The sequence below is a fragment of the Kitasatospora sp. NPDC059327 genome, from assembly GCF_042752535.1.
Lineage (GTDB): Bacteria > Actinomycetota > Actinomycetes > Streptomycetales > Streptomycetaceae > Kitasatospora.
In genome coordinates this window covers 1-41,912 of the sequence record NZ_JBHYYB010000081.1, presented here as the reverse complement: position 1 = coordinate 41,912, position 41,912 = coordinate 1, and the positions used below count along the sequence as shown (strand labels likewise).

Annotated in this window: 39 protein-coding genes; 15 read left to right on the top strand and 24 right to left on the bottom strand. The window is 74.9% G+C overall.

The genetic code is table 11. The features are described 5' to 3' along the window. Positions 1-97: 97 nt before the first annotated feature. From ACFXHB_RS34110 to ACFXHB_RS34100, 3 genes are all read right to left on the bottom strand, one after another. The gene (locus ACFXHB_RS34110) at positions 98-2,299 is read right to left on the bottom strand and encodes an MMPL family transporter (RefSeq protein WP_380578998.1); all 2,202 of its coding nucleotides are present in this window, start codon (positions 2,297-2,299) and stop codon (positions 98-100) included. A 240-nt stretch (positions 2,300-2,539) separates the two neighbouring features. Continuing rightward, a complete protein-coding gene (locus tag ACFXHB_RS34105; protein ID WP_380578996.1) occupies positions 2,540-2,938 on the bottom strand; it encodes a DUF302 domain-containing protein in 399 nt (132 codons plus the stop codon). 184 nt (positions 2,939-3,122) lie between these two features. Continuing rightward, a complete protein-coding gene (locus ACFXHB_RS34100; protein WP_380578994.1) occupies positions 3,123-4,088 on the bottom strand; it encodes a DUF389 domain-containing protein in 966 nt (321 codons plus the stop codon). A gap of 205 nt (positions 4,089-4,293) precedes the next feature. Between ACFXHB_RS34100 and ACFXHB_RS34095 the strand changes: the two genes are divergently transcribed. After that, the gene (locus ACFXHB_RS34095) at positions 4,294-6,123 is read left to right on the top strand and encodes a glycoside hydrolase family 15 protein (RefSeq protein WP_380578992.1); all 1,830 of its coding nucleotides are present in this window, start codon (positions 4,294-4,296) and stop codon (positions 6,121-6,123) included. A 49-nt stretch (positions 6,124-6,172) separates the two neighbouring features. Here the strand turns inward: ACFXHB_RS34095 and ACFXHB_RS34090 are convergent, their stop codons facing one another. From ACFXHB_RS34090 to ACFXHB_RS34075, 4 genes are all read right to left on the bottom strand, one after another. Further along, positions 6,173-7,939 (bottom strand): cation:proton antiporter, encoded by a 1,767-nt coding sequence (locus ACFXHB_RS34090; protein ID WP_380578990.1) that lies wholly within the window; start codon positions 7,937-7,939, stop codon positions 6,173-6,175. Positions 7,940-8,014: 75 nt separating this feature from the next. After that, on the bottom strand, positions 8,015-9,034 hold the full coding sequence (locus ACFXHB_RS34085; RefSeq protein ID WP_380578988.1) for a cytochrome d ubiquinol oxidase subunit II: 1,020 nt from the start codon (positions 9,032-9,034) through the stop codon (positions 8,015-8,017). Beyond that, positions 9,031-10,491, bottom strand: coding sequence for a cytochrome ubiquinol oxidase subunit I (locus ACFXHB_RS34080; protein WP_380578985.1), 1,461 nt, complete (start codon positions 10,489-10,491; stop codon positions 9,031-9,033). Before ACFXHB_RS34080 ends, ACFXHB_RS34085 begins: the two co-directional genes overlap by 4 nt. Before the next feature lie 120 nt (positions 10,492-10,611). After that, complete coding sequence (locus tag ACFXHB_RS34075) at positions 10,612-11,448, bottom strand: SDR family oxidoreductase (RefSeq protein WP_380578983.1); 837 nt, start codon at positions 11,446-11,448, stop codon at positions 10,612-10,614. Positions 11,449-12,635: 1,187 nt separating this feature from the next. Between ACFXHB_RS34075 and ACFXHB_RS34070 the strand changes: the two genes are divergently transcribed. After that, positions 12,636-12,809, top strand: coding sequence for a CsbD family protein (locus ACFXHB_RS34070; RefSeq protein ID WP_380578981.1), 174 nt, complete (start codon positions 12,636-12,638; stop codon positions 12,807-12,809). A gap of 48 nt (positions 12,810-12,857) precedes the next feature. Here ACFXHB_RS34070 and ACFXHB_RS34065 read toward each other — a convergent pair whose 3' ends face one another. The 5 genes from ACFXHB_RS34065 to ACFXHB_RS34045 all read right to left on the bottom strand — a co-directional run bounded on the left by ACFXHB_RS34065 (position 12,858) and on the right by ACFXHB_RS34045 (position 16,209). Then, a complete protein-coding gene (locus tag ACFXHB_RS34065; protein ID WP_380578980.1) occupies positions 12,858-13,220 on the bottom strand; it encodes a hypothetical protein in 363 nt (120 codons plus the stop codon). Positions 13,221-13,351: 131 nt separating this feature from the next. Further along, complete coding sequence (locus ACFXHB_RS34060) at positions 13,352-13,993, bottom strand: hypothetical protein (protein WP_380578979.1); 642 nt, start codon at positions 13,991-13,993, stop codon at positions 13,352-13,354. 133 nt (positions 13,994-14,126) lie between these two features. After that, a complete protein-coding gene (locus ACFXHB_RS34055; RefSeq protein WP_380578977.1) occupies positions 14,127-15,068 on the bottom strand; it encodes an NAD-dependent epimerase/dehydratase family protein in 942 nt (313 codons plus the stop codon). A 74-nt stretch (positions 15,069-15,142) separates the two neighbouring features. Then, positions 15,143-15,628: a GreA/GreB family elongation factor gene (locus ACFXHB_RS34050; RefSeq protein ID WP_380578975.1), complete on the bottom strand. Its 486-nt coding sequence runs from the start codon at positions 15,626-15,628 to the stop codon at positions 15,143-15,145. Between the two features lie 152 nt (positions 15,629-15,780). Further along, a complete protein-coding gene (locus tag ACFXHB_RS34045; protein ID WP_380578973.1) occupies positions 15,781-16,209 on the bottom strand; it encodes a VOC family protein in 429 nt (142 codons plus the stop codon). Between the two features lie 77 nt (positions 16,210-16,286). On the opposite strand from ACFXHB_RS34045, the gene ACFXHB_RS34040 reads away from it, so the two are divergent. Then, positions 16,287-17,147, top strand: coding sequence for a helix-turn-helix domain-containing protein (locus ACFXHB_RS34040; protein WP_380578971.1), 861 nt, complete (start codon positions 16,287-16,289; stop codon positions 17,145-17,147). 87 nt (positions 17,148-17,234) lie between these two features. Here ACFXHB_RS34040 and ACFXHB_RS34035 read toward each other — a convergent pair whose 3' ends face one another. Next, on the bottom strand, positions 17,235-17,435 hold the full coding sequence (locus ACFXHB_RS34035) for a hypothetical protein (protein ID WP_380578969.1): 201 nt from the start codon (positions 17,433-17,435) through the stop codon (positions 17,235-17,237). Between the two features lie 224 nt (positions 17,436-17,659). On the opposite strand from ACFXHB_RS34035, the gene ACFXHB_RS34030 reads away from it, so the two are divergent. Beyond that, on the top strand, positions 17,660-17,914 hold the full coding sequence (locus ACFXHB_RS34030) for a hypothetical protein (protein ID WP_380578967.1): 255 nt from the start codon (positions 17,660-17,662) through the stop codon (positions 17,912-17,914). 144 nt (positions 17,915-18,058) lie between these two features. Here ACFXHB_RS34030 and ACFXHB_RS34025 read toward each other — a convergent pair whose 3' ends face one another. Next, positions 18,059-19,669, bottom strand: a complete 1,611-nt coding sequence (locus tag ACFXHB_RS34025) for an MFS transporter (protein ID WP_380578965.1) — start codon at positions 19,667-19,669, stop codon at positions 18,059-18,061. A gap of 808 nt (positions 19,670-20,477) precedes the next feature. Here ACFXHB_RS34025 and ACFXHB_RS34020 point away from each other — a divergent pair. Continuing rightward, positions 20,478-20,942 carry a calmodulin-binding protein gene (locus tag ACFXHB_RS34020; RefSeq protein WP_380578963.1) on the top strand — a complete coding sequence of 155 codons (465 nt, stop codon included), beginning with the start codon at positions 20,478-20,480 and terminating at the stop codon, positions 20,940-20,942. Between the two features lie 418 nt (positions 20,943-21,360). Here the strand turns inward: ACFXHB_RS34020 and ACFXHB_RS34015 are convergent, their stop codons facing one another. Next, the gene (locus ACFXHB_RS34015) at positions 21,361-22,467 is read right to left on the bottom strand and encodes a hypothetical protein (RefSeq protein ID WP_380578961.1); all 1,107 of its coding nucleotides are present in this window, start codon (positions 22,465-22,467) and stop codon (positions 21,361-21,363) included. 408 nt (positions 22,468-22,875) lie between these two features. Next, positions 22,876-23,931, bottom strand: a complete 1,056-nt coding sequence (locus ACFXHB_RS34010) for a LacI family DNA-binding transcriptional regulator (protein ID WP_380578959.1) — start codon at positions 23,929-23,931, stop codon at positions 22,876-22,878. 364 nt (positions 23,932-24,295) lie between these two features. On the opposite strand from ACFXHB_RS34010, the gene ACFXHB_RS34005 reads away from it, so the two are divergent. After that, positions 24,296-26,284, top strand: coding sequence for a CBM35 domain-containing protein (locus tag ACFXHB_RS34005; protein WP_380578957.1), 1,989 nt, complete (start codon positions 24,296-24,298; stop codon positions 26,282-26,284). Positions 26,285-26,355: 71 nt separating this feature from the next. On the opposite strand, the gene ACFXHB_RS34000 is transcribed toward ACFXHB_RS34005, so the two are convergent. The 3 genes from ACFXHB_RS34000 to ACFXHB_RS33990 form a co-directional block, all read right to left on the bottom strand. Further along, entirely contained in the window at positions 26,356-26,673 is a 318-nt protein-coding gene (locus ACFXHB_RS34000; RefSeq protein WP_380578955.1) for an SHOCT domain-containing protein, read from the bottom strand. A gap of 93 nt (positions 26,674-26,766) precedes the next feature. Next, entirely contained in the window at positions 26,767-27,198 is a 432-nt protein-coding gene (locus ACFXHB_RS33995) for a DUF6325 family protein (protein WP_380578953.1), read from the bottom strand. 31 nt (positions 27,199-27,229) lie between these two features. Beyond that, the gene (locus ACFXHB_RS33990; protein WP_380578951.1) at positions 27,230-27,640 is read right to left on the bottom strand and encodes an SHOCT domain-containing protein; all 411 of its coding nucleotides are present in this window, start codon (positions 27,638-27,640) and stop codon (positions 27,230-27,232) included. 534 nt (positions 27,641-28,174) lie between these two features. On the opposite strand from ACFXHB_RS33990, the gene ACFXHB_RS33985 reads away from it, so the two are divergent. The 7 genes from ACFXHB_RS33985 (at position 28,175) to ACFXHB_RS33955 (ending at position 35,286) form a co-directional block, all read left to right on the top strand. After that, positions 28,175-28,504: a carboxymuconolactone decarboxylase family protein gene (locus tag ACFXHB_RS33985; RefSeq protein WP_380579002.1), complete on the top strand. Its 330-nt coding sequence runs from the start codon at positions 28,175-28,177 to the stop codon at positions 28,502-28,504. Between the two features lie 204 nt (positions 28,505-28,708). Beyond that, positions 28,709-30,043, top strand: a complete 1,335-nt coding sequence (locus tag ACFXHB_RS33980) for a diacylglycerol/lipid kinase family protein (RefSeq protein ID WP_380578948.1) — start codon at positions 28,709-28,711, stop codon at positions 30,041-30,043. Between the two features lie 644 nt (positions 30,044-30,687). Next, positions 30,688-32,256, top strand: coding sequence for an ATP-binding protein (locus ACFXHB_RS33975; RefSeq protein ID WP_380578946.1), 1,569 nt, complete (start codon positions 30,688-30,690; stop codon positions 32,254-32,256). Beyond that, positions 32,253-32,660: a roadblock/LC7 domain-containing protein gene (locus tag ACFXHB_RS33970; RefSeq protein WP_380578944.1), complete on the top strand. Its 408-nt coding sequence runs from the start codon at positions 32,253-32,255 to the stop codon at positions 32,658-32,660. The genes ACFXHB_RS33975 and ACFXHB_RS33970 overlap by 4 nt, the downstream gene beginning before the upstream one ends. Further along, complete coding sequence (locus tag ACFXHB_RS33965) at positions 32,657-33,016, top strand: DUF742 domain-containing protein (protein ID WP_380578942.1); 360 nt, start codon at positions 32,657-32,659, stop codon at positions 33,014-33,016. The genes ACFXHB_RS33970 and ACFXHB_RS33965 overlap by 4 nt, the downstream gene beginning before the upstream one ends. After that, the gene (locus ACFXHB_RS33960; protein ID WP_380578940.1) at positions 32,997-33,614 is read left to right on the top strand and encodes an ATP/GTP-binding protein; all 618 of its coding nucleotides are present in this window, start codon (positions 32,997-32,999) and stop codon (positions 33,612-33,614) included. The genes ACFXHB_RS33965 and ACFXHB_RS33960 overlap by 20 nt, the downstream gene beginning before the upstream one ends. A 154-nt stretch (positions 33,615-33,768) precedes the next feature. Then, complete coding sequence (locus ACFXHB_RS33955; protein WP_380578938.1) at positions 33,769-35,286, top strand: cytochrome P450; 1,518 nt, start codon at positions 33,769-33,771, stop codon at positions 35,284-35,286. Between the two features lie 54 nt (positions 35,287-35,340). Here ACFXHB_RS33955 and ACFXHB_RS33950 read toward each other — a convergent pair whose 3' ends face one another. From ACFXHB_RS33950 to ACFXHB_RS33930, 5 genes are all read right to left on the bottom strand, one after another. Continuing rightward, a complete protein-coding gene (locus tag ACFXHB_RS33950; RefSeq protein WP_380578935.1) occupies positions 35,341-35,844 on the bottom strand; it encodes a hypothetical protein in 504 nt (167 codons plus the stop codon). A 140-nt stretch (positions 35,845-35,984) separates the two neighbouring features. Then, on the bottom strand, positions 35,985-36,515 hold the full coding sequence (locus ACFXHB_RS33945) for a VOC family protein (protein ID WP_380578933.1): 531 nt from the start codon (positions 36,513-36,515) through the stop codon (positions 35,985-35,987). 10 nt (positions 36,516-36,525) lie between these two features. Continuing rightward, positions 36,526-36,900, bottom strand: coding sequence for a helix-turn-helix transcriptional regulator (locus ACFXHB_RS33940; RefSeq protein ID WP_380579000.1), 375 nt, complete (start codon positions 36,898-36,900; stop codon positions 36,526-36,528). Between the two features lie 132 nt (positions 36,901-37,032). Then, positions 37,033-39,432, bottom strand: a complete 2,400-nt coding sequence (locus ACFXHB_RS33935; protein WP_380578931.1) for an ATP-binding cassette domain-containing protein — start codon at positions 39,430-39,432, stop codon at positions 37,033-37,035. A 210-nt stretch (positions 39,433-39,642) separates the two neighbouring features. Beyond that, a complete protein-coding gene (locus tag ACFXHB_RS33930) occupies positions 39,643-40,053 on the bottom strand; it encodes a VOC family protein (protein WP_380578929.1) in 411 nt (136 codons plus the stop codon). Between the two features lie 291 nt (positions 40,054-40,344). On the opposite strand from ACFXHB_RS33930, the gene ACFXHB_RS33925 reads away from it, so the two are divergent. Together ACFXHB_RS33925 and ACFXHB_RS33920 are read left to right on the top strand one after the other, a co-directional pair. After that, positions 40,345-41,154 (top strand): SDR family NAD(P)-dependent oxidoreductase, encoded by an 810-nt coding sequence (locus ACFXHB_RS33925; protein WP_380578927.1) that lies wholly within the window; start codon positions 40,345-40,347, stop codon positions 41,152-41,154. Positions 41,155-41,304: 150 nt separating this feature from the next. Beyond that, complete coding sequence (locus tag ACFXHB_RS33920) at positions 41,305-41,622, top strand: WhiB family transcriptional regulator (RefSeq protein WP_380578925.1); 318 nt, start codon at positions 41,305-41,307, stop codon at positions 41,620-41,622. The last annotated feature ends 290 nt before the right edge of the window (positions 41,623-41,912 follow it).

The window sequence follows — 41,912 nt, the reverse complement described above, 5'->3', positions numbered from 1 at the left end:
CCCCGTCCGGGGCGCCGCCGCGCTCGGCGCCCCCGGTCCCGGGGGCCGCCCCGGGGGGGGGGGGGGCGCCCCCCCCCCCCCCCCCCCCGACGGTGTGTCACCCGTGGGAGAACGGGATCCTCGGGAGGACCTTGTCCAGCCGGGCGGGGGTGTGCCAGGCCGCGCGGCCGGTCAGACGGAGCAGCACCGGCAGCAGGACCAGGCGGACCAGGGCCGCGTCGAGCATCACGGCGACGCCGAGCACGACGCCCATCTCCTTCGGGGGCAGCGGCCCGGACAGGGCGAAGGTGAAGAAGACGGCGACCATCACGGCGGCGGCCGAGAGGACGACCCGGCCCGAGTGGGCGAGTGCGCCGACCATGGCCTCGCGCGGGTCCCCGGAGCGTTCGTAGTGCTCCTTGGCGGAGGCGAGCAGGAACACCGTGTAGTCCATCGCGATCGCGAAGATCATCGCGAAGAAGAACACCGGTGCCCACCCGTCCAGGAACCCCTGTGACCGGAAGCCGAGCAGGCCGGCGCCGTGACCGTCCTGGAAGACCAGCCGGGCGACCCCGAAGGCCGCACCGGTGGAGAGCAGGCTGGCCAGCGTGCCCAGCGCGGAGATCAGCGGGGCGCGCAGGGCGACCAGCAGCAGCAGGAAGCCCAGCACCATCACCACCCCGATGACCAACGGGGTCCGCTCGGTGAGCAGGTGCTGCAGGTCGAGGTTCTCCACCGCCGCGCCGCCCACCAGGGTGTCGGCCGGGAGTTCGGCGCGCAGGGTGTCCACGGTGCGGCCCAGCTCCGGATCGGAGGGGTCGACGGTGGGAACGGCCTGGATCATCGACCAGCCGGAGCCGTCGGCGGCGGCCTGGGCGGGCAGCACGCCGGCGATCCCCTGGGTCCCGGCGAGCCGCGCGCCGACCGCCTCGGCCTGGCCGGTCGGGGTGAGGATCTGCAGGGTGCCGGGCGCGCCGGGGCCGAAGGCCCGCTGGACGGCGGCGTACCCGGCGCGGGAGCTGTCGTCTCCGGGGACGACGGTGATCGAGGGCATCGCGGTCCGCAGGCCGATCACCGGCGCGGCCAGCGCCAGCAGCACGGCCAGGGCGACGGCCCCGTAGCGGACGGGGTGGGCCCAGAGGCGCTCACCCCAGGCGGCGAACCGGGCCGAGCCGGTCCCGCCGGACTTCGCCCGCGGCAGGGCCACCGCGTCGACGCGGTGGCCGAGCCTGCCGAGGACGGCGGGCAGCAGGGTGAGCGTGGCGGCGAGGACGAACAGGACGGCGAGCATGATGCCGCCGGCCATCGACCGGAACGCCGGAGCGGGCACCAGCAGCACGGCGGAGAGGCTGACCAGCACGGTGGCGCCGGAGAGCAGGACGGCCTTGCCGGCGGTGTCCATGGTCTCGGCCACCGCCGCGGCACTGTCCCGGGAACCGCCGGTGGCGGCCCGGCCCGCGCGGGCGGCCCGGAAGCGGACCACCAGGAACAGGGCGTAGTCGATGCCCAGGGCGAGGGCGAACATCATCGCGAAGTTCATCGCCCAGACGGAGACCGGGAACAGGTGGCTGATCAGGACCAGCGAGCCGGCCGAGGCGGCCAGGCCCGCGAGGGTGAGCAGCAGGGGGAGTCCGGCCGCGACCAGCGACCCGAAGGCCAGCACCAGGATGGCCAGGGTGACCGGCCAGGACATGATCTCGGACTTCATCATCGCGTCGTGGTTGGCGGTGTTGAAGTCGCTCCACAGCACGGAGGCCCCGGTGGCGTGGACCTCGATGCCGTCACCGGAGAGCGCGGCGAGCGGGCCCTTCAGGTCGTCGGCGGCGCGGACCATCTCGTCCGGGTCGGCCTTGGCGCCGGCCAGCAGGATCGCGGTGCGGCCGTCCTCGCTGAGGGTGGCGCCGGGCTGCGGGGCGACGACCTCGGAGACCCTCGGATCGGCGGCGGCGAGGGCGCCGGCCGCGCCGAGGACCCGCTGCACCGCCGGGTCGGAGACCGGGCGGTCGGCGCTCACCACGATCTGCAGCGCGGAGGAGGCGTTGCCGGCGAAGTGCCGCTGGGCCAGCTGCCGCACCTGCACCGAGTCCGAGCCGTTGGCCTGCCAGCCGGCTCCGGACAGGGCGGTGGTCGCCTGCGGGGCGAACGCGCCGAGGCCTGCGACGATCACCAGCCAGCCGGCCAGGACGGCCTTGAAGTGCCGGACCGACCAGACCCCGAGGCGGCCGAGCAGACCGGGGCGGGCCGGTGGCCCGGCGGGCGGGGCGGGAGGGCTGTCGGGCGGGGCGGCGGAGTGGTCGGTCAGGGCGGCGGGGCGGTTCACGGTGGCTCCTGGGCAGAACGAGCGGGGGTGGGTCGGGTTCGGCCCGGCCCGGCTGAAATACGGAGGGGGGTATAGCGGAGGGCAGCCGAGGTCCTGGCCGCGCCGAGAGTGGGAGCGGGGCGGGCCCCGGGAGGGGCTGGACGGTCCCGGGAGGGGCTGGTCGGCCCCGGAGGGCGTTGGTCAGTCCCGGAGGGCGTTGGTCAGTCCCGGAGGGCGTTGGTCAGTCCCGGAGGGCGTTGGTCAGTCCCGGAGCGCGGCGAGCGCCGCGCGCAACCGGGTACCGGCCTCGGCGGCCACCGCCGCGAGCTCGGGCCGCCCCGTGAAGCGGACCATCAGATCCGGGTCCATCGCCTCGACCACGGACCTGCCGTCCGCACGGCGGACGACGACGTTGCAGGGCAGCAGCAGGCCGATCCGGCGGTCCGCTTCGAGCGCCCGGTGGGCCAGCGGCGGGTTGCAGGCACCCAGGATGAGGTAGTCCTCCAGTTCCTCGCCGAGCTTGGCCCGCAGGGTGGCCCGTACGTCGATCTCGGTCAGGACGCCGAAGCCCTGTTCCGCGAGGGCCGCGCGCACGCGGTCGACGGTCTCCGCGAAGGGGGCGTCGAGCGTGACGGTGATGCCGAGGTCGTCCTGGTCCATGTCGTCTCTCCGAGGTCTGTGGGGGCGGGTGGCCGGATGCGGGCGCCGGGGCGGGCCCGTCGGCCGGATACCGGCAAATATACCCCCGGGGGTACCCGGGCGGCGGCGGGGTACCCGTGACGACGACCACAGGGCCGTCGTCCGCGCCGCCGGACCCCGCCGGCCGGGCAGCCCGCCCGGCTCCTCACCCGCCGGCCCCGGCCACCGGGGCGCCAGCCCCGCGGCGGCCGACCCGGCGCCAGATCTCCCGCTGCGCGCGGAGCGTGACCGTCCCCACCACGATCAACACCACGATGTTGACCAGCAGTTGGAGGAGCGACCCCCAGGCCGACCGCCAGGCGGCGAAGGCGACGGACACCGCGATGTCCGCCGCCGCCGGAATCGTGGTGACCGAGATGAAGACGCCCAGCAGGGCACTCGTCCGCGCCTCGGTGAGCGAGACGATGCCGACCACACCGGCCAGCGCCGCCACGGCGAACGAGAAGAAGTCCGGGGTGTCGATCAGCTCGGAGACCGGCCGCACGCCCTCGCGGAACGCCGCCGACTCCAGGCCGAGACCGCGGATCAGCAGGGCGAAGACGAAGGTGACGGCGATGGCCAGGAGGAAGCCCGCGCAGAGGGCGGTCAGGCCCGTCCGGATCCGCCGGCCGTCCCGCTGGTCGATGCCCAGCGCGACGCCCACGATCGCCCCGTACTCGGGGCCGACCACCATGGCCGCGACGATGAGGATCTGGGAGTTGGTGACGATCCCGACCGCGCCGATGAGGCCGGCCACGACCAGGTAGAGGTAGAAGCTGGGCGCGTACGTCCCGACCGCCCGGATCCGCGCCTCCACCTCGTCCCAGACGGGCACGTGCGCGAGGGCGCCGAGCCCGCGCGCCCCGGCCTCGGCCGCGCCGCCGACGAAGGCCATGTCCACCGGCTCGATGACGATGGAGCCCCGGCGGTCCAGGTGCACCGCGCGCAGGGCCCGCAGCACGTCGTTCGCCGCCCCGGTCAGCACGTCGCAGACGATCGCGTCGCCGTCCGGGTGGCGCGCCCGGCCCGGTTGCACGATCAGGTTGAGCACGGCGGGATCGCCGGTGAGGAGCGCGACGATCCGGTCGGTGAGGTCCGGCGGGCTCACCATCCGGACATGGAGCATGTCCACCCCTGCACCTCCACGGGATCCGGCGTCCCGACCGGCCGCCGACCCTGGCAGGATCCCGCATCCGGACCGTTCCACGGCGGCAACGCTCCGCAGCGGGCCCCTGGCCGCCGGGGTACCGCCCCGCCGCCCCCGCCGCCCGAACGGGCGAATCCGGCACCCCGGGTCGATAGTGGGGGCGAAGGACCATTCCGACCCGGGGACTCCCATGGATCGCTACCCGCCCATCGCCGAGCACGGCCTCATCGGCGACCTGCAGACCGCCGCACTGGTGACCTCGCAGGGCGTCGTGGACTGGTTCGCCGCTCCGCGCTTCGACTCCCCCAGCATCTTCGCGGCCCTGCTGGACCACGACCGCGGCGGCTACTTCCGGCTCGCGCCGAGCGACCCGGACGTGGCCTGCAAACAGCTGTACTACCCGGACACGGCGCTCCTGGTGACCCGGTTCATGTCGCCCGACGGGGTGGGCGAGCTGATCGACTGGATGCCACCGAACACCGGCGGCACCCCGACCGACCGGCACACCGTCGTCCGGACGGTCCGGACCGTCCGGGGCACCGTCCGCTTCGACATGGAGTGCCGCCCGCGGTTCGACTACGGCCGGGCCGACCACGACCTCGACCTGCGGCCCGACCTCGCCGTCTTCCGGGCCCCGGGCGTCAGTGCCTACGTCCGGAGCACCTTCCCCGTGGAGCGGGACGGCGACGACCTGCGGGGCTCCGTGACGCTGAACGTCGGCGAGGCGGCGGCCGTCGTCCTCACCGTCTGCGACCCCGGCGGTGAGGCACCGCCGCCGCCCACCCTCGACGGGATCACCCAGGGCCTCTGGGACGCCGCCGAGTTCTGGCAGCACTGGGTGCACGGCTCCAACTACCGGGGCCGCTGGCCCGACATGGTGAACCGCTCCGCGATCACCCTCAAGCTGCTGACGTACGCCCCCACCGGAGCGCCGGTGGCCGCGGCCACCATGGGCCTGCCCGAACAGGTCGGCGGCGAACGCAACTGGGACTACCGCTACACCTGGGTGCGGGACGGCTCGCTCTCCGTGCGGGCGCTGCTCGACCTCGGCTTCGCCGAGGAGGCCACCGCCTTCATGCACTGGCTCGGCGACCGCGTGCGCGAGGCACCCGAACGGGCCGCGCGGAACCGTGAACCGCTCCAGATCATGTACCGGGTCGACGGCGAGCCGATCCTGACCGAGGAGATCCTCGGTCATCTGGAGGGCTACCGCGGTTCCGCGCCCGTGCGGCTGGGCAACGCGGCCTCCGACCAACTGCAGCTCGACATCTACGGCGAGGCGATGTACGCGCTCTCGGAGGGCCGCGAGATCGCCATCCAGGCCGGCTACCGGGGCTGGAAGATGCTGTCCCGGATGCTGGACTGGCTGGCCGACTCCTGGGACCGGCCGGACGAGGGCATCTGGGAGACCCGCGGCGGCCGCCAGGACTTCACCTACAGCCGGGTGATGTGCTGGGCCGCCTTCGACCGCGGTCTGCGGCTGGCCGCCGACTTCCGCCGCCCGGCCCACACCGAGAGCTGGACGAGGACCCGCGACGCCATCCTGGAGCAGGTCATGGAGCGCGGCTGGCACGAGAAGTCGCAGGCCTACGTGCAGCACTACGGCGGCGCCCCCGTCCTGGACGCCTCGCTGCTGCTGATGCCCCGCGTCGGGTTCGTGGCCCCCCGGGACCCGTCCTGGCTCACCACCCTGGACGCGATGGACCGCACCCTGGTGTCCGACAGTCTGGTCTACCGCTACGACCCGGCCGCCTCCCCCGACGGCCTGCGCGGCTCCGAGGGCACCTTCAGCCTCTGCACCTTCCTCTACGTGGACGCGCTGGCCCGGGCCAACCGGCTGCGGCCCGCCCGGTACACCTTCGAGAAGATGCACACCTACGCCAACCACGTCGGCCTGTTCGCCGAGGAGGTCGGGCCGAGCGGCGAGCAACTCGGCAACTTCCCCCAGGCGTTCACGCACCTGTCGCTCATCATGGCGGCCAACACCCTGGACCAGGCGCTGGACCGGCAGCGCGGCTGACCCGGCACGGGCGGGCCCGGGCCCACCCGTGCGTCGCACCGGCCGGGGCCTACCCCGCGGGCCCGGCCGACGGCGTCAGCAGCACGGCGATGTCGCCGTGGCCCGGCGGCGGGGCGGCCGACCCGGTGACGGCGGCGAGCCGCCCGTCCGGCCGGACCAGGAACAGCACGTCGTGCCCGGCCGGGATCGCGCCGTCGACCCGGTGGGTGATGATCCGGGCACCCCCCGCGAACCGGCTGGCCAGCTCCGGCCGGTTCAGGCCGGGACCGAACAGCGCCGCGCCGTCCGTGTACGGCGCGACCACGCCGTGGCTGCGGGTGGGCGGCTCCAGGCGGTGGACAGGGCCCTCCACCGTCTCCTTGAGGGTCACCGCCGCGAGCGCGTTGAAGTCGTCCTCGTCGGTGAGCAGCAGGACGTCGGTGATGCCCTCCAGCTCCGCTCCGGCCCCGGTGGCGGCGGCGAGCAGTTCACCGGGGGCCAGTGCGAGGCCGGCGTCGGCGATGCTCCGGCGCTGCCGGTCCAACCCCGCCCACATGAGCACGTCCAGGCCGGCCGCGCGCAGGGCGCGGCCCAGCTCCACCACCCACGGTTCGCCGCCGACCAGCAGCGGCCGCGAGCGCGCCGAACGGCGGACGTCCAGGAGGCGGGCGACGGGGAGGGCGGTCAGGCCGTAGACCATGACGGTGGCGACGATCACCACGAAGGTGACCGGGAGGATGTCCTGGGCGCCGTCGACGCCGGCCCCGACCAGGGCGGTGGAGAAGGTGGAGGCGGTGGCCGCGGCGACGATGCCGCGCGGCGCCATCCAGCCGATGAACCAGCGTTCCGGGTAGGAGATCTCGGTGTGGGCGGTGGAGAGCAGCGCCACCAGGGGCCGGACCACCAGGACGAGGAGGGCGACCAGGCCGAGGGCGGGCAGCGCCACGTGCCGCAGCGACTGCGGGGTGACGGTGGCCGAGATGGTGATGAACAGCAGGCCGATGGTCAGCGAGACCAGGGTCTCGAAGAAGGGCCGACGGGCCGAGAGGTCCAGGCCCGGCAGGTTGGCCAGGGCCAGGCCCATCACGACGGCGGCGATCAGGCCGGTGTCGTCGCGGAAGGCGTCGCAGAGCGCCGCGACCGAGACCACGGCGGCCAGCTGCACCGTGGTGCCGAGCACCTCGCCGAGGTCGAGGTGGCGCAGCAGCAGCCGCAGCACCGCCGCCCCGACGGCGCCGCCTGCCAGGCCGACCGCCGTACTGCCCAGGAACTTGCCCAGTTGACCGGCCGGGCCGTGCTGTTCGCCGGCGAGGACGGCGTGGAAGACGAGTGCCCCGAGGATGCCGCCGAGCGGGTCGATCAGCGTGCCCTCCCAGACCAGGATGCGCTGCAGGCGTTCGCCCGGGCGGACGAAGCCGAGCAGCGGCCCCACCACGGTCGGGCCGCTGACCACGAGGATGGCGCCCAGCATCACCGCCGCGCTCAGCGGCAGGCCGACGACGGGGACGGCGAGCAGCGCCGCCGCCCCCCAGGTGACCAGGGCCCCGAGCCAGATCAGCCGGACGACGACCCTGCGGGTGTGGCCCGTGAGCCGGCGCAGGTCCAGTCCGAGCCCGGCGTCGTAGAGGATCACCGCCACGGCGAGCGAGACCAGCGGCGAGAACGCCGGGCCCAGCAGCTTCTCGGGGTTGACGTCGTCGGTCAGCGCGCCCGCGGTGAACCCGGCCGGCAGCAGCAGGAGGATCGCCGGCACCCGCAGCAGGCTCGCCAGCAGCTGGGAACCGACGGCCAGGGCCGTGATCAGTGCGAGGCCCAGCAGGATCTGCGTCGACGTCATCGTGATCGCTCCTCGGGTGCCGTGCTCCGGGTCGGTCGCGCCGGTCGGCCCGGGGGCGGCCGAGCAGCGGGCCGGTCAGCGGGAGACGTCCTCGTCGGTCAGGGGTTCCAGCACGCCGTGCGTGTCGAGGCGGTACAGCACGACCAGCGCCGGGCCGATCAGCACGAGTGACACGGCCGCGACGATCAGCATCCACCGCAGCGGCGCGCTCGCCCCCGCGGCCTGCTGGACGGTGAGCGAGGTGGGCACCAGGTAGGGCCGCTGGGCCGCGCCCCAGGCGGCGACCAGCAGGACGACCACGGCCACCGCGGTGTAGCGGGCCCACCCGGCGGCCGGGCCGGCGACCAGCCACACGGTGACGGCCAGCGCCGCCGCCGCGAGGAGCCCCAGGACGAGTCCGGCGCCGTGGGTGAGCCCGTGGTGGACGTAGGAGGCGTGCGGGTCGGTCACGGTCAGCCCGATCACGCCGAGGACGACCAGGGCGGCGGCGCCGATCCGGGCCCGGAGCCGGAAGTAGCCGACCAGGTCGTGGGCGCCGAAGCGGCGGGCGTCCACGGTGAGGAACACCGCGCCCAGGAAGGCGGTGGCCGCGACGGCGAGCAGTCCGGCCATGATCGAGGTGGTGTTGGCCCACGCGTCGGCGGAGGCGGTGGTGCCGGGCGCGACCCGCCCGGAGGCCACCCCGCCGAGGGCGGTGCCCAGGAAGAACGGCGTGAGCAGCGAGGCGACGGCGAAGACGGCGCCGTAGACCCGCCGTTCGGCGAGGCGGCGGGTGGGCTTGCGCAGCGCGAAGCCGGCGCCGCGCAGGACCATGCCGACGGCGGCCAGCGCCAGCGGGAGCCACAGGGCGGTGAACACGGTCTGGAAGAACACCGGGAAGCCGGTCCACATCACCACGAGCACGAAGACCAGCCAGACGTTGTTGACCTCCCAGACGGGTGCCATGGCGTGGTCGATCAGCCGGCGCGGGCGGGCGCCGCGTTCGGCGCCGCCGGCCAGCAGGTCCCAGAATCCGGCGCCGTAGTCCACGCCGCCGCCGCCGGCGTAGGCGGCGATCGCCACCAGCAGGATCCAGGCGACGACGGTCGCGGTCACCGGTCGCCGCCCGGGGCGCTCCGCGGGCCCGGCGCGCCGGCGGGCTGCTCCGGACGCGGGCCGTAGGGGGTGTCGGCCTCCGGGTCCGCCGCGGCCGCCCCGCTGCCGGAGTCGGCGAGGCGCCAGCGGGTGCGCATCTTCAGGACGACCGTGAGGAACGCCCCGAAGACGAGGACGTAGACGGTGACGACGATGCCGAACATGGTCCACAGCGAGGCGGCGCCGGTGGGGGTCACCGCCTCGGAGACCCGCATGTTCCCGTAGACGATCCAGGGCTGCCGGCCGACCTCGGTGGTGATCCAGCCGCATTCCACCGTCACCACGCTGGCGACGCCGGCGAGGGCCGCGGAGCGGAAGAACCAGCGGGACCTCGGGAGGTCACGGCGCCGCCACCAGCACCAGGCGTACCAGAGGGCGAGCAGGATCAGGACGCTGCCGACGGTCGCCATGATGTCGAAGGCCCAGTGCGCGATGGTCGCCTGGAGCGCCGTGGGGCGGGAGTCGGCCGGCACCGAGCTGAGCCCGGTGACCTGGGTGTCGGGACTGAACCCGGCAAGGACGGAGTCGAGTTGGGGGATCTTGAGGCCGCCCTTGACGGTGCCGTCCTCCTGGAGCCGGCCGAACAGGTACTCGGGCACCCGGGTGCCGGTGTTCCAGACCAGCTCGGTGGCGGCGAACTTGACCGGCTGCTTCTGGAAGACCTGCCGGGCGATGTTGTCGCCGAGCACGAACTGGACGGGGGTGAGGACGGCCGCGACGGTGAACGGCACGGTGAAGCCGAGGCGGTGGTAGCGGTCACGGCGGCCGCGGAGCCAGCCGACCGCGTAGACCCCGGCCACCACGTAGCCCGCCGTGAGGAACATCGCGACGGCGAAGTGCCAGTACTGCGGGCCGAACATCGGTGTGAAGATCGCCTGTTGGACGCCGACGTCCACCGGCCTGCCGTTCGCGTCCAGGGTGAACCCCTGCGGGGTGTTCATCCAGGAGTTCGCGGCGATGATGCCGAACGCGCCCATCAGGGCCGCCAGCGGCAGCGGTACGCCGAGCCAGAAGTGCGTCCACGGCTTCAGCCGGCGCCAGCCGTACAGGTAGATCGCGATCAGGATCGCCTCCAGGAAGAAGGCCCAGGCCTCGACCCCGAACCCGAGCCCGAAGACGTCCCCCCAGCGGCCCATCAGGCCGGGCCAGAGCAGCCCGAACTCGAAGGACAGCACCGTGCCGGTGACGATCCCGACGGCGAACTGGACGGCCATCACGGCGGACCACCGGCGGGCCAGCAGCAGCGCGACCGGGTCGGCCCGGCGCAGGCCCCGGTAGTGCATCAGCAGGGTGATCAGCGGCAGCGCCACGCCGAGCGGCACCAGGGTGATGTGCGAGGCCAGGGTGAACGCCATCAGTTCCCGGGCCGGGAGCAGCTGCGCGGGGGTGTCCGCGAGGAGGTGCGCGGCCGTGCTCATACCGGCCTCCGCGGCGGGCGCCCGGCCCGGTCGGCGCGCCGTCCGAGGTGGCGGAGGCGGTGGCACGCGGGCCGGTGGCCGGCCCCGCGGTGGTCCACGGTGCGGTCTTCCACGGTGCGGTCAGCCTCCGGTGGCGAAGCCGGGGAAGAGGGTCATCCCGCCGTCGACGTACAGGGTGGTGCCGACGACGTAGTCCATCAGGTCGGACGCCAGGACGGTCACCGCCTCGGCGATGTCCCGCGGGTCGCCGACCCGGCGGTAGGGGATCAGCCGCAGGAGGTCCGCCTCGGCCTCGGGGGTGTCCCAGGCGGACGTGTTGATCGGGGTGCGGATCGCGCCGGGCGCGACGGCGTTCACCCGGATCCCCCGGGGGGCGAGCTCCTGTGCCAGGGTCTGCATCAGCATCAGGACGCCGCCCTTGGAGGAGGCGTAGTTGACGTGGCCCGCCCAGGGGATGATCTGGTGGACCGAACTCATGCAGACGATCTTCCCGGCCGAGCGGGACACCTCCGGTACGACGCCGCGGCGGACGAACTCCTTCGCCGCCTCCCGGGCGCACAGGAACTGGCCGGTGAGGTTGACGTCGAGCACCTTCTGCCACTGGGCGAGGGTCATCTCGGTGACGGCGGCGTCCCGTTGCAGTCCGGCGTTGGCCACCATGACGTCGATCGTGCCGAACTCCGCGACCATCCGGGCGACCATCGCGACGACCTGGTCCTCCTGGGAGACGTCGGCCTCGTGGGCGTAGGCCCGTACCCCGAAGGACCTGATCTCCGCGACCACCTCCTCGGCGGCCTCCGGCCCGAAGACGTAGTTCACCACCACGTCGGCGCCGGCCCGGCCCAGGGCGATCGCGGTCGCCCGGCCGATGCCGGAGTTCGCCCCGGTCACCAGGGCCTTCTGCCCCCGGAGGATCGGCGGCAGCGACCGCCGGTCCCCGTCCACAGGCGTTGCCATGACTGTCTCCCGTCCTCGGCCGCGAGCCGGCCCCGGGGACCAGACTCGTGGGCACGGGCCGGTGGCCGGGCGGACGGCTCGCCCCTGTCGGCCATTCGGGGCAGCGGGACTCCCCGGAGGGCGCAACGGGCCTGCGGGCCGCCCTCGCCCGTTCGGGCACCCCGACGGACCCGGAATCATGACGAAACCTGTACACCCGGGCCCCGTGGTCCGGCCCGGGCCCGCTGAGCTGCCCGAACGGCCCGGCCCGCGGTCCGCCGGGCACCCGGGCGCCACCCCGGCCCGGCCGGTACCCCGGCGAGGAACCCGCTTTCCCGGGACGGGACGCCCAGCGTCGAGTACGGTCGCGCCGACAGCGCGCCAGGGGGCCGCGGCGCGTCCGGTGACGGTCAGCGGCACCGGGGGCCAAGGGAGTTGCGCGGCGGCGCGACGCTCACCGGCCCGGTCGGGCGCACGGGGCGAGAGTCGTACGGGAGCGGTCGAGGATGGGCACACCGGCGGGCAACCGGCAGTTCAGCGTGAACGATCAGGCGATGCGGGGCGCGCAGTCGGCCCTGAACGGCACGGCAACGAACAGCCCCACCATCGGCGCCCTGGCGGACGAGTCGACCAACGCGGCGGCCACGGCGCACCAGGGGTGGGACACGGCGGGGGCACTGCGCGCGGCAACGACGTCGCCGGCCGCTACCTCGGCCGGGGCAACGCCTGATGGCGGCCTTCCCCGCCGGCCGGCGTACCACGGCCGGCGGCGCCGCCCTGGCGGTGGCGGCCGGCGTCGGCACCGGGCTGTGGTGGACGCTCGGACGCGACGACCCCGACCGCGACTGCGCAGGTCCGCGCACGGACACCCGCGTCCGGACCGTCCTCGGCGACTCCTGGCGGTCCGGGCTGCCGTGCGGCGAACTCGCCGAGGGGCTCCGCCGGGCTGCTGGTGTTCCGGGCCGACGCGACCCACCAGGACAAGGGCGGGGCATCGGCCTGCCGGCCCTCCAGGACCGGGCCCGCGCGTCCACCGATCGCGAAGGGCCGCCGCGACCGGGCAGCTGGAGCAGGACGCCTCCTGACCCCGGTCCGGGCGGCTCGCCGACCCGCTGGGGCGATCGCCGCATGAAAGGCCCGAACCGGGGCAGACGCGACACAGGACCGCCCCGAACCGGGCGGCGACGAGCGTCACGAAGGAGATCACCATGAGCGGCGAGGACAAGGCCAAGAACATCGCGCAGAAGGCGAAGGGCAAGGCCAAGGAGACGGTCGGCAAGGCGGTCGGCAATGAGCGGCTGACCGCGGAGGGCAAAGCCGACCAGGTGAGCGGCGACGCCAAGCAGGCGGGAGAGAAGATCAAGGACGTCTTCAAGCACTGAGCCGTCCCGGTCCCCGCCCGGGGCTGTGCTCCCGCGGACCCGCGCGGGCTACTCCGGGCGGGAGCAGGGGCGGTCCTCCTCGTGGCCGCAGAGCCAGGCGAGCGCCTGGTAGGCCCCGAGGGCGTAGGCGGCGTCGACGTCGTCCCGCCGTGCCTCGCTCACCCGGACGGCCGCCGCCTGGCATTCGGCGAGCAGCTGGGCCCGGCAGGGTCCGCCGGAGGCCCCGAGCGGGGCGGCGGCGGTCACCGGGGCACCCGGCTGGGTGCCGGCGGCCCACCGGTAGGCACCGAGCACACCGTGCTCGAAGCCGGTCCAGGGTTGCGGCGACCGGTTGGCCGCCTCGATCGCCTCGAACACCGCGTCCAGCCCGCGCGCCCCCACGGCCGGGATCGTCGTCTCGTCACTGGTCATGCCCGCAACCTACGTCCGCCGGTCCGCCGTCGCCCGCCGAGCGCTCCGGCCCTCCCGGCAACGGTCGGCCGGTGGACGGGGCGGCGGGGCGGCCGCGGCACGCCCGGTGCCGCTCTCCCCGGCCCGCGGGGTCAGGGGGTCGGCTTGAACGGCGGCTGGGGCGCCAGGGTCACCGGCGGGAACGTGATCGCCGGGGGCAGCGGGTGGCAGCCGTCCCACGAGGCGGCCTGCCCGGGCGGGCAGGCGGTGGGGGGCACCGGCAGGGTCGGAGTCGGCCGCGGCGGGATCGGGCCCCAGGGTATGGAGGTCGCGGCCGGCACGGGAGGCACGGACGGCACGGCCTTGGTGGGCGGTGGGGTGGGAATCGCGGGGGTGCGCGGCACGGCGGACGCCGGCTTCCGCGCGGCCGGTGAGGCGGCGACCGGCGGGGCGGAGGAGGTCGGGGCGGCGGGCGTCGGGAGAGCCGGCGCGGCGGGCGTCGGGACGGACGCGGACGGCACGGCCTGTGACGGGTCCGGCGCCGGTTCCGGAGGCGTCGTCCCGGACGGCGTGGGGCTCGCCGTCCCCGACACCGCGGGATCGGCGGTGGGGTCGGGCGAGACCTCCGGACCGACCTGCGAGCCCACCGGCGCCGCGTCGCGGGAGTCCGACCCCGTCAGCAGCAGCCCACCGACGACGACCGCTGTGAGGACGCCCGCCCCCGCGGCCACCGCGACGACGGTCCGGCGACGGCGCCGCCCGGCCCCGTCGAGCTCGTCTCTCCCGCCCCGCATCCGTGCCCGCCTTGTTCGATCTTGCCTGCGACTGCGCGGATGCTAGCAGGGGCCCGACCCGGGCGCCCGCCCCGGCCCCGCGCCCGCGCCGCGCCCGGGGAGGCCCGGAGCGTCCCGTCCGGGCCGGGGCTCGTCAGCCGCCGACGGCCACCCGCTCGCGCCACCAGTCCACCGTCGCCCCGACCTGCTCGCCCACGGGAGTGGCCCGCACCGCGAACTCGGCCTCGTAGGCGCTCGAATCCAGCACGAACGGACGGTCGAACTGGTAGCGGGTCTCCTTGAGTTCACGGATCAACGGGGAGAACAACGAGGCGACGCCCAGGACCGCCGGCGAGAGCCCGCGCACCGCGACCGGCGCCGTGCCGGCCCGGTCGGCGAGGCGGTCGACCATCGCGTGCCCGGACAGCGCGGGCGCCGTCGGCACGTGCCAGGCGCGGCCCCAGGCCCGCTCCTCGCCCGCGACCTCGACCATCGCGCTCGCCACGTCGGGGAGGTAGGTCCAGCTGTGCGGGGCGTCCGGGTCCCCCAGCACGGAGACCGGCTTGCCGCGCAGCACGCGCGGCACGACCCGGCCGGACAGGTGCCCGCGATCGGTCACACCGGGCCCGAAGAAGTCCGAGGCCCGGACCTCGACCGCCCGGATGCGGCCCTGCTCGTGCAAGCCCCGCGCCCGCTCCCACAGCGCGGCGCGCACCCGGCCCTTGGGCCCGGTGGCCGCGAGCGGCAGCTCCTCGGTCAGCGGACCCGGCACCGGACCGTAGCCGTAGAGGTTGCCGAGCATGACCAGGACGGCGCCGCTCGCCTCGGCCGCCGCGCAGACCGAGGCGGCCAGCGGCGGCAGTTCACGTACCCAGCGGTGCAGGGGCGGCGCGGCGCAGCTGTGGATCGCGGTTGCCCCCTTGGACAGCTCGCTCAGCCGCCCGCTGTCCGCCGCGTCCGCCGTGACGTGCTCGATGCCCGGCTCCGGGCTCCGGCCCGACGTGGTGACCACCCGCACCGCATGACCCCGCTCGGCCAGCAGCCGGGCGGTGGCGGCCCCGGCGGGCCCGAATCCGACAACCACATGAAGACTCACCCCCGCACCCTAGCGCGACGGCGAACTGACCCTCCGTCCGGTCCCGCGGCACGCTCGACCCGGCCCCGGTCCGCTCAGGGTGCGCCGATCCCCAGCACCACCGCCGTGGTCGGGCCCGCAGGGGTGTCGTAGGTGACCGAGTCACCGGTGCGGTGGCCGAGCAGGGCATGGCCCAGCGGACTGTCGTAGGTCGCCAGGGTCTCCTCCGACTCATTGGCGAGTTCGCCGATCTGGACCGTCTCCTGAGTGCCGTCGGCGAACCGCAACGTGACGCTGCTGCCCACCCCGACGACGTCGGACGGGGCGGCGACGGCCGTGGCCGCCTCGCTCAGTCGCGCGGTGATCCCGGCTATCCGGGACTCCAGGCGGGCGACCTCGGTGACGCGTTGCAGTTCGTCCGCCTGGTCGGCCAGGTCGCCGGCGGTGTCGGACCCGGCCCCCTTCAAGGTCGCCGCCACCGCGTCGCGCTCGACGCGCAGCTGGGCGAGCTCCTGGTCGAGGGCCTGGCGGGCCTCGGGGCTGATGGGCTCGGGACTGGTGGGCTCGGGGCTGCCGGTCATTCCTGCTCCCGTGGTGGTGGCGGGACGGAATTCCAAACCGCAGGATTCCGTGCCGCGAAGAGGGCATCTCCGAGCGTAGCAATCCCCCTGGGCGGTCGCCCGGCAGCGGCCGTCCACCCGCCCCGGGCCCCGGTCCGACGGACCGGGGCCGGTCAGTCGCCGGCGGCGGTGGGGCGGTGGTGGACGTACTCCACCACCGTGCCGTCGGGGTGGCGGACGTTGAAGCCCGCACCGGTGGGCACCTCCTGGAGCGGAAAGACGATCTCCGCGCCCTCGGCGAGCAGTCGCTCGTAGTAGGGCCGGACGTCGTCCACCAGCAGCGTGCCGGTGGTGGCCCGGAACGGCGCCAACTCCTGCTCACCGCCCGCGATGAGCAGGAACGCGCCGACGGTCGCCAACCGCAGGGCGCCGAAGGTGAACCTGGCGTCGACCGTCACCGTCTGCAGGCGCTCGTAGAACGCGACGGCGGTGTCCAGGCCGTCCGGTTCGAGGAAGACCCGGATCAGGACGCGGGGTTCGCGGAGGTGGGACGAGTCGTTGTGCCGGCGCCACACCTGGGGCGCGTGCTGCTCTGCTGTCATGCCGTCAGCCTCGCGCACCCCGGGCCGGGGTGGCAGTCCACCGTCGATGGGGTGAGTCGCACTCATAGGATCAGCACATGGACGAGTCGCTACGCCGAGAACTCGGAGCCCATCTGCGCGCGGCACGGGCACTGATCGCCCCGCAGGACGTCGGACTCGGCGCCGGCGGCCGACGCCGCTCCCCCGGGCTGCGCCGCGAGGAGGTCGCCACCCTGGCCGGGGTCAGCGTGGCCTGGTACACCTGGCTGGAGCAGGGCCGGGTGAGCACCTCGCGCCAGGTCGTCGACGCCGTCTGCCGGGCGCTGCGGATGGATCCCGTCGCCCACCGGCACGCCCTGGCGCTGGCCGGGTTCCTGCCCCCGCCGCCACGCGCCGGGCAGTGGGCACCGGCCGTGCCCGGCCCGGACACGCTGGCGCTCGTCGACAGCTGGCACGGCACCCCCGCGCTGGTGCTGGACGAGCGCTTCGACGTCCTCGCCGCCAACGCGGCCCACCGACGGCTGTGGGGCTCCCCGGACGACACACCGCCCGAGGACCGCAATCTGCTGCTGCACCTCGCCGCCGGGCCGGCCGGACGGCACCGGATCTCCGCCGGTCCCGCCGACGGGAGCGCCCCCGGCGGGCAGGCCCTGCTGCGCGGTCTCTACGAGCAGTTCCGCGCCGCGACCGCCCACGTCCCGGACGACGCCAGGTCCGCGGAGATCGTGCGCCGGCTGCACGTGCTGCGGCCGGACGCCGCGCACTGGTGGCAGTGCCGCGCGGTCGCCGACTTCCGGCCGGCGACCGTCGAGGTGGTGGACGCCCGGGCGCCGGCGCGGGTGCTGCGGCTGACCTTCTCGCTGCTGCGGCCGGCGGCCGACAGCGGGGTACTGCTGCTCACCCAGCACCCGGCCGACTCCCCCGGCGCCGCCCTGCTCGCGGCGGCCCTGGCACCCTGACGGGCGGCCGCGCCGGGACGCGCGAGGGGCCGTCGGGACCGGAGGCGGTCCCGACGGCCCCGGAGGCGGTCCGCGGCAGCGGCACGCTCAGGGAAGCAGCTTCTCCAGAGCCGTGGGGCCCTCCTCCGCCAGCTTGCGTTCCGCCCAGGCGAGGGTCTCCGGGGTGATGTCGCGCCCGGAGGCCAGCACCAGGTCCTCGGGCGTGACCTCACCGCCGGAGCCGGTGTGCAGCAGGGCGTCCGGCGTGACCGCGCCGGGCCACTGAATCGAATCGGGTCGGTCGTTCATACCGTCTCCTAGGTCGTCCAGCACTCCATCACTCCATCCTGGCTCCCGGACCGCGAAAACGGGCGCCGACAGGGGGTGGACAGGGCCGGATGGTGGAATCCGCCGCGCGGCCGGCCCGGTCGGCGGGGTGCGCCGGGACCGGTCGGCGACCTGGACGTGCGGCGGGACCGGTCGGCGACGGCGAGGTGGCGCCGGGACCGGGCCGGAAGCCGGACAATGGCGCCATGAGCAGCGCACACCCGCAACCCCGCGGCCTCACCTCCCTGATCCCGCAGTCCCGGGCCACCACCGCCAGCGAACGGGCCGCCGCCCAGCTGCTGCACCTGCGCGAGGCCACGCTGCCGGTGCCGGTCGTCGCGGCCGCCGCCGAGCTGATCGCCGAACGCCTGGAGGACCCGGACCCCGTCACCCGCGAGGTCGCCGCCGCCGTCCACGCCCGCCTGCTCGCCGCGCTGGCGGACGTCGCGCCCGCCCGGTGAGGGCCGCCCGCCGACGGGACGCTCGCCGTGGACACCGCGTCGAAGCGGCTGTACGTCCGGGTGAACGGCGCCTGGCTCTGGTCGCCGCTCAACCCCTAGCCACGCACGCCGGCGGGCCGCTCCGGCCGAGCCCCCCGGGTGCGCTCAGGCCGGGCCACCGCCCTCGCGCCCGGCGACGGCCTCCGGGGCCGGGGCAGCCGCCGCGGTGACCCGGGTGCCGGGGTGCAGCAGCGCGCACAGGAAGGCGACCGCGAGGGCGGCCGCCATGCCGTACAGCACGGGCCCGTTCGCCTCCGCGAAGTCCTGCCGGACCGCGTCCAGCAGCGCGGACCCGACGCCGCCGGGGGCCTGCCCGCCGGCGCCGTGTCCGGTGATGCTCCGGGTGATCGTGTCGGCGACGCCGGGCGCGGAGTCCGCCGGGACGCCGTTGGCGACCAGGGTGCTCCGCACGTTCCTGGTGGTGCTGTGCAGCAGGACGGTGCCCAGCACCGCCAGGCCCAGGCTCGCGGAGTAGTTGCGCACGGTCTGGGTGATCCCGGTGACCTCGCCGTAGGAGGCGTCGATCGAGCGGTTGACGGCGTCGGTCGAGGCGGGCGTCAGCAGCAACCCGATCCCCGCGCCGGCCAGCACGATGTACGGCCACTGGGCGCCGAGCGACAGGTCGGTGATCTTCGCCGCCCAGAGCGCGAAGCCGACCGCGCCCACCGCCGTACCCAGCAGCATCGGCGGGCGCGCGCCGCGCCGGTCCAGCATCCGACCGCCGATCTGCGAACCGGGGGCGAAGCCGGCGAAGAAGACCAGCAGGTAGAGCCCCGCCTCACTGGGTGACTGGCCCAGCGCCACCTGGGCGTAGACGGAGGCGAAGAAGAACACCGGGACGAACGCGATCATGGCGAAGAACAGCACCGCGTTGTCGGCCGCGAAGGCGCGGTCGGCGAAGACCCGCATCTTGATCAACGGGTGCTCGGTGCGCAGCTCCAGCCCGACGAACAGCACCAGGACGGCCAGCCCGCCGAGGATGCACAGCCAGGTCGCCCAGCTGCCCCAGCCCCAGGCCCCTGCCTGCTGAAGGCCGAGCACGCTGAGCCCCATGCCGACGGCCACCAGGACGGCGCCGGTCCAGTCGACCGGCTCGCGGCGGGGGGTGTTGCGGATCCCCGCCAGCGCGGTCAGGACGAGCGCGACCACCGCGACCGGCACGTTGACCCAGAAGATCGCCCGCCAGGTCCAGCTGGTCAGCCAGCCGCCCAGGATCGGGCCGATCGCGGTCAGTCCGCCCGCCACCCCGAAGAACAGGGCCAGCGCCCGGCCGCGCCGGTCGACCGGGAACACCTCCACCACCACCGCGAGCGCCGCCGGGAACATCAGGGCCGCGCCGAGGCCCTGCACCGCCCGGAAGCAGATCAGCCAGGCCTCGGCGCCCCCGCCGGACGGCACCGCGCCGCAGAGCGCGGAGGCGAGCACGAAGGTGACCGTCCCGACCAGCATCATCCGTTTGTGGCCGAGGACGTCCGCCAGCCGGCCGCCGAGGGCGAAGAAGGCGGCGAGCGACAGCAGGTAGGCGTTGACCACCCACTGCATGCCGACGGCCGACAGCCCCAGTTCACGGATGATGTCGGGTGCGGCGATCGAGACGATGGTCTGGTCGATGAAGGTCATCGAGACCGCGAAGAGCATGGCCGCCAGCGTCAGCGACTGGCTCGCCGCGACGGGCGCGGTGTCCTGCGGGGTGCGGTCGGGCCGCCCTCTTCCCATCCCTGGCCGTCCTTCCGTTGCCGCTGGGCCGTCCGGGGCCGCCGCGCCCCCGGTGTCACGGAACGCGTACGGCGGGCCGCTCGCGGCTCGGCGCCCCACGTGAGGGTCCCACCGGCGGGCGGACAGGTCGACACCCCCGGGACGACTCCGCACGGGGGTGCCGCGATCGCGAGGCGCGTTCCGGCCCGGACCGGGGGCAGCCCGACCGCGCGGTGACGCGCCGAGGGCACCGGCGGCCCCTCGCCGGGCCGCCGGTGACCGCTCAGGACGTGTTCAGCACTGGGGCCGACGGCCGTGGTTGGCCCTGTGCTTGGCCCGTGCCTTCTTCTTACGGCGTCGCTTCGACGACATGGCCTCTCCTCTCCCGACGGGGTGTGCTGCACCCCGGATTCCACGGTGGCACATCGGGCTCCGCCGGGCCTCCGGAGCGTCGACACGGGGCGGCCGGCCGTCGTCGGGTCCCGGGTGGGTCCGGGAGGCCCCCGCCCGGGGGTGCCCCGGCCGGGCTGTCCACCCTTCGAGACGGGTGCCGGACCGGTGCGGTGGCCGGCCGCCCCAAAGGGCAGCCGCGGCCCGAAGTCGTACCGGTCGCCCCCAAACCTCTTTTGACTGTCCATCAGCTCCGGACCCCCGCCGCGAGGCGGTCCCGGCCCGACAACGTCCCGATGGGGCAGGCATCGTGGGGATCCCGGAGCCCTTTGAGGCAGTTCTGGATTCCGGCGGACCACAGGGCCGTCTCCCCGATTAGGTTCGTTGGCAGACGGGTCGTGGACGTTCGGCCCGCCCTACAGCACTGGAGGTATCAGTCATGCGACGTACCATCACCAAGGCGGCCGCTCTCGGCGCGGTCGCGATGTTCGCGGTGGCGCTGGCCCAGCCCGCGCAGGCGGCCCAGAGCGGCGACGCCGCGGCGCGCCCCGCGGCCAAGGTGGCCCCGGCCTACTTCGAGTTCACCGACGGCACGAACACCTTCGTGTTCCAGCTGACCGACTCCGCCCGGATCCAGCAGGCCCGGAACATCCTGAGCGGCGTGGAGACGGAGAACGTCGGCGTCATGGGCACCGTGGTGAAGGCCCCGGCCTCCTACAACAAGCCCTGGAAGTACCAGCTCGCCCCGAACTCGGTGCAGTTCTTCGGCATGGCCGTGGAGGTGTGCGACGCGAGCATCTCCTACGTCAACGACCACCTGCCCGAGGTGGGCGGCGCCCTCCTGCCCGGCTCGACCTGGTGTCCGTGGCAGTCCAAGCTGACGCGCGAGGTCACCGCGCCGTAAGGGGTCACACCCCGGGGCGCAGATCGCGCCCGTTCGACGCTCCGGCCGCCGGCTCCCTCGGCGGCCGGAGCTGTCATGTATCCGACATCACAGCCGGCCCCGCCCGCCCCGGGCGGGGCCGGCGGGGCCGGCGGGGCGGTCCCGGTGACGGGTCGAACGGGCAGGGGCTCTTGCCCCTACCGACCCGCTCCCCTCGCACTCGGACCTCGGGGCAACCCTCCGGGGGCGGTTCAAAAGCTCTGCCCCACGCCCCGCCATCGAATCGCAGGAGTGGACCTGCGGGGCCACCGCGACCCCCGGCGCGTCCCGGCGCCGCCGGCGGAGCGAACCACCGGGCCGGAGAGCGACGGCCGACCGTCGGGCGGCGGTGGCCCCCCGTACGGGGCCGGCCCCGGGTCGGCGGGGTCGGCCCCACGGGTCAGAACGCCGAGGTGTAGGCGGTCAGGAACCGGTCGGCGACCGGCGAGCCGCCCGCGTTGAAGCAGAGCGTGTAGAGGCTCACCGTCCCGGAGCCGCGGGCCCAGGGCAGCGCCAGCCCGCACCAGTTCGGGCCCGGCCCGAAGGCCGTGACGTGCGCGGTGTCCGAGGGGACGGCCACGCCGGGCAGGGTGACGGTGGCCGGGACCGAACCGGCCAGCGTGTTGGTCGCGCCGCTGGAGTTGAAGTTCGTCGCCGCCGGCACCCCGCCGTTGAACCAGAGGTAGCCGAAGGACTTCGGCGGGAACGCGGGGCCGTGCAGGGCGCGCTTCAGGGAGTAGCTCAGCGTCCACCGGGTGTCGTAGGGGGCGTTGGCCGCGTCGAAGCAGCTGACCACGACGGTCTGGCCGGACGCGGCGGGCGACCAGTCGGCCACCTTGCAGCGCGCGCCCTGGACCGCGTCGACCGCGGTGACCTCGATGTTCCCGGCGGCGGTGGACAGCCCCAGACCGGGCAGCCAGGCCTTCCAGATCCCGGTCGACCCGTGGCTCACCGTGTTGACCCCGCCCGCCGAGTTGTACTGGGCGAGGACCGTCCCGGGGATGTCCGCGTAGGTGTAGCCGTAGCTGCCACCGGCCGGCGCGGGCGTCCCGCTGCTGGTGGTGTAGAGCACGGTGAACAGGGTGTTGTCGGGGGCGCCGCCGGGCCGGTAGCAGTTCACCGCGACGTCCTGCCCGGTGCCCGCCGTGGACCAGCCCTTGATCTGGCACCAGTTGCCGGTGCGGCCGACCGCGGTGGCGTGGGCGATGCCGCCCGGTCCGGCGATGAACGGGAAGTGCACCAGGTACGAGCCGACCGCGAGCTGGTCGACCTTGACGGGGTTGCTCGCCGGTGACGCCCAACTGCCCCACTGGCGGCTGGGGTCGGGCACGTAGCCGGCCGGCGGGGTCGGGTTGTCGAGGAAGGCGAAGCCCCAGCGGTCCGGCACGGCGGCCCGGGCGGGGCCGGCGGCCGGGAGGGTGGCGGCCACGACGGCGGCCAGCAGCGCCAGAACGAGCAGGACGGCGCGGACGGGTCTGAACGACGGTGCGACAGTGCGGGCGTGCATGGGCGTACTCCCTGGGTGGTGAGGAGGGGTGTGCGGCCTGCGTGGTGCAGCCTGCGCTACGAGCCCGCTCCCGGTCGCCGGGGCGGGCCGTGGCCGACGGGACGCACCGGTCCCATGGAGTCCGGTGAGGTCCGACGTCGGCCGACGCTGTCGGGGTCAGGCCGACGGCGCCTCACATCGTAGGAGGGCAAGGCCCACCGGCCCAGGCCTGCGGCATGGTCCTGCCGACCGTTGCCGGCCGTTCGCGGGCCCGCCCCACCCGCCCCGGCGGCCCCGGCCGGACGCCGCGCCCCACCGGTCACGCCCCACCGGTGGTCCGGTGCCCCAGCACCCGCCGGCCGCCCCGGCGGTGGCGCGCCGTCCGCCGGTCGGCGGTGGCCGGAACCGGCCCGGCCGGAGCCCCCGCCTTCAGCCGGCGGGACGCTCCGAAGCGGCGGACGGCACGGCGGCCGGCGCGGCGGCCGGGCCGGCTTCGGGGGCCGGGCCGGTCGACGAGCGGATCACCAACTCGGGGTCGAACAGCAGCTCGCCGGTCGGCACCTCGCGGTTGCCGACGAGCGCCAGGATGCTGCGGCCCACCTCCAGCGCGAGCCGGTCGGCCGGCTGACGGACCGTGGTCAGCGGCGGGTCGACGAACTCGGTGATGGCCGAGCCGTCGTAGCCGACCACCGACACGTCGCCGGGGACGGAGCGCCCCTGGCGCCGGATGCCGCGGATCGCGCCCAGCGCCATGTAGTCGCTGGCCGCCACGACGGCGGTGGCGCCGCGCGCGAGCAGCGGGCCCACCGCGGCCTGTCCGCCCTCGACCGTGTAGGACTGACGGATCACCCAGTCCTCGGCGCCCTCGATGCCGCGCCTGGCCATGGCGTCCAGGAAGCCCCGGACCCGCCGGTCGGCGGGATGGTTGCCCGCCGGTCCGGACGCCATGCCGATCCGCCGGTGCCCCAGCCGGTGGAGGTGGTCGACCGCCAGCTCGGCGGCGAGCGCGTCATCGGTCGAGAAGACCGGGGTCGGTACGCCGTCGGCGAACTCGCCGTTGATCCCGACGAACGGCACGCGGCGCTGGCGCAGCAGCTCGTACGTCCCGGTGTCCGCGCCGTCGACCGTGTTCGAGGCGGACAGGAAGACGACCGCCGCGACGCCCTTCTCCACCAGCGTGGCGATGAAGTCCCGTTCCTGCACGCCGCCGGGGAAGGCGGGGCACAGCACCGTCTTGAGCCCGTGCGGCGCGAGGGCCGACTCGATCCGTTCCGCGACATCGGCGAAGAACGGGTTCGAGACGAACTCGGTCACCACCGCGACCAGTTGGCCCTGGGTCTGGCGCTCGTACCCGAGCTCGGCCATCGCCTGCTCGACCGCGTCCCTGGTCCTCTTCGCGACGCCCTGGCGCCGGTTGATCACCCGGCTGACCGTGGCCTCGCTGACTCCCGCCCGGGCTGCCACGTCGGTGATCCCGACCTTCATTGCGGTCCTCCGTGTCCGTGCCTCCGGACCTCCGCGGGGTCGGCCGCCGATCGGGCCCGTCCGGCGGGAGCTCCGACGAGCGGCCCATGATACGGCCGGTGAGCCGGTGGATCACGCCCCCGGCCCCGCCGTTCGCCCTTCCCGCCGGCGCTCCGCCGACAGCTCCGCCGGCCCGCTCCGGGCGCGCCACCGGTCGGCGGGGTCCGTACCGACTTGCACGATCTGAATGAAAACCTTCAGTCGGATCCGACAACAGATCTTGCCGAGTCCATTGCAAGCCTTCACCGGCGCTTGTTAGCGTGCCTCGCGCCCGGTCGGCGACGGCCGACCCCGCCGACCCCACCCTCAGCCCCCGGAGACCTCGATGAAGCGTTCCCGCCTGTCCCTGCTGTCCGCGTGCGCCTTACTCGCTCCGCTCGCCCTCGGCACCCCGGTCGCCGCGGCCGCCGAAGCGGGCACCGCACGACCCGGCACGGGCACCGCCGCCCCGGCACCGCTCCCCCTCGTCGACCCGGGCTTCGAACAGGGCGGCACGGGCTGGGCGTTCAGTCCCGGAACGGGGGTCGCGACCAACTACCCCCACGGCGGCGGCGGGCTCGCCTACCTGGACGACGGCGCCGGCAAGAGCGTCACCCAGACCGTGACGGCCACCGGCCGGGGCACCTACGACATCTCGGCCTGGATCGCGACGGGCGGCGCGAACGGCAGGTACGAGGCCCGGGTGAACGGCGCCGTCGTCGCCTCCGTGACCCTGCCCGACGCGCCCGCCTACCGCCGCCACACGCTCAGCAGGATCACCCTGGCCCCGGGCGACCGGCTGGAGATCGGCTTCCGGTCGGGGGACGGCTGGATCAACGCCGACGACCTGATGGTCTCCCCCTCCTCCCCGGCGGACCCGAGGATCAGCTCCTCGGACCCGAAGATCGTCGAAATGTTCGACTGGGCCAAGCGCAAGGCCAACAGCTGGGTCCAACTCCCCGGCGCGCAGGGGCCACTGAACGTCGACGAGTGGAATACCGGCGGCTCCGGCACCGGCACCTACGGGGCCTCCTACTGGGCCGGCTACGCCAACCGCAGCGGCTACTACTCGCGCGACTTCGCCCACCAGCTGGCCGGCGCGGGCGTCCTGGGCCTGAGCGGCGCCAACAAGGCCATGCTCCGCTCGTTCGCCGCCTCCGCCACCGCCGAACACGCCTACTACCCGGTCTGGGCGCTGAACTTCGACACCACCAGCTACCTCTCGATCGACTACCGCGGCCCCGGCAGCTTCGTCCGCGAAGTCCCCGCCGTCTTCGAGCTGGTGCAGAAGGCCGCCGAGGCGTACCGGTGGAGCGGCGACCGCGCGTACGTCGACGACCCGACCCTTTGGGACTTCTACCGCCACGCCACCGGCGAGTTCGTGGACCTGCACGACGGCGGCAAGGGCAACGGCCCGGTGAAGGTCGCCGAGGGCACCGGCAAGGGCATCTTCCAGGGCACCGCCAGCTACAACGAGCAGAGCGGCGAACCGCTCGCCGAGGCCGGCGACGCGATCGGCTCCCAGTACCAGGCGTACCTCGCGATGGCCGAACTCGCCCGCGGCAAGGGCGACCGCGACCTCGCCGCGACCTACGCGCGCAAGGCCCGGGACCTCAAGGCGTACTTCAACTCCACCTGGAGCGGCGCCGGGTCCGGCGCCGACATGGTGCGCGGCTACACCACCGACGGGCGCGCCCTGACCGGCTGGGGCAAGGAGAACAGCTGGTTCATGCCGATGAAGCGGATCATCGCCCCCGGGGCCCGCCTGGACGCCTACCTCGACTACATCGACCAGCAGGCGTCCGGCGCGGACGCCCCGGACAACATCGAGGCGCTCACCTACCTGCCGGACACCTTCTTCACCAACAACCGCGCCGACACCGCGTGGAAGTGGATGAACCACGTCTACGACCGCAAGGACATCCAGCACGTCAACGCCAAGCAGGGCACCAACGGCGACTACCCCGAGGTGTCCTTCACCCTGCTCGGCCAGACCGTCGAGGGCCTGCTGGGCGTCGAGCCGGACGCACCCGCGCGGACCCTCACCACGCAGTCCCGGCTGCCCGCCGGGATGGACTGGCTGAAGATCGACGATCTGCGGATCGGCACCGCCACCTTCTCGCTGCGGCACGACGGGGCCGGCAAGTCGACCCTGACCAACACGTCGGGCGGCGGCGCCTACAGCTGGGAGGCCCGCTTCCCCGGCGCCCACGCCACGATCACGGTCAACGGGGTGCCGCAGAAGGCCCGGACCAAGGTGGTGGACGGCGTCACCTACACCTACGCCACCCCGACCGTGGCCGCCGGCCGTACGGTGACGGTCCAGGTCGGCTGAGGACGGCCGGACCGGTCCGGCGCCGCGCGGTACGCCGTGCGGGCCGGACCGGTCCGGCGGGCGGCCACCGCTCAGCCGGCCAGCACGCGGGCCTTCGCCGTGCCGAACTCCTCCTCCGTGATCACACCCTGGTCGCGCAGCGCGGCCAGGCGTTCCAGCTTGCCGATGACATCGTCCTGCGGGGCCGGCGCGGCGCCCGGAGGCGGTTCGGCCGGGCCGGCCGCCGGCGCGGCGGCGGGCTCGGTGGCCGCTGCGGGCCCGGACCTCTCCTCCTGCCGGCGGGCGACCCGGCCGGAGACCGCCGTGGCGGTGCCGGCGACGACCGCGGTGCGCGCGGCCGCGCCGATCAGGCCCGGGCGGCCGGCGCGACGAACGGGGCGACCCAACATGACCGTTCTCCTTCTGTTCGTCCGTCCCCCGTGTTCCCCCCGCCCCTCCCGCTCACGCTCACGGCGGATCGCCCGCTCCCGGCGGCGGCCGGGTCAGGTCGGTCCGGCGGCCGCGGCCTCCATCGCCCGCTCCACCACGGGTGCGGGAATCCGCTCGTGGGCCACCAGCAGGCCCCCGGCCCGCCGGACCGCCTGGGCGATGGGGGCGGCCCAGGTGTTCTCCCAGGCGAGGACGGCGGCCGAGGAGTCGGGGACGAGTTCCCGCGCGATCAGCGCGACGTCCTCCGCGCTGAACAGCCCGCCGATCTCGCCGTCGATGTCCGCGAAGACCGACGACTCGTCGGGGTCGAGGGACTGCAGCTCGATCTGGGTGACACTGCCGTCCGCGGCCTTCTTGACGAAGGTGAGGTCGATGATCCGGACCGTGCCGTTCTGCACGAGCCTTCGCAGCTCGGGCGCGATCTCACCACTGAACCGGTTGCCGGGGAAGGCGATGACGACGTACTCGACCGGGCCGATCGTCATGACGGACTCCTCTCCTCAGGCCCGCGCCTGGTCAGGCCAGCACCTTCGCCTTGGCCTTCGCGTACTCCTCGTCGCTGATGTGGCCCTGTGCCTTCAGCTCGGCGAGCCGGCCGAGTTCGGCGGCCGCGCTCGGTGGTTCGGCGGTCTGCCGGACGTAGGACCGGAACTGCTCCTCGCTCCTGCGCGCACGGGCGAGTTCGCGCTGCCCCATCCCGGAGCCCCGGGCGATCAGGTACACGAAGACGCCGAGGAACGGCAGGAAGATGACGAAGATCAGCCACCCGGCCTTGCCCCACCCGCCGAGGCCGTCGTCACGGAAGATGTCGGCGATGATCCGGAACAGCAGCATGAACCAGAGGATCCAGAGGAAGAACCAACACATCGTCCAGAACACGTTGAGCAGTGGGTAGTCCGCAGCCAGGTTTTGTACGGCCATGTCCATCGTCGGTCTCCTGTCCGAACTCCTCCCGCGACCCGTCTCGGGTCGCGTGGGGGCGGCACCACCGTGGGTGCCCCGCCGCACCGGGCCCAGCGATCGGCCCGGTGGCCAGGCACCGGTCCGCGACTCCGGGCCTCGGTCGGCGGGGGCGCGCGGCGCCCCGACCCACCGGCCCGACCGCCGGGCAGGCGTTGTGGCGGGGTCGGCCCTGGTCGCCGGTCGGGCGTCACGCATCGGTGGCTGTTCGGCTCGCCCGTCACGAACCCGACGACACCACGGGCACGCATTCAGGCTAGACCCACCCCGGGGCGGCGGCGCGGGCGAGAGGCGCCGGCCGCCCCCGCACCCACCCCGCCCACACACGCACCCCGGGCCCGGCCGGCCGGGCGGGCGGGCGGGCGGGCGGCAACGGAGTGCGACCGCCACTCATCCGGCCTATCGTCGAGGGAGGGGGCCCGGCGTTCGAGCAGTCCGCTGCTCCCCGGCCGCGGCGTGCCGGCTCCCACCCGCCGAAGGAGATGGCCCGGTATGACCAGCATGACCAGCCCGTCCGACACTCCCGTTCTCGACACCCTCGCCGCCATGACCATGGACTCGGTCGAACGGTGCGGCCTGCCGATGGACACCTTCCTCCTCACCAGGATCGCCGCGCTCGTCGCCGTGGACGCGCCGCCGATGTCCTACCTGGCCCACATCGGCGCCGCCGCCGACGGCTCCGACCTCACGGCCGAGCAGCTCCAGGACGTCCTGGTGGCCATCGCGCCGATCGTGGGCACCGCCCGCGTGATGTCCGCGGCCGCCCACATCGCGGAGGCGCTCGGCCTGGCCATCGCCGTGGCCGAGAGCGACATGACCCCGGGCAGCTGACCCCGGGCAGCTGATCCCGGGCGCCTGGTCCGCCGACGCGGCCCAGGCCCCGAGTTCGGCACCCGACCACAGGACCGCGCCGACACACCGGAGCGGACCCGGGGACCGCGTCGGGCCCGGTACGCGGTCCGCTCGCCACCGGGCACCCCGTGACCGACCCGGGCGGACACCCCGCGCCGGGCGATGGCCGAGGAGGCGCGGAGGATGGCGTCCCGATCCCGCACCAGCGCCCGATGGGCCGCCCGTGCCGCGCTGGCCTGCGTGCTGGGCGCCGTCGCGGTGCTGGTGGCCGTGGTCGGGGCCGGCGGCTTCCTGGTGCTCGCGATCGGCCTGGCCGGCCTGGCCCTCACCGCGGCCGGGACGTGGTGGGTGGTGTCCCACCACGGAGCCGTGCGGTTGGCCGGTGCCCTGCTGGTGATCGCCGCGCCGGCGGGCGTCGTGGTCGGCTACGCCCGGGCCGACCTGTGGCCGGCCGCCCTGGGCGCGCTCGCGCTCTGGGCCGTCGCCGTCGCGTGCGCGCGCTCGGCCCTGCGCCGGGCGCGACCCCACGACGGCATGCGCGCGGTGGTCGCCACACGCCCCCGGCACGCCGTACTGATCATGAACCCGAAGTCCGGCGGCGGCAAGGTCGGCCGGTTCGGACTGGTCGAACGGGCCGAGGCCCTCGGCGCCGAGGTCGTCCTGCTGGACACCGCCGCCCACGTGGACATCGCCGACCTCGCCCGACGCGCGGTCGCCGAGGGCGCGGACCTGCTCGGGGTGGCCGGCGGCGACGGCACCCAGGCCCTGGTGGCCGAGGTCGCCGCCGAGCACGACCTGCCGTTCCTGGTGATCTCGGCGGGCACCCGCAACCACTTCGCCATGGACCTCGGCCTGGACCGGGGGAATCCGGCCGCCTGCCTGGACGCGCTGACCGACGGCGAGGAACTGCGGGTCGACCTGGGCGTCGTGGGCGGCCGCACCTTCGTCAACACGGCCTCGTTCGGCGCCTATGCCGAGATCGTGCAGAGCCCGGAGTACCGCGACGCCAAGGCCGGCTCGGCCCTGGACGCCCTCCCCGGCCTCCTCCTCGGAAACGCCGGTCACCCACTGGAGGTGGTGCTGGCCGACGGCACCCGGCTGACGGCGCAGCAGGCGCTGCTGGTCAGCAACAACCCCTACACGGCCCCCGAACCGACCGCGGTGGGCAACCGCCGGCCGCGGCTGGACGGCGCCACGCTGGGGGTCGTGGGGATCCGGGTGGGCAACGCCTCCCAGGCCGCCGCCGTCGCGCTGCGGGGCGGCCGGGCGGCGGGCCTGCGGGCGCTGACCGCGCCGCGGGTGGTCGTCGACGCCGACACGGAGCGGATCGCGGTCGCCGTGGACGGCGAGGCGCTGCGGCTGCCGACCCCGGTCACCTGCGCCGTCCGTCCCGGGGCCCTGCGGGTCCTGGTGCCGCGCGGACGCCCGGGTGCGCCGCCGGCCGCGCCCGCGGCGGACTGGCGCGAGGTCGTCCGCCTGGCCCTCGGCCGGCCGCGGCGGTCGCCCCGGAGCGGGTAGCGCCGTCCTCGCTGCCGGCCGCCCGGCCCGGGGCGCTCGGCCAGGGGCGCGTTCGCGTGGCCGCACGCCGGTGGTGACCTCCGGCCGCCCTCCGGCGCGTGCCGCCGGCGGCACGCGCCGCCGGACCGGCGCGGTCCGGGCCGGCACCGTCCGGACGAACCGGTCCGGGGCGGCTCCCGACGGTCGTTCCCGGCGTGACGGCCGGGCCCGGGCACCGCACCGGGGAGCCGCCGGCGGACTCGACGTAGCACGAACTCAGCACGCGGCGGGGGGATTTCCTCGGGATACCCCTCACATGAGCGAACCCCTTCCCGGCCACGGTACGACAGGCCCGTGGCCGGGCAAGTCTGGTGCCTGTACCCAGTCGGGCGGGCCGTTCCGGCCGGCGTCCGGGTTGCGTGGAGCGTGCGACAGCGCGCCACCGGATCGGCTATAAAACACTGTTACTGATCTTTCGTCAGAAATGTCCCGGACATCCGGTCGTCCCGCTCCCGGGCGGCTCCGTCGCGCGTCCGTCGCGCCGGAGCCGCCCGGGAGCGGGACGGCACCACCCGCCCAGGACTGCCGCCGCCCACGGACCCCGGCGCCGCCGGACCCCGCCCACGACCGCCCTCCCCCACCCCTTCGACCGCTTGAGGATGCTGATGCTTCGTGCTGGATCGTCACCCGGAGGCCGACGCCCGGCTCCCGTACTCGTGTGGCTGGTGCCCACGGTCGTGACGGCGGGCGCCGCTGTCGTCGCCGCGCTGGTGACCTCCACCGGCGCCCGCGCGGAAGTCATCTGGTGCGGAGCGGTGGGCACCGCGGCGGTGGCCCTGGTCGCGGCCGAGGCGGCCCGCCGGGGCCGCGCGCTGGCCGCCCTGCGCGAGCGGTTCGCCCTCCAGGAGAACGAACTGCGCCGCCGACTGGCCCGGCAGGAGGCCGAGACCCTCCGACTGGCCCAGGCCGTCCTGCCCGAGGCGCTCGCCCGGCTCCAGCGCGGTACGTCGACCGACGAGGTGGTGAGGTCCTACGAGGGCCAGGACACCGGCACCGGCCCGCAGTTCCAGGCCGCCCGGCTGGCGGTGCTGCGCGCCGTCCTGGAGACCGTCGACCAGGAGGAGGGGATGCGGGAGAGCACCCAGCGGGCCTTCGTCAACATCGCCCGCCGCGTCCAGGCGATCGTCCACCGGCAGGCCCAGGAGCTGCGCGAGATGGAGGACCGGCACGGCAACGACCCGGCGGTCTTCGACGACCTGCTGCGCCTGGACCACGGCAACGCCCTGATCGGCCGCCTCGCCGACAGCATCGCCGTCCTCGGCGGTGCGCGCCCCGGCCGCCAGTGGAGCAAGGCGGTGCCGCTGTACAGCGTGCTGCGCGGCGGCATCTCGCGCATCCTGGACTACCGGCGGGTGGAACTGCACCCGGTCTCCGAGGTCGCCGTCACCGGTCCGGCCGTCGAACCGCTCATCCACGCGGTCGCCGAACTGCTCGACAACGCCACCCGCTACTCGCCGCCGCAGACCAGCGTGCACCTGACCGCCGTCGAGGTGCAGACCGGCATAGCGATCGAGATCGAGGACGGCGGCCTCAGTCTCAGCGAGGAGGGCCGCGCCCGCGCCGAGCGGATGCTGCTGGAGGCACAGGCCGGCATCGACCTCAACGACCTCGGCGAGACCCCCCGGCTCGGCCTGGCCGTGGTCGGACGGCTCGCCCAGGCCTACGGCTTCCAGGTCTCGCTGCGGCCCTCCGCCTACGGCGGGGTGCGCGCCGTGCTGATCGTGCCGCAGGACCTGATCACCACGGCTCCCGCCACCGGCCGGGCCCACGGCATCGGCGCCGCCGCCAACCCGCAGCCGGCCCCGGACACCGCGCCCCGCCCCTCGGACCGGCCGCGACCGGTGTCCGTCTCGCGGCCCTGGGGCTCCCGGACCGTCGCGGTCCGCCCGGGCCCGTACGCGGCCGAGGACGACACCCCGGTGGTGACCGAGCGGACCGCCAACGGTCTGCCCCAGCGCCGCCGCCACGCCGCGCCCTCCCGGCGCGGCGCGGCCGAGCCGCCCCGGATCGCCCCGGCCCCCCGGGCCCCGGACCCGGTCCAGGCGCCGGTCCAGGCGCCGGTCCAGCCCGGCATGTGGCTGGCCGCGTTCACCGAGGGGGTGAACGGCCACGCGCCGTCCGCCGGCACGACCGGCCCCACCAGCGAAGAGTCGGCAGGGAAGAGCGAGCAGTGATTCAGCAGCGGAGCAACATGGACTGGATGCTCAAGGATCTGGCGGACAGCGTCCCGCACGCCCGACACGTCGTCGTGCTCTCCGCCGACGGTCTGCGGATGGCCCAGCACGGCACCGACGACGACACCGCCGACCGGCTGGCCGCCGCCTGTGCCGGACTGCAGAGCCTGGCCGCCGCGGTCGGGCACGAGTTCCCGCACAACGACGGCCGGATGCGACTGGTCGTGATCGAGATGGGCGGCGGCTTCTTCTACCTGATGGCGGCCGGCGCCCGGGCCTACCTCGCCGTCCTCGCCGACGAGGGCGTCGACGCCGGCCTGATGGGCCAGCGGATGCGCGACCTGGTGGCCCGGATCGGCGAGCACCTCAGCACACCGGCGCGCAACGGCGGGCAGGTCGCGTGAGCGCAACCGACCAGGACTGGGACGACGGAAAACCCGAACGCCTCTACGTGATCACGCGCGGCCGCAGCGGACTGGCCGAGCAGACCACGTTCGACCTGGTCACCCTGATCGTCTCCCGTGCGCAGCCGGCGCCCACGATGCAGCCGGAGCACGCGGCGATCCTGCGGATCTGCGGCTCGCCGCTGTCGGTGGCCGAGATCTCCGCCTACCTGCGGCTGCCGATGAGCGCGGTGACCGTCCTGCTGGCGGACCTCCTCGCCGAGGAGCTGATCGAGGCCCGCTCGCGGGTCCCCCAGGCCATCCTTCCCGAACGCGCTCTGCTGGAGGCGGTGATTCATGGACTTCAGAGACTCTGAGACGGCCCTGGGGCCGCAGCACGCCGACCTCCTCCCGGACTCGGCCACCACAGCGGTCAAGGTGGTGATCGTGGGGGGCTTCGGGGTCGGCAAGACGACCCTGGTCGGCTCGGTGAGCGAGATCCGCCCGCTGACCACCGAGGAGACGATGACGCAGGCCGGCGCCGAGATCGACGACACGGCCGGCATCGAGCGCAAGACCTCGACCACGGTCGCGATGGACTTCGGCCGGATCAGCATCAACGAGGAACTGGTGCTGTACGTCTTCGGCACCCCGGGGCAGGAGCGGTTCTGGTTCCTCTGGAACGGCCTGTTCGAGGGTGCGCTGGGCGCCGTGGTGCTGGTCGACACCCGCCGCCTCGAAGTCAGCTTCGAGGTGATCGGGCGGCTGGAGGACCGCGGCGTGCCGTTCGTCGTCGCGGCCAACACCTTCCCCGAGTCGCCGAGTTACCCGACCGAGGAGCTGCGGGCGGCCCTCGACCTGCCGCCCGAGGTGCCGATCGTCGACTGCGACGCCCGCACCCGCGAGTCCAGCCGTGACGTCCTCCTCGCCCTGATGCGCTACCTGTACGACCTCCCGACGCCGTCGGCGCGGTGACCCGCGCGGCCACCGCACCTCCCCCGCTCCACCGGCCCGTGCCCCCGCCGCTCCGTCGTGACCGTCCACGACGGTCGCCGACGGCGAGCGTTCACGACGACCGCGCGGGGCGGCCGCCGTCCGGCGACCACCCCGCCCCGACTCCGGAGACTCCGTGACCACCCCGTTCCCTGACGACGCGCTCCCCACCCCACCCCCCGGCTGCCCCGCCCACGGCCTCGGCCCGGACGGCCCCGGCACCGGCGCCCCACGCGGCGGCGGACTGGGCGCCGACGGCCTCCGGCGGCTCTACGGGCCCGAGGCCGAGGCCGACCCGGCCGGCCTGTACGAGAAGCTGCGCGCCGAACACGGCGAGGTGGCGCCCGTCCTGCTGCACGGCGACCTCCCCGCCTGGCTCATCGTCGGCCACAGCGCGAACCTCATCGCCATGCGCACCCCCTCCCGGTTCTCCCGGGACTCCCGCCGCTGGGCGGCGTTCCAGGACGGGCTGGTCGCCCCGGACTCCCCGCTGATGCCGGTGATCGCCTGGCAGCCGCTCTGCGTGTTCGCCGACGGGGAGGAGCACAAGCGCCTGCGCGGTGCGGTCACCGACGGACTGAACAGCTTCGACCGGCGCGGTGTCCGGCGTCACGTCACCCGCTTCACCGACCAGCTCGTCCAGGAGTTCGGCGCCACCGGCCGGGCCGAGCTGGTGACCCAGTTCGCCGAGCACCTGCCGATGCTCGTGATGACCCAACTGGTCGGCATGCCCGAGGAGTACGGTCCCCACCTGGTCGAGGCGGCCCGCGACCTGATGAAGGGCACCGAGACCGCCGTCGCCAGCAACGAGTACGTCGTCGCGACGCTGCGCCGGATGATGGAGCGCAAGCGGGTGTCCCCCGGTGCCGACCTGGTGTCCTGGCTGATGCGGCACGAGGCCCGGCTCACCGACGACGAAGTCCTCGAACACCTGCGGGTCGTCCTGCTCGCCGCGAACGAGACGACCGTCAACCTGATCGCGGACACCCTCAAGATGGTCCTCACCGACCACCGGTTCCGCACCCACCTGTCCGGCGGCCACATGACCCTGTCCGACGCCCTGGACCAGGTGCTCTGGGACGCGGCGCCGATGTCGCTGGTCGCGGGCCGCTGGGCGACCGGGGACACCGAACTCGGCGGGCAGCGGATCAAGGCCGGCGACATGCTGCTGCTCGGCCTCGCGGCCGGGAACGCCGACCCGACCGTGCGCCCCGACCCAACCAAGCCGCTCCACGGCAACCGCTCCCACCTCGCCTTCGGCGCCGGCCCGCACGAGTGCCCCGGCCAGGACATCGGCCGCGCCATCGCCGAGACCGGCATCGACGTGCTCCTCACCCGCCTGCCGGACCTCCACCTCGCCGTCGAGGAGGAGGAGTTGACCTGGACCTCCGCCTGGATCTCCCGTCATCTCTCCGCCCTCCCCGTCCAGTTCACCCCCCGGGCGACACCGGAGGAGCAGCTGCCGGCGCCGGCGGGCACGGTACCGGCGACACCGGGCGCCGTGCCGTCCACCCCGTCGCCGGCCGGCACCCCGCAGACCGGCGCCCCGCAGGCCGGTCCCGCCGAACCGGCCGCCGACGGCGAACCGCTCCTCACCGTCCCGCACCAGCGGCGGTCCTGGTGGGACTCGCTCACCCGGTGGCTCCGGCTCTGACCGGCCGGCCCCGGCCCGGCCCGACCGGCGAACTCCGGGGCGGGCCGGGCCCGCTCAGCCCGGCTCGGCACCCGGACCCGGCTCGGCACCGAGATCGACGGCGGCCGTGCCGTGCAACACCCGCCCGGCCGCCCGCGCCTCCTCCAGGCTCCGGGTGAAGACCTCGATGCGCTCCCGCGTGGCCAGGGCCATCAGCCCGACCGGCCAGGTCCCCGGCGGCACCACGAGGACGACGGCCCGGCCCCGCCGTTCGGCCGCCGACACCCAGCCGGCCGAGGCCGCCACCGGCGAGGCGGGTTCCCACACCTGCCGGCCGCCGATCAGCACCAGCCTGGCCAGCAGCGCTCCGCGCACCTCCAACACACCGCTGGTGTCCGGCGGTTCCCCGGCCGCCAGGGTGAACCCGCTGTCCACCAGGTTCTCGACGAGTTCACCGTGCAGCGCGGGCCCGACCTCCACGATCACTTCCGCGAACGGCGGACCGTCGGCCGTCTCGCGGACCGCCAGGGCCCAGACCATCGGTGCCCGCTCCGGACCACCGGCCGGCTCACCGGCCACGGCGCGGCTCCCCGGGCGGAGCGGGTCGGGCGCCGCCGCCCGCGGCCGGCGCCTCCGGGCGGGCAGCCCCGACGGGCAGGGCCGGGCCGGGCTCGACGGGGGTCACGTCGCGAGCGCCCGGGTCGAGCGTACCGGCCGGCTCACCGGCCACGGCGCGGCTCCCCGGGCGGAGCGGGTCGGGCGCCGCCGCCCGCGGCCGGCGCCTCCCGGCGGGCAACCCCGACGGGCAGGGCCGGGCCGGGCTCGACGGGGGTCACGTCGCGAGCGCCCGGGTCGAGCGCACCGGCCGGCTCACCGGCCACGGCGCGGAAGCCGCGGTCGCGCACACCGTGGAGCCGGTCCACCGGCTCCCGCAGCACCTCGCCACCGGCCGCGCCGCCCCGCTCAACGACGGCGCCGCAGCCGTCGGGCGCGACGAGGACACCGCACAGGCCCTTGGCCATCAGCTCCGCCAGGGCCCGCCGGCCGGCCGACGAGGCGTTCGGGTCGGCGAGGGGCGGTTCGAGGAGGACGGTCACAGCCGGCCGCGAGCGTGGGCCGAACATGCCCCCGCGCGTCCCCCCGAACCCGGCGTCGTCGCGCGCCTCCGGGCCGAGGAGGTCGCGGGGGGAGGCGATCGCCCGGTCGTGGTCGTCCACGGCGACGCAGCACCGCGAGAGCCTGGTCTCCATGCCGCCCAGGCTACGACCGGCCGGCGGCGCCCGCTTCCCCGCTCCTGACCGGCCGGGTGTGGATCTTGGCGATGCAGGCCGGGACGGCCGCGCCGTCCTCGTGGCCGCGGGCCCGGTAGGCGCTCGGGTTCTCGCCGACCAGCTCGGTGAAACGCGCGCTGAACGACCCGAGCGACGTACAGCCGACCGCGAAGCAGACCTCCGTCACCGTGAGGTCGCCGCGCCGCAGCAGCGCCTTGGCCCGCTCGATGCGGCGGGTCATCAGGTAGCTGTAGGGCGTCTCGCCGAAGGCGGCCCGGAAGCTGCGGGAGAAGTGCCCCGCGGACATCAGGGCGTCACGCGCCAGGGCCGGGACGTCGAGCGGTTCGGCGAAGTCGCGGTCCATCCGGTCGCGGGCGCGCCGCAACCGGACGAGATCGGCGAGGTCCGGGCGTTTCACCCGATCAGTCTCCCACAGCGTCCGCGGCGCGGACCGGGCGCTGTGGGAGACCGCGCGGACCGGCGCGGCCGCGCGCCGTCAGGCCCCGACGTAGGCCGCGAGGTGCTCGCCGGTGAGGGTCGAACGGGCGGCGACGAGGTCGGCGGGCGTGCCCTCGAAGACGATCCGGCCGCCGTTGTGGCCGGCCCCGGGCCCGAGGTCGATGATCCAGTCGGCATGGGCCATCACCGCCTGGTGGTGCTCGACGACGATGACCGACTTGCCCGAGTCGACGAGCCGGTCGAGCAGGCCCAGCAGCTGCTCGACGTCGGCCAGGTGCAGGCCCGCGGTCGGCTCGTCGAGGATGTAGACCCCGCCCTTGTCGGCCATGTGGGTGGCCAGCTTGAGCCGCTGGCGCTCGCCGCCGGAGAGCGTGATGAGCGGCTGGCCCAGGCTGAGGTAGCCGAGCCCGACGTCGGCCAGCCGGCCGAGGACGGCGTGCGCGGCCGGTGTGCGCGCCTCCCCGGCGCCGAAGAACTCCTCGGCCTCCGCCACCGACATCGCGAGCACCTCGCTGATGTCGCGGCCACCGAGGCGGTACTCCAGCACCGCCGCCTGGAACCGCTTCCCCTCGCACTCCTCGCAGGTGGTGGCCACGCCGGCCATCATCGCCAGGTCGGTGTAGACCACGCCCGCGCCGTTGCAGGTGGGGCAGGCGCCCTCGGAGTTGGCGCTGAACAGGGCGGGCTTCACCCCGTTGGCCTTCGCGAAGGCCTTGCGGATCGGGTCGAGCAGTCCGGTGTACGTCGCCGGGTTGCTGCGCCGCGAGCCGCGGATCGGGCTCTGGTCGACCGCGACCACGCCCCGGTCGGCGGCGAGCGACCCCTTGACCAGCGATCCGTGCACCAGCGAACTCTTGCCCGACCCGGCGACGCCCGTGACTACGGCCAGCACCCCGAGCGGGACGTCCACGTCGACGTCGCGCAGGTTGTTGGCCGTCGCACCGCGGATCTCCAGCGCGCCGGTGGGCTCGCGCACCGTCTCCTTGAGGGCGGCCCGGTCGTCGAAGTGCCGGCCGGTGACGGTGCCACTGGCCCGCAGCCCCGCGACGCTGCCCTCGAAGCAGACGGTGCCGCCGCCCGTGCCCGCGCCCGGGCCGAGGTCGACGATGTGGTCGGCGATCGCGATCGTCTCCGGCTTGTGCTCCACCACGAGCACCGTGTTGCCCTTGTCCCGCAGCCGCAGCAGCAGGTCGTTCATCCGCTGGATGTCGTGCGGGTGCAGGCCCGCGGTGGGTTCGTCGAAGACGTAGGTGGTGTCGGTGAGCGAGGAGCCCAGGTGGCGGATCATCTTGACGCGCTGGGCCTCGCCGCCGGACAGCGTTCCCGAGGGGCGGTCGAGCGCCAGGTAGCCGAGGCCGATCTCGACGAACGAGTCGAGGGTCTGCCCCAGCGCGGTGAGCAGGGGCGCCACCGAGGGCTCCGCCAGGCCGCCGACCCAGGCGGCCAGGTCGCTGATCTGCATCGCGCAGGCGTCGGCGATGCTGATCCGCCCGATCTTCGAGGACCGGGCCCCCTCCGCGAGCCGGGTGCCCGCGCACTCGGGGCAGGTGGTGAAGGTGACCGCCCGCTCCACGAACGCCCGGATGTGCGGCTGCAGCGCCTCCTTGTCCTTGGACAGGAAGGACTTCTGGATCTTGGGGATCAGCCCCTCGTAGGTGAGGTTGACGCCCTCGACCTTCACCTTGGTCGGCTCCCGGTGGAGGAAGTCCCGCATCTCCTTCTCGGTGAAGTCGCGGATCGGCTTGTTCGGGTCGAGGAAGCCCGACTCGGCGTAGACCCGCACCGTCCAGAAGCTGTCCGACTTCCAGCCGGGGATGGTGAACGCGCCCTCGGCCAGCGACTTGGAGTCGTCGTAGAGCTGGGTGAGGTCGATGTCGGAGACGCTGCCCCGGCCCTCGCAGCGCGGGCACATGCCGCCGGTGCGGTTGAAGGTCGCCTTCACCGTCTGCTTGGCACCGCGCTCCACGGTGATCGCACCGCTCGCCCGGACCGACGGGACGTTGAAGGCGTAGGCGCTGGGCGGGCCGATGTGCGGCTCGCCGAGCCGGCTGAAGAGGATCCGCAGCATCGCGTTGGCGTCGGTGGCGGTGCCGACCGTGGAGCGGGGGTCGGCGCCCATCCGCTGCTGGTCGACGATGATCGCCGTCGTCAGCCCTTCCAGGACGTCGACCTCGGGCCGGGCCAGCGTCGGCATGAAGCCCTGGACGAAGGCGCTGTAGGTCTCGTTGATCAGCCGCTGCGACTCCGCCGCGATCGTGCCGAACACCAGGGAACTCTTGCCCGAGCCGGAGACACCGGTCAGCACCGTCAGCCGGCGCTTGGGGATCTCGACGCTGACGTCCTTGAGGTTGTTCACCCGCGCGCCGTGCACGCGGATCACGTCGTGGCTGTCGGCAGCGTGCGGCGCAGGCGGCTGCGCGTCCGTCCTCTTGGCCATGCTGGTGCTCTCTCCATCCGTCGTACGGGCCGCCTGCGCGGTCTCGGTCGGCGTCACCCGGCTCGATCCAACCAGCTCGGCCGGACATCCGGCGCTCCCTCGGCGGAGCGGTCGCCCCGGCCGTGCTGCCGGGCGGCGCAGCCGCCGGCCGGGAGGCGGCGGGGCCCGTACGGACGTCCGTACGGGTGGGTGGCTCCGGTGGCCGGCCGGTCAGCGGACCTCGTTGATCCGGATCATGTTGCCCGCCGGATCGCGGAAAGCACTGTCGCGCAGGCCGTACGGCTGCTCGGTCGGCTCCTGGACGACCTCGCCGCCGGCGGCCTTCACCCGGGCGAAGGTGGCGTCGAGGTCATCGGTGGCCAGCACGAGGCGGGCGTAGGTGCCCTTGGCCATCATCGCGGTGACGGTGCGGCGCTCCTCGTCGGTGGTGCGGGGATCGCCGGCCGGCGGCTCCAGGACGACGGACGTACCGGGCTGGTCGACGGGGCCGACGGTGATCCACCGCAGGTCGCCGGAGCCGACGTCGTTGCGGACCTCGAAGCCGAGGACGTCGCGGTAGAAGGCCAGCGAGGCGTCCGGGTCGGTGTGCGGGAGGAAGGTCCAGTGGAGGGTGAGGTTCATGGGAAAAGGCTAGGCGCGACCGCGTGAGCGGGGCTTCTCGAATCCTGATCGGTTCGGGGGCCGCGGGTGGTGACCGGTCGGCGGTCGGCCGGGCCCAGCGGCCGCGGGCTCCGGTCCGCGGGGGATCAGCACCCGGACCCGCACGCGGCCGCCGGCGCAGGCCCCGGTCGTCGCCCCGGCGGTCGGCCAAGGGGGCGGCCGGGGAAGGGGACTGACGTGGCGTGAGCATAGGATCCGATGGTTCATCGAACACCGAACACCGAACACCGATCCCGGCGGAGGCGCCCACCCATGTCCGACCAGCGCGTTGTCCTCGTCACCGGCGGCGGTTCCGGCATCGGGGCGGCCACCGCCCGGCTGCTCCGGGCCGACGGCTGCCGGGTGGTGATCTCCGGGCGGCGCCCCGAGGCGCTGGAGCGGGTGGCCCGGGAGACCGGCGCGGTGGCCCGGGTCTCCGACGCCACCGACCCGGACGCCGTCCAGGAGCTGGTGGAGGGCACCGTGTCCGCCTTCGGACGGCTCGACGGGCTGGTGCTCAACGCCGGGGTCGGCCGGGGCGGCTCGGTCGGCGACGTCACCCTGGAGGACTGGGAGCTGGTGATGCGCACCAACCTCACCGGCCCGTTCCTCCTGCTGCGGGCCGCCCTGCCGCACCTGCTGCGGGCGCGCGGAGCCGTCGTGGCGGTCTCCTCCGTCTCCGCGCTGCGCAACGGGGCCGGCAGCGCGGCGTACGCCACCTCCAAGGCGGCCCTGTTGCAGCTCTGCCGCTCGCTCGCCGTCGACTACGGCCCCCGCGGGCTGCGGGCGAACACCGTCTGCCCCAGTTGGGTGCGGACGGAGATGGCCGACCGCCGGATGACCCGCTTCGCGGCGGAGGAGGGGCTGGCCGGCCCCGACGCGGCGTACCGGGAGGCGACCCGGCTGAGCCCGGCCGGCCGGCCCGGCGAGCCCGAGGAGGTGGCGGCGGCGATCGGCTGGCTGCTCTCCCCGGCGGCGAGCTACGTGAACGGCGCGGTCCTCACGGTGGACGGCGGGGTCACCGCGCTCGACCCGGGCACCACGGCGTTCGACTTCCGGCTGGAGCCCCGGCACGAGGCCTGACGGCCACCGAACGGCGGCACGGCCGGGTCTCCGGTCGGGGTGGGCTCCGGCCGTCCCCGGAGTCCACCCCGAGGAACAGGCATGAAACGGCCGATCCGGGTCAGACGAGGCACGCAGCACCCCTGCTCGTCGTCGACAAGGAGCCGTAGCGTGAGCGACACCTCTCCCCTGACCGCCGCATCCGAGCAGACCTGGAACCGGCCGCGGCACGCCGCGTGCCGGAGCGTCGACGGCAGCCGGCTCTTCCGGGGCGTGGACGGCCCCGGCGCTGCCCCCGGCGGGTCCGAGGAGGCCGCCAAGGCCCTGTGCGGTGCCTGCCCGGTGCGGATCGAGTGCCGCCGGCACGCCCTCGCCGCGCGGGAGCCGTTCGGGGTGTGGGGCGGGCTGGGCGCGGAGGAGCGCCATGCCCTCTTCGTCGGCGACCTGGTGGCCGACCGCGACCTGGTGGCCGACCGCCGCGCCGCCTGAACGCCCCACCGCCCGAACGTCCCGGGGGCGGCCGCACCGCCGGCCGGTTCCGCCGTCGCGGAGCCGGGGCCGACCCCCGGCCCGGCCGGCCCCGGGACGCCGCGGCCGGTCGGGCGCCGGCGCACCGTCGGGCGGCCGTCGTCGTCGGTCGGCGGGGTCGGTCCGTCAGGCGGTCCCGACGGTCTCGTCAGGTGCTCCGGACCGTCGGGAAGGTGTCGCCGCCGGTGATCCACTCGCCGCGGCGCATGACGGCGACCAGGTCGTAGCCCTCGGAGTCGAGGACGACGAGG

What these genes read in the sequence shown, in the direction of transcription:
- ACFXHB_RS34040 (WP_380578971.1), top strand. Translation starts at nt 16,287, where the DNA reads ATGGACGAGTCGCTACGCCGAGAACTCGGAGCCCATCTGCGCGCGGCA.
- ACFXHB_RS34035 (WP_380578969.1), bottom strand. Translation starts at nt 17,435, where the DNA reads ATGAACGACCGACCCGATTCGATTCAGTGGCCCGGCGCGGTCACGCCG.
- ACFXHB_RS34065 (WP_380578980.1), bottom strand. Translation starts at nt 13,220, where the DNA reads ATGACCAGTGACGAGACGACGATCCCGGCCGTGGGGGCGCGCGGGCTG.
- ACFXHB_RS33995 (WP_380578953.1), bottom strand. Translation starts at nt 27,198, where the DNA reads ATGACGATCGGCCCGGTCGAGTACGTCGTCATCGCCTTCCCCGGCAAC.
- ACFXHB_RS34105 (WP_380578996.1), bottom strand. Translation starts at nt 2,938, where the DNA reads ATGGACCAGGACGACCTCGGCATCACCGTCACGCTCGACGCCCCCTTC.
- ACFXHB_RS33940 (WP_380579000.1), bottom strand. Translation starts at nt 36,900, where the DNA reads ATGGACCGCGACTTCGCCGAACCGCTCGACGTCCCGGCCCTGGCGCGT.
- ACFXHB_RS34075 (WP_380578983.1), bottom strand. Translation starts at nt 11,448, where the DNA reads ATGGCAACGCCTGTGGACGGGGACCGGCGGTCGCTGCCGCCGATCCTC.
- ACFXHB_RS34025 (WP_380578965.1), bottom strand. Translation starts at nt 19,669, where the DNA reads ATGGGAAGAGGGCGGCCCGACCGCACCCCGCAGGACACCGCGCCCGTC.
- ACFXHB_RS34010 (WP_380578959.1), bottom strand. Translation starts at nt 23,931, where the DNA reads ATGAAGGTCGGGATCACCGACGTGGCAGCCCGGGCGGGAGTCAGCGAG.
- ACFXHB_RS34060 (WP_380578979.1), bottom strand. Translation starts at nt 13,993, where the DNA reads ATGCGGGGCGGGAGAGACGAGCTCGACGGGGCCGGGCGGCGCCGTCGC.
- ACFXHB_RS33930 (WP_380578929.1), bottom strand. Translation starts at nt 40,053, where the DNA reads ATGAACCTCACCCTCCACTGGACCTTCCTCCCGCACACCGACCCGGAC.
- ACFXHB_RS34070 (WP_380578981.1), top strand. Translation starts at nt 12,636, where the DNA reads ATGAGCGGCGAGGACAAGGCCAAGAACATCGCGCAGAAGGCGAAGGGC.
- ACFXHB_RS34090 (WP_380578990.1), bottom strand. Translation starts at nt 7,939, where the DNA reads ATGACGTCGACGCAGATCCTGCTGGGCCTCGCACTGATCACGGCCCTG.
- ACFXHB_RS33925 (WP_380578927.1), top strand. Translation starts at nt 40,345, where the DNA reads ATGTCCGACCAGCGCGTTGTCCTCGTCACCGGCGGCGGTTCCGGCATC.
- ACFXHB_RS34080 (WP_380578985.1), bottom strand. Translation starts at nt 10,491, where the DNA reads ATGAGCACGGCCGCGCACCTCCTCGCGGACACCCCCGCGCAGCTGCTC.
- ACFXHB_RS34095 (WP_380578992.1), top strand. Translation starts at nt 4,294, where the DNA reads ATGGATCGCTACCCGCCCATCGCCGAGCACGGCCTCATCGGCGACCTG.
- ACFXHB_RS34045 (WP_380578973.1), bottom strand. Translation starts at nt 16,209, where the DNA reads ATGACAGCAGAGCAGCACGCGCCCCAGGTGTGGCGCCGGCACAACGAC.
- ACFXHB_RS33980 (WP_380578948.1), top strand. Translation starts at nt 28,709, where the DNA reads ATGGCGTCCCGATCCCGCACCAGCGCCCGATGGGCCGCCCGTGCCGCG.
- ACFXHB_RS33975 (WP_380578946.1), top strand. Translation starts at nt 30,688, where the DNA reads ATGCTTCGTGCTGGATCGTCACCCGGAGGCCGACGCCCGGCTCCCGTA.
- ACFXHB_RS33990 (WP_380578951.1), bottom strand. Translation starts at nt 27,640, where the DNA reads ATGGACATGGCCGTACAAAACCTGGCTGCGGACTACCCACTGCTCAAC.
- ACFXHB_RS33960 (WP_380578940.1), top strand. Translation starts at nt 32,997, where the DNA reads ATGGACTTCAGAGACTCTGAGACGGCCCTGGGGCCGCAGCACGCCGAC.
- ACFXHB_RS33985 (WP_380579002.1), top strand. Translation starts at nt 28,175, where the DNA reads ATGACCAGCCCGTCCGACACTCCCGTTCTCGACACCCTCGCCGCCATG.
- ACFXHB_RS34005 (WP_380578957.1), top strand. Translation starts at nt 24,296, where the DNA reads ATGAAGCGTTCCCGCCTGTCCCTGCTGTCCGCGTGCGCCTTACTCGCT.
- ACFXHB_RS34020 (WP_380578963.1), top strand. Translation starts at nt 20,478, where the DNA reads ATGCGACGTACCATCACCAAGGCGGCCGCTCTCGGCGCGGTCGCGATG.
- ACFXHB_RS33945 (WP_380578933.1), bottom strand. Translation starts at nt 36,515, where the DNA reads ATGGAGACCAGGCTCTCGCGGTGCTGCGTCGCCGTGGACGACCACGAC.
- ACFXHB_RS34015 (WP_380578961.1), bottom strand. Translation starts at nt 22,467, where the DNA reads ATGCACGCCCGCACTGTCGCACCGTCGTTCAGACCCGTCCGCGCCGTC.
- ACFXHB_RS34000 (WP_380578955.1), bottom strand. Translation starts at nt 26,673, where the DNA reads ATGTTGGGTCGCCCCGTTCGTCGCGCCGGCCGCCCGGGCCTGATCGGC.
- ACFXHB_RS34050 (WP_380578975.1), bottom strand. Translation starts at nt 15,628, where the DNA reads ATGACCGGCAGCCCCGAGCCCACCAGTCCCGAGCCCATCAGCCCCGAG.
- ACFXHB_RS34030 (WP_380578967.1), top strand. Translation starts at nt 17,660, where the DNA reads ATGAGCAGCGCACACCCGCAACCCCGCGGCCTCACCTCCCTGATCCCG.
- ACFXHB_RS33935 (WP_380578931.1), bottom strand. Translation starts at nt 39,432, where the DNA reads ATGGCCAAGAGGACGGACGCGCAGCCGCCTGCGCCGCACGCTGCCGAC.